Here is a 52,941-nt window from a genome sequence, read left to right on the forward strand (position 1 = left end):
GGGGTTATTCACCCATGTCAATGCCAGGATGCTGCTCTGTCGGGCGCCGCTCACGCACACGCTTTTGCGATGTTGCCCCTTGTGAGGCGGTGATTTTGTCGTGATGCCATGAACACAAGGATGTGAGTGCTTCGTCATTGCCTGCCCCATCCACGTGGTGCACGTCTGTGGCCTGAGCTGCGCACCGTGCTCCCGTGTCTGGGGATACGTATGTGCACTGCCACCCATCGTGTTCCAGCTGAGCCTTGCGGCGCCGCGCCCAATCCTTTGGCAATTGTTTTGTACGTCCAGATCGGTTACCCCACGGCATTAACGATTCCTTTTATCCCCAGGCCAAAACCCATTGGTTTCAAAGTGCCATTGCGCGCAAATACGTTTCGCCCGCGCCAAGCCCACGTGCTTCACCAAATTGCGAGTGCACCGAGTGAAGTCGCCCGGCGTCCCCCACCGGATCTTGATGGCACCAGGACCGAGCTTCCAATATCGCTCAAGGTCATTACCTGCCACATCTCCACCCCACTCGGTGCACCCCGTCTAGCCCTGACGCTGGCTAGTCCATGCTGCGCCATCAGGACATGAGGAAGGCCCCACACCAACCGTGCAGGGCCTTCAATGCGGTTCCGAAAGCCTCAACCGAGACTTTTCGCATTTGATCAGATACTAGCGTGACAACGCCGCTCCACGCCACATGTCGAGGTTCCAGCGTGTCCGGACCCACCAGACATCATCAAGCGGCAGACGCAGACTCAACCCCGGTGCCGTGCAACGCCTGCCAAGCCTCCCACGCATCAGCAGCCCAAATCCCATGCAACGGGTACGGACCTGCGTACACCTGCACCTTCCCGCGCTTAACCCACTGTCGGATCGTTGCAGCGGGCACACGCTTGCCCATCAACGAAAACAGGCCCGCCATCTCCTCTGCAGAAACGAACCGCTGCAAGTGCCCCGCCACTTTGGCCGCACGCATCTGGGCCAGATCCTCAACCTCCCACAACACGCCACACCGACGGCATCGCACCTCTGACTGACCCTGCCGACTCACCAGCGACGCCCCACAATCACACGTGCCAGCCACCTTCCGCTCAGGCTCGCGGTCCATGACTCGCACCGCATCACGAACAGCGACCACCAGCTGCTCATACCGGAGTGCAACATCCTCCGCCCGGCACACTTGTGGCCAACCATCGAGTGCACGCTTGACCAAAGCATCCGCGTCATCATCGAAAACGAACCGCCCAGACGGGGCAGCTAACCACACCACCGCCTGCAAAGCCCGCCGCAGAGCGCCCGCAGCATCCGAAGCTGTCGCGTTGAAGACAAGCGCCGTCTCCGACGACGACCGTCCACGATCACTGACCTGTCGAGCTTGCTTCGTGACCGTCACATCTACCTCAACCAGCAACGCCGGAACCCGACGCACCAGCCTTTCAAACCGTCGTGAACACTGCGTACACAAGTGCCCCTCGGTGGCTGGGACATCATCAACCAGACACAGCGCGCTCATGATTTCCCCTGCTGCTGGTACTCCTGGTGGTAGCTGAACGCGGCACGCTCCAACGTCTCCCGATCGTGCGGGTCCTTTACATGCTTCAATAGCTCAAGCACCACAGCCTCAGCAATGAACGGCGCCGCAGCCTGAACGGCGTTCAGTATCGGTTCCTTGACCACGTGTTGTTGGAACAGGGTGAGTGAGTCCCAATCCCGGCCAGTATCCGCGGCCTTCCACCACGCATACCCGGCGACGTCCACTGCTTCTGATGTCACGATCTCGCTCATGCCTGTTCCTCCTGCTCGGTCCCACCAACGGTGGTGATAATCAGCGTCAGCCCAGGCCGCAACTGATCCGGACTACCCGCCTCGATGGACACACGCCGCACAGCCTTCGTGTCGTCATCGGTGAGCACACCGGCCTGCACCAAACCATCAATTGCCGGCTTCACCGTGGGCATCAGGTTGTGAGGGTCGTACCTGGTTGTGGTCTTGCGCTTATGCACCACCGCCACAATGTCCACCTGCTCAGTGAACGCCGCCTTCGCGTTGCGGCCCACGAAATACGCAGCCGACCGCCACCTCCGGACAAGATTCGCCTTCGGGGCCCAATGCAGGCGCTGATTCGAGTTCAACCAGTCACCACACAACGGGATCTCAAACTTGGCCCTGGATGGATTTATGTTCTCTGCTTGTACCTGGGGAAGTTCTACCTTCATCGTTTCCTTCTCCTACGCCTACGTTTCTTAGACCCCTGCCCATGCACAGAGGTAGGGACGTGATTCTCATGTGGTGAAGATTGGTCAGACGGCTCAGCCCCAGAGGGGGCGCGCCTCCCGGCCCGTTCCGGCCCTTCCAGACCCTGCCCGGCCCGACCAGACCAGACCCGACCCGGCATATCCAGCTCCGTCACCCTCTTCGATCTAGATCCGATCTGGATCCGATCTAGATCAGGATTTGGTTTATCAATCTGTGACATTGCCTTCGATGGGTCAGGGTCCGGGACCACATCCTGATGCGCCACGGTGTGCTCAACCGCCGTCGCGGGAGCACTGTCCGTCACTGCATCCGGCGTGGTGCCGTAGGCCTGCCCAGAGGCAACCGGCGCAGCGGGGTCCGGGACCGATACCTCGGTGCCGTAGGCCCGCTGCTGCGCGTCGTCCATGATCTTGATCTTGTGGGCACGAGTCGATGGCTCCACATGCACGTCGAGATGCTTCTCGATCAGCGCGGACGTGCCCTTCGAGTAGAACGGCTCCACTGGTGGTGCCAACAAGTGGCGCTTCCAGGAATCACGGGCATCCCCGCGTTCCTCGTTGCACTTCTTGCAACACACCACCAAACCATCGACCGTGGCCGGTCCATCCTGGCGACCATCCAAGTGGTCATAGGTGCCGCCACGATCAGACCGCCGATCCGACCAGTACACGATGCGGTTACACCAACGGCACTGGTCCCCGTCACGACGACGCACGGCCATCGTGATCTGAGGCTCCCGTGTGTCATTGCGATGCTGATTGTCCGCAGCGATCTCCTCCGCAGAGCGCATGTGGAACAGCTTTTTGTCCTGAATCAACAGGATCGCCTGCGCACCATCCTCCAACTCCGCCAACGTCCCCCACCCGGCACGAACAGCCAAAGCCCACAACTCACGCCACCACGGAACACCGCAGGCAGCCTGCTGAAACTTTGAGCGCCGAAGCACGTAATCCCCGCGGTGCTGCGCTACAAACGTCATCGCCCGGGTCATGACTCCGAACAACTCCATGGCACGGCCCTCGGGAACGTCGTCCCAATCCAAGGGAGCCAGCACAACCTCGTGCATGCCGGCCTCATCACCCATCCGCACCCACGCCATCAGCGATCACCACCGTTACCGGGACCCTGCGGACTCGCACAAGGCGACGGGGTCAACCGGCCGGGCACCCGCTCAACGCCGAACCGGCGGAACAGGCTAGGTGAAACACCTGGGAGTGGTGGCATAACAGTGAACTCCTCAAACGAAAACGAAACGGGGAAGGACAAGACAGGTCAAAACAATCGACGGCGGACCACGCGGCCCGGCAGCGCGGTGTGGGTTTGGTGGTGGCATCAGGTGGGGTCCTCACTGGTGTCGGTGATTTCGATGGTGATGCGGTCACTCACCCTGTACTGCCAGTCGCCTGGGTAGAGCCTGGCTCTGCGGTAGGACCACCTGGTGAGGTGCTTGTGGCGTAGCTTGGCGCGTATCGCCTTCTCAATGTCTTCCGCTGTGCGGGTTGCCAGCGCAAGTTCTTTCGCCTTGACTGCCTCCGGGCAGGTGGTGTCGGGGATCTGGATGGTTTCCATCAGAAAGCCGGTTCATCCGCGCCGACACTGGAACCACCTTGGGGTTGGTCCCAGGACTGGGCCTGAGCCCCAGCGGAGGCACCGGTCTGACCCCACGGGTCAGAGTGGCCACCCTGATACGACTGACCACCCTGCTGACCCTGCCCGCGGGCGTTCCGTGTCACCTTCGCCGTGGCGAACCGCAGAGACGGACCCACCTCATCCACCTGCAGCTCGAACACCGTCCGGCGCTCGCCTTCTTTGGTGTCGAAGGATCGGGATTCGAGTCGGCCGTGGGCGATGACGCGGGTTCCTTTGGTGAGGGATTCGGCTACGTTTTCGGCTGCTTCGCGCCAGATGGTGCAGCGGATGAACAGGGTGTTGCCGTCTACGTACTGCTGTGTCTGGCGGTCGTACTGCCGCGGGGTGGAGGCGATGGTGAAGTTGGCGACTGCTGCACCCGACGGCGTGAACCGGAGTTCTGCGTCAGAGGTGAGGTTGCCGATGATCGTGACGATTGTTTCTCCGGCCATTACGCCGCTCTCCTTTCGGTGGTGATGTGTTCTGCCAGGAGGTCCGGGCGGTACCCGGACCAGTGGACGTCGTTGCCGGGCCCGTGGGACACCACGACCACAGGGGACTCTTGATAGCCCAGGGCCTTGACCGCTTCCAGGTCCGCCGGTGACTGAGTGACGTCCACCGTGGTGGGCTGCACACGGTGCTTTTTGAGCCACCGTGTGGTGGCTCGGCACGGCTGGCACCCTGGTTGGGTGTAGACGGTGACGTGCTGACTCACGCAGCATCACCACCAGCAGGGCCCTCGGGCGCGTACATGGTCTCGGTGTGCACGATCACGGCGGCGTCTGGGTCCACCGTGACCTTCCACTCCGGCCCCACCACCCGGGCATCCCGGCGTGCACGCAGGTGGATCACCAGCTGCCCCGGCCGGGCTGTGAGGTCATCCTGGGTTGCTGGGCGGATCTGCAGCAGGAAACCCCTGGATTTCACCAGCTCGTGGTGCTGCACCGTCACCAGGCGGCCATGCTGGGCTGTGGTGAGGTCCTGCGCCCGGAAGACGCGCTGCTGCCCAGAGCGGGCAGACCGCTCCTGAAACCTATGCCGGCGGGCCATCACGCGGCCTCCGTCTTCTCCGGCACCGGGTGAGCCGCCTTCACATCAGCCAGAGTGTCCATGAGCTGGGCGTAGCGGGCGCGGTCGGCCGCCTGCGCCTCCTCAGTCCAGGTGGCATGCGAGTGCACGGACATGGACCCCGCGGCGCGGTCCTCGAAGGTGAGCACGCGGGTTCCTTGGGCTGTGAGGCGCACCGTAGGGTTGAGCCCCAGCGCATCCGCCGTGGCCCTGAACGCGGCCGTGGCGCTCATTCCGACCTCTGCCGGTTGCTGGCCTGGCTGCACACCCTGGGCCTTGCCCATCAGCCCACGGATGGAATCCCAGATCCCCGGGACGTGGTCGTGGAAACGGCCGGCGTCCACACCAGAGACACGCACCACCCGGCCACCAAACAGCGAACCGGCCTCGGAGACCGTGAGCCGTGATTCCGAGGTTGAGGCGTCACCGATCTTGCCTTGACGCACCTCAAACTCGATCTCGAACTCTTCCTCCTTGGAGGACTTGAAAGCGTTGACGAGGTGCTGCATGTCGTCGCGGTGTACGGCCATCGAGGACAACTCGCCGCTGGTGCTGCTGACCAGGTCCACCACGGACACCAGCTGTGTGGTGTACCACCCGGTGAGGATCAGCTGCCCGTCACCCGTGGTGTGCAGGTGAACACAGGACGCTTCCACGCTGTCCTTTACGGCCTTCGTGTGGGGGAGCACTGCACGCACCCCCTGAATAAAGGCGATCTTCTCGACAAGGGCTTTCATGGTCTTTCCTCCTGTGCATCTGGGTTGTCCATCACGGTCAGTTTTTGGATCTGCCCACCGAAACCGCAGATCGCCCTCACACGGGCGTCAGGCGAGAAACCATCACCGATCTGCTTGGCCGCCCACTGGTGCAGATCCGCGAGCGCGAATCCTTGTTTCTTGTCTGTGGCTTCGGTGGTGACTTTGGGATTAGTCACTGGTCGCCACCTCCAAGGGCGGCTTCCAAGGCGGCGCGGGCGAGTGCTGGTGCGTCCGAGAGGTATGACGCGGACCGGTCCAACAGTGCGTCCACAGATTCAGCGGCCCGCTCCACCATTTCGTCGGTGATGGCGGGGGATTCCTGTTCAGCTTGTAGGCGTTCGATCTCAGTGAGCGCGCCGCCGAGTAGGACAATTCCTTTGTCTATGTGGCGCATCATCTGTCTGCCGTAGACGGGGTCGCTGACCCAGCGTTTAGCGTTCTCGTGTTTCTCGGGTGTCCAGGTCATGACCGGACCCCCACGCGCTCGTATGTAGCTTCGAAGATTTCGCGCTTGCAGGGGTAGAACTCGCCTTGGGCGCCCTTGATGATGTAGTCCCCTGGGTTGGCCTTCATGGCCCCTTCGAGGGTTGGGATGTCGATCCAGTACGCAACGTCGGTATGATCGCTTGCTTTGGCTTCGGTTCCGATGCGACCGCCACACCACTTGGCTACCTCGGTCATCACAAGATGGTCAGCGTAAAAGCGCATAGCTTCGATGACGACGGGCTTCTTGCGGTACTGCAATGGCTTGCTCATGAGGTCTCCTCTTTCAGTTCTTGGTGTTCTCCGGTGATGATCCAGTGAGCAATGCGGATCGTGACTGCCTCCCCGCAGATGCCGGGGACGGTCGCGGACAGTTTGGAGACCGTTGCTGTAGCGACCTCCAGAGCCTCAATGCGATGGTGTCTTTGGCGTAGGTGGTCATGACGTGGTCTCCTTTGCCAGCAGCTGCGCGAGGTGGTCTCGCTCTTGGATGTCCTTCTGATGGGCCTTGTAGTGGTCCAGGTCCCGGTCGATGTTGTTGAGGCGGCCCGGGCGGGACAGGTCGCCGTGGTCCAGTGGGCCAGTTGGTGGCTCGAACCGTGGGGCCTCCCGGGCTATGCGCTCTTCTAGTTGGGCCAGGCGACGACGACGGGATGCCCGGATCCGGTTCGCACGCTCCACCGGGTCCTCCACCGGTTGCGGCCGCGTGGCCTTGTGCTGTGGCGGGTTGAACGGTTGGCCGTCGATGGTCCCGGTGCGGGCGTATTCGAGTGCGTTGGCGAGGTTCTGTTCCTGCCGGCGTGCTTCGTCCAGAACCCACGGCTGCATCGTCATGAACCCACCCAGGCCGTTGGGGCGGCGGAAGGTTTCAAGGCGTTCCCGGTCCGCCTTCGCTGCTGCGTGCAGCCGCTCCAGGTCACTGACGCGCTGGTCTGTTGCTGTCATCACTGGTGTCCTTCCAGCTCCGTGTGGATGGCCTGCAAAGCCTCAATCAGGAGGGGGAGCGCGTCCGGTGCGATCTCGGCTACCGCTTCGGGTATGCGACCCGGGGCGCTGTCGATCAGCACCACGCCAGGGTTCACAGCGATGACCTCGATCACCTGGTTGTTTCCGAATCGCAGGACGTGCTTCATGCCGCCACCTCCAGGGATTCAGCAACACACCCGACTAGGTCACGGGCGGTTGGGGGAGTGACAGCGTTCCCTGCCATGCGGACCTTCTCCCGCTTGCTACCCAGCAGCACGTATGACTTTTCGAAGGCCATGGCCTGCTGGATCTCGGAGGGTGTGAGCATCCGGAAATGGCAGTCTTCGACCTCGATCGTCTGCCCCCGGGTCACCAGTGATTGGTGCCCGGCTGTAGTGATCGTCCGCGTCGGCTCGTGCACCGGGGTGGAGAGATGGGCTTCTCCTCCCGCAGGCTGGCCAAAGTTCCGCACGATCAGCGCGTGATGGTTGCCTGATGCTGTGACCGTGGACAGCGCATCCGATGATGGGCGTGCGTCTGAGCCGCCGCCACGTAGCTCAGCGATGAACGGCGGGAACGCCACGCCTTTTGACGCGGTGGTGTGCATGGTCTTGAAGGGTTCCGTGCCGTCCCACACGCGGTAATACCCGCCTTCGCGGCCGTGGGCAGGGTGGCTGGGGTCAGCGGCGTCGTAGGTGTTTCCGGCAGCCTCCAAATGCACCATCGGGGGGAATGCCACTCCTTCGGATTCCCTGGTGGTCCTGGTCCGCGCGGCCTCAGTCACGCTGTACGCGGTCTCATTCCACGACCCACCTGCCGGGACAAGCAGCCCGGTCTCATTGCGAGTCGTCATAGTTCGGATCGGACCAGTCACAGACGCCGCGGCCTTCCCCTCCCGGCCCTCGACCGGAACGAGCAGCGATGCGTGGAGCCCACCGGCGACCATTGTTGGGGCGACCTCATGGACGGTGGAAGATCGGGAGACATCTGCTCCCGACACGTGATTGACAAGCAGTGGATCAACTGTGGCGGCGGTCCAGTACCTGTCGATCCCGGCCTGGATTCGGCGGATCGTTTTCTCCGCCAGAGGTCGAGTTCGGTCACCGATCCTGGTACCGGTGTCAGACCAATCAATGATGGACGCCGCCGGAATCCAGGCTGGTTCCACGATGCGGTTACGGCACTCCACCTGCGGGCACCGGTACACGTACTGCGCCCGGTACCGGCCCCACCGTTTGGCCGGGTTTTTGAAGGCTTGCATGGCCTCCACACGCCCATGGGTCGGGCACCATGCCGGCGGGCGCTGCATGCGCTCCAGATCCGGCTTGCGGTTGCCCTTACGCCAAAACACCACGTACATCCGATCCCGTGACTGCGGGGCCGGGGCACCCAGCGCCCAGGCGTGCATGGAGTTCAACCACACGATCTGGTGGTGGTAGCCCAAGGAGTCCATGGCCATCAGCCACGCCTGGAAAGGCACCCAGTTCGCCGCCTCCACCACGTTCTCCACGATCACCGCCTGGTACTCGTGCACCTCCGTAAACCGCGGGACATCCCACATCGTCGCCCGCGAGCGCTGAGCCGCCTCATCCGGCAAACCATCGCCGAAGAGGTCGAGCTGATTCGTCGACCTTTTCTTGCCCTTGGCAATGGAATGGTTAGTGCACTCAGGTGATGCCCAGAGGATGTCCGTGGTGGGGAAATACCGTGGGTCGATCTGTGTTAAGTCAGCGCAGATATGGTCCGCGTCGGGGTGGTTGGTGTTGTGGGTGTCCACGGCCAGCTGCCAGTGATTCGAGGCCACACGCACTGAGATCCCTGGGATCTGCACGGCACCAGTGGATGACCCTCCGGCACCACAAAACAGGTCTGTGAGGGTGATGCTCATGGGGTGTCACCTCCTGTCGGGAATAGCTCGGGCTGGTCGTGGCCCGGGTTGGGTGTTTTGGGTAGGGGCGCGATGTACGGGCGGGTGGCGCTGGTGGCGACAACCTGGTGGGTTGCCATGTCGGCCAAGGACTGGCCGGCGAGCAGGCGTTCGTAGGCGGTGCGGACTGTGTGCCACAGCCAGGTGTGCTCGTCCCGTGTGAGGGGCCGGTCCGTGAGATATGGGCGGATGATCGCGGCACCGTCATGGTCGAGGGACGCCACGGTCTCGAAAGCTCGGCGTTTGCCGCTCATCTCAACGGACAGGGATCCTGTGCGGGAGCCGTGAACAACGGCACGTTCACCGGGTTGTGGCCTGTACGGATCGGCGCTCATGCCCACCACCGCTTCTCGGTTGGGATGATGAGGTTGCGTAGGTTGGCCGTAGTCACGTACCGAACCTCGTCCGCGTAGAACTTCCCGAAGGTCTTGATGAAGGGCCTTGCCATGCGCGGATCCCGGTCATAGCGTGCCCACGCGCGAACGGTCTTTACGAGCTGCTTGGTCACATAAGCGTTACCCAGGACTAGAGCTTTCACGCGAACCCGTGTGCTGCAGGTGCAGATCATGGTCGGGCCCCTTTCAAATGTTTGGTGGCGGTGATGCCGTGCTCCCGCTCGGCGTGCTCCGCCAGAGCAGTGAGGACTTCATCTGTTGTGTCCGCCGTTGATGAGTACGCGCACCACACGCAGGACATCCGCACAGCAGTGCCGTCCTCGGACATACGCAGGGTTGTTCGCTGCTGGTAGGCGCGCCGCACGGCTTGTGCCTCACGCATTTGCTCACCAGTGCTCGCCAAGATGTTTGCCATTTCGGTCTGAATGCGCCTGACCCGCAGCATCGACTGATTCGCAACCGTCGCTGCGGTGTTGCGTTCCACCAGGAGGCGATGCACCCGCTTCTGGGCTTCCTCGGGCAGGTCATCAACCCACTTCAGATCGGCGCTTTCACTAGGGCGGGTAGCCCCATACCGGTAATGCTGATCACCCACGGGACCCACCCCGGCCGGTGTCACATCAGCAGCCGCGTCATCCACCGGCATCCACAGATGCAGACCCAGCAGCAACAACGCGGTCAGGAAAAACAGCACCACCAGGGTGGCGCCAGCCAACACCACACCCATCAGGAGGACGACGGCGACCACAGCGGCCGCCGGCGCCAGTACGCTCAGCATTCGGGCACCTCCGTCTCCACATCAGCGTCCGAGCGGAACACAGCGGCCTGCATCTGCGTCGCCCACTCCATGGCGCGGTCCCGGTCCCAGGTCTTAAACACCGGCAAGCTGGGAGCCCCAGGCTGGGCGACCACCACAAACCAAATGCCGGCGTACACGGGATCCGTGAAACCCCCGTCAGCGAAATGCACCTGCGAGCTTCTGACACGCAGCCTCGTGTACGGGCTGGTCGAGACCTTCTCTGTGCCGTCCGGGCCATCCCAGGAGACCAGCACCGTGCGGGGCTGATCGTCACCGAACCGGTTGGATTCCTCGATCTTGTCCAGCACCCGCTGCACGTCAGCGGGCTTGATATGGACTGGTGGGACGCTCATGCCGCCACCTCCGACACATGCCCATGGACCTCCACCGGGTGGTCACGCTCGACCATGACCGCTCTGACCCCCGTGCGGTCCCGCACATACAGCAGGGCTTTCTCCACGGCTCCGTGGTCAGACAGGATCATCACGTCATGAGCCGACATCAGGACACCGATGTGCTCACACAACTCACCCGCGTTGGTGTGGGTCAGGGCCACCCACTCATCACGGCACCCCACCAGAGCCGAGGCCCGCACCGTCGGTACCGACGGCGCGGCGCCCTGATGTTCCTGCTCACCGGATTCGTCTCGGCCCAGGTGCGCCCGGCACTCCCGCACGGCAGCGACCACCAGTGGCACCATCACAGGTGCAGCGGTGAGAAAAAACAGGGTGGTATCCCATTCGAGAGGGATCATCGGTACACTCCTTCTTGTGTGAACTTCGGTTCTCTGGCCGTCTCCTGTTGCATCCAGGAGGCGGCCGTTTTCATGCGGTCTTCCTATGCGCAGCACGCGACCTGGCTGTCGTACGAAACGGGTCAGGGTTGGCCGGTTGCGGGGGAGTAGCCCAGTCGGGGGCCGGGGAAGGGGTCACCGACTGGGACGGCTTCGGTTTCGGTTTCGGGGTGCTCTCGGCCTTCGGTGCCTTCGTGCCCCGCGAGCGCGGCATCCCCGTCACCTCGGACGCCATTTCCACGGCGTCAAGGTTTGGTACACCCTGGGCTTTCAGGACTCCGACGATTTGCAGCCGCGTGAACCGCATCGCCTGACGGGCTCCGCGGGTGTGGTCTAGCCGGTTGCGTTTCACCAGACGACGGACAGCGCCGCCAGAGATCCCCATGACCTCACCCAGCTCATCGGCTGTGACGAACAGCTTGGGGGCAGTCATCACGCCGCCACCTTCCGCGGATTACTAACTCGACGGCCTGATAGCCCTGACTCGATGGACTTCTTGGCCACGAAAATTGATCCCTGGGGCGCGTTCAGAACCTCCTCGATGGCCTGAGCCAATCGGGGAGTGCAGCTCTTACGCCTGCCATTGAGCAGTTGGTAGATGAACTGGCGTGAGCAACCCGCGTAATCAGCCAGTCGTGCCTGCGGTATCCCTCGGTGTTCCATGTGCCCTCTGAGGGCACCGGGGTCGATGAGTTCCATCCACTTACCCTTCGCTAGTGCTCGCCTTCGATGCGTTGCCATCATCTTCCATCCTCGCTTTCCTTGTTGTCAAGCATCGTAGTGTTTCATGACCTATCTTGCTTGACATTTGCGAGCGCGTCAAGCATCTCGAAATCCCCGTAATGACTGCCATTGTGGTTGCTGGGCAGGTGGTTCTAGGTGACAAGCGTTGTCGTCAATTACTGTTGGACTGCTTGACACCTGGCGTGTCGCCACGGTGGCGCGCGGTTTACCACTCACCCATGGTTGGAGACATGCACGCACTCGGTCGCTACTTGCTTACTCAGATGGATGCGCAGAACATGCGCACGGCGGAGCTGATCCGCCTGTCTGGGCTGTCCAAGCAGACGATCTACAACCTCATTAATGACCCCCGCGACCACATGGACCAAACGCCTCAGCGCAAAACTGTTACAGGGCTGGCCAAGGCTTTGGGGGTCTCTGAGGTGCAGATCTTGACTGAGTCTGCCCGGGCCATCGGAGTTCCCATCGGGGACGACCGAGACAGCCTCCGGGATGCCAGCAACGAAGAGCTGCTGCGCGTCGTGCTCTCGCGCATGACCGACCCCGAGGAGAGTGATGGCCGTGGAAAAGCCGCCTCCATGAACCAGTCCGCCGGAGACCCCGGCGGGAACAACCCCACCACCACACAACCTGACCCCGGGGTCGGACCCGCCCCCGAGCCCGCCTCCGACGTCGTTGATGACCTCGCCACCCGCCGCGCTCATCGCAACACCACCCGCGAGCGCGCCGGGGTGGTTGAGCCTGTGGGTGCGGTGGGTTTGGGGGAGTGGGTTGATGACGATGATGGTGATGCGTTGCCTGATGATCTGGCGGCTTATGCGGGGTACTCGGAGGGTATGCGTGTGAGGGACGCGATTGACGCCGCGGGTGAAGAATCCCAGGATCCTGAAGGGAAGGATGACTGATATGCGGACTATGGCTGCTCGCCACCTCCACGTGAACTACCCACACCGGCGGAGGGACAATCCTTTCATGGTCCTAGATGCGCTGCCGGAGGTTGGTGACTGTCTCGACTTCGTTGAAACGGCTCTCTTGGGTCTGAACGATGATGAGTTGGTGGATAACGAGAAGCGGCGGTACGTGAAGTTGATGGACGTGCGTCGTGTTCCGGGGCATGCTCGTGTTGTGCAGGCTGACTTTGAAGTGGGTCGGTTCGGGGAAACTGGTGGAAGTCGGCGCGTCCATGATCATGAACGCACGCACGATCACGGACCCGATGAAGCCAATGTGGTGACTTTGCGGTTGGTGTTCGTTGTCCCCAACGATTCTCGTTTGGGATTGATGTTCGCGGAGCGCCTCCACCCTTTTTCGGCAGCTACGGCCGTCCTGGACTACTTGCAGCGTGTCTGGTCCGAGCGGAAATGGCAGAAGCGTTTGGCGTTTCGGACCGATTCTGTGGTGTACCCAGAGGCCTGGGAGCAAGGCGCCACCGCAACATCGTTCAGCGCTGTGGCCCGTGGGCACACCGCTGACTTCGAGGGTGTGCCGCAGGGGGACGGTGGCGCCATCGGCAACCTCACGATGACGTTTGTTCCTGAAAACCAGCGGATGAGTGCACGGGTGCTCGCTGCCCTCCGGAACGCCCAAGGGCACGAACGCGCACGCATTCTCGGCATCAGCGACCTTACTGATGAGTTGGACGCAGTGAAGGCTGAACTCGTTGGAGAGGGTGGGGTAACTAAGACCGTAAACATCGACGAGATCAGGCCGCCCAGCATGTCCTGGGATCTGCACGGCAACGACGCCGACCCCGCACACCCGAACTACCTCATCACCCGGATCCTGCAAGAATGCCCAGAAATCTACGACCGCAACGGCATGGGGTGGCATCCTTTATAGACAGCGGGCACAGCCAGGGGGACACATGAGCAGCAAGATCTCTCCACGGACGATCGTCAAAGAGCACTACGAGACCTTCTACGACCACCGGGATCCGGCACGCACTTCATGGAGATCGCGGGCCGATTACATCTGGAGTTTGGGCCTGCCGTTGGCGCTGGCCGCGTGCTTCATCATTTTCAACTGGCGAGTTCAGGACTTTGGCCAAGTGCTTGCCGGTGTCGCCATCCTGACCGGCTTCGCCTTCGGTCTCATTGTGTTCGTTTTCCAACTTCGGCTCGACCTGATCGAACGCCGGGGTGCTGCAAGTAACGGACCGGCCGCACGACTCGTCAACGAACTGTTCACCAACACGTCCTACGCGACTCTCGTCGGCCTGGTTACCGTCGTCGTCGTGGTCGCCTTGGGTGCGTTGGGCGCATCAACTGATAACGCGAGTTCAGAACTCGGCCGGTGGTCCTCCGGCTTTGTTGTTCTATTCGGGTCCCACTTCGTACTCACCCTGGTCATGTGCATTAAGCGGCTCTACACGGCGTACGACCGATTCGCTCGCTACGAGTAACCTCTCTCCTGCCTACATGACGCCGTTCGTCAGTATCTCTTGTGTTGTCGTATCAACAACCTACTGTCGAACATGTGTTCGATCCATGGCAAGTCATTCACCAGTCCCCACACCTGAGCGTGTGCACCACGCGCCTCCACGGCATCCAGGGCGCGACCGACGGGCGGTGCCGTATCTGGCTGGACGATCGACTCACGGCCGTGGAGCGGCGCTGTGTGCTGACTCATGAGCTGGTGCACGTGGAAATGGGACACCGGGGGCATCAGCCGGAGTGCGTGGAGTGGCTTGTCCGCGAGCGCACCGCACGGCTACTGGTCCCGTGGGAGGCACTGCTGGCGCGACGGGGCTGGGAGGGCTCCCTGTGGCACCTGGCCGAGGACATCGGCGTGACCGAGGTTGTGTTGCGTGACCGGCTGCAGGCGGCGAGCGCGGGGGAGCGGGCGCGGTTGGCTGGGTCATGAAATTTTTTCGTGATTGAGTTGCACCCACCTGTATACCGGTATACACTTTAGATATCAGGAGGGCAGGACTAAGGCCCTCTATCACCGAAAGGAAACAGGAACCATGAACACCTACACCACCCGCACCGAAGCCATCGACCGCGAAATCATCGAGGCCCTGGAAGCCGGAGCCGTGGAGGACGCCCGCGCCGAGTACGACGTCGATGCGATCGCAGACGATGTCCTTGGCGGCCACGAGGACGGCTACGCGCTGATGGTCTCCGAGGCTGACTTCTGGACCATCGTGGAGCGCTACGCACGCTGATACCGAGAAGGCTCGCCCCGACGATCTACTCGCCGGGGCGAGCCAACCCCACCATGGACAGCCAGACCAAAACACCACGGAGAACATCATGACCATCCACACCGAGACCGAAGCCCGTCAAGCCATGATCCAGCTGCGCGCCGACCTGGCCGCGGGTAACTCCATCACGCACCACATCGTCGTAGGTGCCGCCGACCCCAGCACGCTGCGGTGGGAGTTCGAGCATGGGGATACCGGCTACGTCGTGGAGATCTGCGACGACGGCGGGTTGTACCTGAGCTACAACGACGGCGTCAGCACCGATGAGCCCGGCCATGCGTCTGTGAATTTCCAAGACATGACCAGCAACGAGCGCGAGGCTCTGGCTGCACTCGTCAGGGCTGATGAGTCGGCTGCCGAGGACGTCAAGTACGGGATCATGCGCCGCCTCGATGCATGAGAAATGGCCCGCCCCACAGCGACCAAGCGGGGGCGGGCCTCACGTATCCCCGCAAGCGCGGGGAACACACCGAAAGGAATCGGCATGGCCGAGTCTACCCTCACCCAACTCCGTGACCAGATCGAAGCCCTAGAGGCACAGGCGGAGCCGCTGCGCGTCGAGCGCAACCAAGCGATCCGTGACGCCGTGGAAGCAGGCACGCCGATCGCTCAGGTTGCCCGCGATGCAGGGCTGACGCGTCGAGCCGTCTACCTGATCGTGTCCAAATGAGCACCTGCATCATCCCCAAGTGCAACGGAACCGCCACGGCGCGCGGCCTATGCGACGCGCACCTGGCCAGGCAGCGGCTCGGCATCCCCATGGACTCCACCCCCATCCGGCGCGCCGTCCCCAAGGCCGAACGGGCCAAGCAGAAAGCAGAAGCCCGGGAGCTGCGGGCACAGGGGTGGGGTACTGATGAGCTGGCGGAGCTCTACGGAGTCTCACGCACCTATATGGGTCAGTGGGTGGCCGGCATTGTGCCTCCCGCACCCATCCCGCACGGGCAGCCATCCGCGTGGGTACACCACAAATGCGACTGTGACATCTGCCGAGAGGCCAAGCGGGCCTACAAGCGGGCGGAGTATCGCAAACGGCAGGAGCGCGGGCTCATCGTCGCACCACACGGCACTGTGCGCGCCTACAACCAAGGGTGTTCCTGTGAGGCATGTCGTGCGGCCGTGGCAGAGAAGGATGCGCAGCGACAAGAGCGCACACGACCCACGGCGCACAATCACGGGAAACGATGGACGGGGGCTGATGCTGAGATCGCTCACCGAACAGATCTGACCATCGAGCAACGTGCCGTCATGCTAGGTCGAACACACGCCGCAGTGGATGATTTCCTGCGGGACTACGGACGCCGCAGTGGATGACCCGTTCGGCGTGAAGCGCGGCGGGATCTGAGTTCTTACGTGGACGGCTTGACACTAAAGTGTATACCGGTATACACTTTAGCTATCAGTAAGGGGCAGGACCAAGGCCCCAGCACCGAAAGGAACTCGCCATGCAGCACACCACCAAGTTCGACGACACGATCACCACCACCTACCGTGTCGGCACCTACTACGACGAACCCGGCACCATGCACATCGTTGAGGCACAGGACGAGGACGGCCAGCAGATCGGTGAGCTGTACTGCGACCACATCACCGGGCAGGTCATGCAGATCGACGTCAACAAGAACAACCGCCGCGAAGGCGTAGCCACGGCCATGCTGGCCCACGCAGAAACCGTGTTCCACGTTTTCCACTCCCCGGACGAGCACTGCACTCCCGAGGGCTTGGCCTTCAAGGAGGCCCACGGCGGCGCGGAAATCGCCCCCGAACTAGCCTACCAGCCCTGAGCCACACCTCGAACGGAGAACACCATGAACAACAACCCTTTCCTCCTGGCTCAGCAGTCCCGTATCGAGGCCGCACTGGTCGGCCCGCTCGACCGGCCCAAAACTTTTGAAGGCATCTGCCAGCAGCTCGACGCGATCCACGCGGAAGCCCTCGCCAACGCCGCCGCAGTCATCGACACACTGCCGCAAGGGGACCTCTCCCTGGAGTACGTGCAAGACATGATGGACATCGTCCACGCAGTAGAAGCCCTCTGGATCCGGAAATGACAAAGGTGCCCCACCATGCCGGTGGGGCACCCCCGCGGCCACACTCGGCCGTTGACGGCGTCAACGAAGACGGCCAGCGAACATGATCGAGTAGTGACGTGTTCCGCACAGGTCCGGGGGTCTACAGCATGCCAACGCACACCAGCGCACAGGTCGAGGCGGTTCAAATCCCCCATCCTCCGCCATTTTTCTGACAGATGCCGTCCCTGCCACTGGTGGGGGCGGCATCTGTGTGTTTGAGGTCGTGTGCGTGAGGGGTGCCGCCAGCCCGCTTACTTTTACTCGACCCGGCCGCCCAGTTCCCATCCAGCTGTCGGGCCCGCCGACTTCCCATGTGTGCGCCGAGCTCCCACGTTCTGGGCGGTGATCTCGCAGCCAGATGGGAACTCGGCGGTGGGGTGGGGAGTCGACGCCGGGCGGCGGGGTGAGGCCGGACGGTGGGGTGGGGAGTGGACGGCGGACGGTCGGGTGGGTGGGGGGGGCTCGGCGGTTGCTTTCAGGCCGTCCGGTCCGTTGGCAGCTCCCGGGCCCAGCGGCTGATCTCCTCCCAGTCACGCCAGTCTGCGTCCAACGGAGACTTGACCACTTTGAGGATGGCTTTCTCTGCCAGATTGAGCTTGGCCGAATCCACTGCGCCGCGAAAGTAGGCCACCTCATGCGGGGTGTGCGTCTGGAGTTGATCGCGCAGTTTCTGATCCAGCTGTGGAGAGCCACCGGAGGCAAAGATGAACAGTTCCTTGTCCTGTAGCTGTGCGGCGTGGTTCTCCAGGAAGGTCACTCCCGTCGCCAACAGCTTTTGTTTGTAGACGGGAACTCCCACCACCACTCGCGTGGCCTGGGTGAGGCTGTCGCCGGGGTTTTCGGCGTGTTCCACCAGGACGTGCTCGCCAGCTGCCTCCCAGGTTTGCCTCATGCGGTCTGCAATGTCCTGCGTGGCGCCGTGTTTGCTGGCAATCAGAACCAACGTGGTCATGGAGATTCGACCTTTCGGGGGAGGGGCGGCAGTCATCCCGAGCCTATCCATGCGCCGGGAAACAGGGGTGGTGCGTGCCGTTCATTGCAGCACCGTGCCGCTGCAAGCATTGAGGGTTACAGCGCGAGCTTCAAGCGGCGAACAACGGGCCCCCGGGGTGCCGTGAGCATCGAGTACCAGTCACCCGCCCGTGGGGCACTGGCACTGCTCGGAGAAGTCGAATTGTTCATCAATCGCCGGATACATGCGGACTCGTGGGCCTGGGCACATAAGTGTGGACGCCTTGGTTTTTGGCACATTTTCCAGTGACGTCGCAGGTGGCGACAGGTAAGGTCCTCCAACGTAACGATCCGACAACGATCATTGCGTCCATATTTCCAATTGAACGGGGACCCTCCTATGAAGCCCTCCACACGGATGGCCCGTCTGACCGGAACCGCGGTGCTGACCAGTTCTGCCCTGGTTGCCTGCGCAGTTCCCACAGGGCCGTTTGGCACCGTGTCCGCGGACACCCAGCCTTCTGCCGACACCTCCGCCAGCCCCAGCCCTGAACCAACGTCCGCGAACAAGCGCACTCCCGCTCGATCAGGCTCGTCTTTATCCGCCCAGGATCGCCGCGCCTTGGTCGCCAACCTACGCGCTGCACTTGATCGCACCCGGGTGGACTGGACCGCCACTGCCCCTCTGCGTGGCAGCTGGCAGGTTGACCGCAACGGGCAGCCTGCTCCAACGACGACGGCGTCCCCTACCACTGCTTCTCCCCAACCTGTGGTGCTCCCCGAGACGCAAACCGTCACCCCGCCGGTGGATTCATCACCTACTGAATCAGCTGTGGCGGGGTCTGAGAGTCCTCAGCAGCCCCAAGATGACCCGACAGCGGTGAGCCCAGGGCTCGCACCGGAACCGGTTGTCGAATCTGCGCCGGAGTCCGCCGCCCCGACGACAGAACAGGCGAATCCGCCTGCTGTGGAGCAGGAAAACCCGCCGCTTGTGGAACAGATGGACCCTCCGGTTGAGCAGGATCCAGCAAGCGCCGTTTCTGAACCCGCGGTGGACCTGGAAGTTGATCAACAGCCGGTCGTGGATTCGGCGGAACAACCGGCATCTGAGCAGGCAGAGCAAGGTCAGACGGCGCCGTCGTCGGGAAGCAATCCGCAGGCCGACCCCGCTGAATCGGGAGACCTCACTGAACCGGTCGAGTCGGCGGAATCAACCGATGTCAATGACTCCGCAGCGCCTGTCCCGGAAGTGGACACCACGCAGCCGGACGAGTCAACTGATTCCGGTGCCCTGGTGCCGACCCAGTCCACTCCATCGGCGGACACCTCGGTGGAGCCTGCGGCCACGCCGTCCGCCCCTGTTGCAGAAGCGCCGGCGCCGGAGTCCTCCGCGCCGCCGGAAACTCCGGTGTCTGAGCCGGTGCAGGAAGCCCCCGCACCGGCAGCCCCCGCTGTAGAGCCGGCTGATCAATCTCCGGCAGAGCCCGCCGGGCCGGAGGCAGTGGCTCCGGAGGTCGTGACGACTCCGAGTCCAACTCCCACACCCGAAACCGCGCCCGTTGACGGGGTGCCGGCGGCCGAGGGTGATCCCGAGAGCCAAATTGACCCCGCAGGCCAAGCTGAATCGGTGGATGAATCGGCGCCGCTTGTTGAAGCGGAACCCGTGGTAGAAACAGTGCCCGTAGTGGTTGAACCCGCTGATTCTGGCAACGTGACGCCAGTTTCAACCCAGTCCACCAACTCCGGCACTGATGCCGCTGCGGGCGGCAGCAACACCGATGCCGGCCGAGTTGCGTATCTGCACGGCTACCAACAGTCCCAAGCCATGTGCCCCGGTGGGTCCATGGTGGGTCTGGTGGACACGGCCATTGTGGCGCCACTGGTGGCAGCCGGAGTCCTGGCCGACGGTGACTGCACCTTGGCTGACATGAAAGCAGCCAATCCCGGGACCGAGTTCTTGGCGTACCTGAACATTGGTGGAATGGCGGCAATCTCCCAGTGGGATCAGGCGCCGTTTTATCCCAGCTGTGTGGATCCTGCCTACGGTGGTGAGTACGCGGTGACCCCCAACAACGGTCAGGTGGCCACCAATTCGCAGGGAAATGCCATCTACCCGGCCTTCGACTACATCACCATTGCGGATCAGTCGGAGTCATATGCACAGGCTTGCGGTGAGCGTGCAGTGGCCATGGTGACCACGGATTCCGCGGTGGGCACCACGGGAGCCGCCCCGGTGCGCTTTGACGGGGTGTTCCTGGACGACATGGCCATGTCGCCGGCTCACGGACAGGACATGGCGGAGATTGGTTCCTGGGGTCCGTGGGGTTCCGACGACGCCTACGGCCGTGCCATCCTGCGAACGGTTGACACCATTGCAGGTGCCATGGAGACCGCAGGTTCGGACAAGACCCTGGCGGGCAACTTGGGGATCTATTCGGACAAGCAGAACCAGGTGGCTCTGGCCCAAGAACTCGCAGACAGCGGGAATTTGGACTGGATCATGCGCGAGTTCGTGATCGGCAGCCCAACAGGCAACCAGTTCGGTGCGTTCTACGCGGTGGAGCAGAATGCGGATGTACTGGGTGAGCTGTCCCGGAGCACCCCTGTGGTCATGCACCAGTTTGCTGTTCATGCCACCACATCCCCCAGCCTGACGGGTTCTGTGGGCGGGCAATGCCTGCTGGATTCCACCCCGAATGCAGGCAGCCTCATGGCCCAGGTGGATCAGCGCAGGCAACAGGACATGACGCTGAGCCTGGCCACAATTCTGACCGCCAAGGAATCGGGCACCAACCTGGACATGTCCTTGATGCAGGCCCAGCCGGAGTGCCAGGAGACCGCAGCCACGGGTTCAGCACCTTACGAGTCCGTCACGGATGTTTCAGTGGATGAATCCGACCCAGCGGTGACAAACCTGCGCGCAGCACTCAACGATCCAAATGTGGTTGCCGTGGGGGAGAAGTCCACGTGGTACGAATACACCGTGTGGCGCCGTGATCTCTCCGATGGTCGCCAGGTGTGGGTCAATTACCGCCAGGAGGCTGTGGTGATTGACGGGGTCAGCATCCCCGCACAGTCGGGTGTCATCACCGGCTGAGTGATTGATTAACGGATGCGGCTGACCGGAAACCGGTCCGTGGTGACGTGCTCTGCCAGTGCGGCAGACGGTGACCACGGGCCGGTTCGGCATTGCGGCCACCGGGTGGGTGATGACGACGGCGGGATGCGGGCGTCGTCGTCGTGAGTGCGGGTGTCTGCGCGGTGCCGTTGCACACACTGCCCGGACGAACGGTTGTGGGCTGGTAATCTTGCGTGACTCAAATCCTCGTGAATTCTCCCTGACTGGTATCTGAAATCGCCGTGAACAAAAATCCATCCCCCGCAGAACCCAAGAGCAACAAGAACACCAAGCCCCGCCGCCGGCCCACCTGGCGCGGGGCCATTCTTGGCACCCTGGTGCTGGTGGCCACCGCCATGTTCTGCGCGGTGTGGCTGCAGTATTCGGTCAGCCCGCAGGACTTCACGTTCTCCCAAGCTGTGGAGTCCACCAAGTACATCGACATTCTGGTGCTGTTCGTGGTCCTGGCCTTCATCTGGGCCGTGCTGGGGCGATTGTGGTGGACCGTGGGGATTCTGACGTCCCTGGTGCTGGTGGTGGCAGAGATCAACCGGAACAAGGTTGAGCTGCGCCGCGAACCCTTTTTCCCCAGTGACTTGGACTTTGTCACGGAGATAGGTTTTGTCCTCTCCATGGTGGATGCCAGCGCCGTGGTGTTGCTGGTGGTGGCTGTTGTGGCCGGTATTGCCCTGATTGTGGGGCTGGGCTGGCTGGCTGATCGCTGGTTCCCACGTCCCCGTTTGCGCCGGGAGGGTGGTGGAATCAACAAGGGGTTCCTGGCCACGCGCCTGGGAATCCTGGTGGTGACCGGCGGTTTGTTGATACACGCCTCCAATTTCAATGACCCGCCCAACATGTGGCGTTCCATGTATGAGGCCAAGGGACCGGGGTGGACCACCTCCAGCCAGCTGTGGAACTACCGCGCCAATGGGTTCATGGGTGGGTTCCTCTACAACATGCCCATTGACCCCATGCTGGAACCGGAAGGCTACAGCCAGGCGTCCATGGAGGAGATTTCTGAGCGCTATCAACAACGTGCGGATGAGATCAACGCGGACCGTCCCAACACCATGGACGATGTCAACGTGGTGATTGTCCTCTCTGAATCCTTCACGGATCCCTCCTGGATGGAGGGCTTTGAGCTGGACACCAATCCCATTCCGAACACTGAGCAAACCATGTCCGAAACTCTCTCCGGCACGGTGTACGCCAACTCCTACGGCGGTGGCACCTCCACCATGGAGTTCGAGTCCATCACAGGCCAGCCGGTGGGACTTTTCCAGCCGCAGGTGACCTCCCCGTATCAGATGTTCGTGAGCGAACACAGCACGTACCCCTCCGCCGTAGGGGCTTTCAACGCCACCGGGCACCACACCGTGGCCGCCCACTCCTACAACTTGCACATGTACAAGCGCTCGGATGTGTACGAAACCTTGGGCTTTGACGAGGTGATCGACGACGCCGCCATGCAGAACAACATGCGCATCCAGGGCAACCCGTACGTGAGTGACGAATCTGCTTATGACGAGGTCCTGTATCAAATGGACAACAGTGATGCCCCGTTGTTCATGAACCTGGTGACAATGCAGAACCACGGACCGTACGGTGACTTCTACTCCGATCCCATTGGCATGGACAACGACGACCCCGGAGCCAGCCAGATTCCGCAGTACGCTCGCGGGCTGAACCACACGGATGTGGCCACCAAGAACTTCTTGGAGGAACTGCAGAACCGTGACGAGGAGACCGTGGTGGTCTTCTACGGAGACCACCACCCCGGTGTGTACCCGGACAGCATTTTGGATGCGAACCCCCCGGAGGCTCAGGTCCGCACCCCGTTCTTTGTGTGGAACAGCAAGACCAATGAAGCCCAGCGTGCCCCGGCCGTGACTCCGGCCATGTTCTTGCCCATGGTTTATGAGGTGGCTGACGCCAAAGTCCCGCCCTATATTGCGCTGCTGGATGACATGCGGCACACGGTTCCCGTCCCGCAGCACGTGCGCACTTTGAACTTCCGTGGGGAGTCCATTGATCGCCAGAACTTGGATGAACACTCACGGCAGGTTCTGGATGACATGACCATGGTGCAGTACGACTTCTCCACGGGTCAGCGCTACTCCGTGGACACCATCTGGCCGGGCGCGGACAGCTGAGCCTCAGGCTCGCCAGCCGGAAATGGCTTGGAGCTCACACCGATTTTTCGGTGCGAGCCCCAAGCCATTTGTCCAGTGTGGTCAGGTTGGCCCTCAGACCGCCAGGCTCAGCGCGGGAGCGGGTGCCGCTAGTCGGATGGGGGAGCCGTCCGGATCGAACTGGGCGCCCAGCCCGCGCAAGGCGAAGAGCACGGTGGCTTTCACATGGCGTTCGTGCGCCTCCCGGGCGGCCTCTGACTGCGCCTCACGGTCAGCGGTGGCGGTCAGGGAGCTGTGCACCAGGCGGCCCATCTCCTGCAAGTCTCCGTTGGGCAGCCAGCCGTCCTCCACGGCTTCCTGCAGGATGGCGGTCAACATGCCGCGCAAGGCCCCCACGTGCTCACCCAGCTTTTCAAAATCCTCCGGGGAGAGCACCGTGCGCATGGCAGGCCCCGGGGGCAGGTGACGGCGGGCAAGATCATCAATCTGCGCCCGGATGTAGACCGCCAGCTTGTCCACGGGGTTCTCAATCCCGTCCAGGTCACCGCGCAGTTCAGTCATGAACCGCTCGGTTTCATCCAGGGTGTAGGCCACCAGTAGTTCGCCCATGTCAGCGAAGTAGTTGTAGACGGCGGTGCGGCCCACTCCGGCAGTTTTGGCCACGTGAGTCATGGTCAGCCCGGTGAGACCCTGCGAGTACAGGAGCTGCCCAAAGGCTTCAAGGATGGCTCGTTTGGTGTGCTCGCGCTGCTCGGCGTTGCTCGCCGCCTGGATTTTTGGCATGACGACATCTTATGCGCAGTTGTCACCAAAAACCCTGGGAGTGGGGTGAACGTCACCCGATAGTGCGCTCCGCAGCCAACCCGCCCTGCCACAGGACGTCGAACGGCGCGTTGGAGGTGATCCGCTGGCGGATTCCGGCCGAGACGAACTCCTTGGCGGCACGCGCAGCCTCCAGCGGGCTCAGGCCCTTGGCCAGTTCTGCCGTGACGGCTGCGGCCATGGTGCAGCCGGCGCCCGCCACTGCAACATTTTCCACCTTGGGGGCGGAGAGGATTTCGGTGGTTTCGCCGTCGTAGTAAACGTCCACGGCCTCCGGGCCGTCCAGGCGCACGCCGCCCTTGGCCAGCACCACGGCGCCTGAGCGCTCATGGATGCGCATGGCGGCTTCAATCAGTTCATCCACGGTGGTGATCGACTCCATCCCGGACAGGGACAGCGACTCAAAATGGTTGGGAGTCACAAAGGAAGCCAGCGGCAGGATCTTGGCCTTCAGCGCCTCGTCAGTGTCCAGGGCCGCGCCGGGCTCTTGACCCTTGCAGATCAGCACCGGGTCCAGCACCAGATTCTCAGGCGCCAGTTCTTCCATGGCGGTGGCGACGACGTCGATGGTGGCCGGGGTGCCCAACATGCCCAACTTCACGGCGTCCAGGTTGTACGCGGAGGTGGCTGCTTCCAGCTGGTCAGCAATGACCTGCGGGTCCACGGGGACAAAGCGGTGGCCCCAGTCGTTCTTGGGGTCAAAGGAGACAATGCAGGTCAAGGCCAGGGAGCCAAAGACCCCCAGTTCTTGGAAAGTCTTGAGGTCCGCCTGGGCTCCCGCGCCACCCGTTGCCTCGTTTCCGGCAACGGTCAGAGCGAAGGGAGGGTTCGTAGATGTAGTCATGGGCCTTATTGTGCTCTCCGGGCGTTTTTCTGACCAAGAACGCCGCCCTATTTTCGTCACCAGCTGTATTGCCCGAGTCCAACTCTCACGAAAGGTGTGTGCATGAGCACCCCACCCTCATCCGAATCAGTGTCCGAACCCGCCTCTGGGCGCGCGGCTGCCACCGTGGCATCCGCATCCGCATCCGCAGGCCAGGCTCCCCGATTCGCCCCGCGCACCCGCACCACCTTTGATCTTTTTGTGGCCGCCTACGCCGTGGTGCTGATCCTGTCCAACATCGGCGCCACCAAGGGCATTGAGATCGGTCCGATTGTGACCGACGGCGGCTTTTTCCTGTTCCCCATCGCCTACGTCCTGGGGGATGTGGTCTCTGAAGTCTGGGGCTTCCGTGCAGCCCGCCGGGCGATCATCACCTCCTTTGCCGCGGCTCTGTTCGCCAGCATTTGTTTCTGGATCATCATTGCCCTGCCGTCAGCTTCCTTCTACGAAGGCCAAGAGGCCTTTGTGCAGGTGCTCGGTCCCGTGCCGCTGATTGTGGCCGGATCCCTGCTGGGCTTCCTGGTGGGCCAGTTGCTCAACGCGTGGGTGCTGGTCAAGGTCAAGGAAAAGACCCGCGAGAAGCACCTGTGGGCCCGCCTGATTTCCTCCACGCTGGTTGGGCAGTTCGTGGACACCCTGATTTTCTGCGCCGTTGCCGCACCGATCATCGGCATTCAGACCTTTGGGCAGTTCCTGAACTACGTGATCGTGGGTTACGTGTGGAAGTGCCTGGTGGAGGTTCTGGTGATCCCGGTGACCTACGCCGTCGTGGCTCGCCTGAAGAAAACCGAACCCTACTGGGACGGTGAGCGGCCGGAAGCCACAGTTTGAGCGTTGCCTGACACCGGGGGATTCGGGTGCGGCTAGGATCAGCACCATGGACGCCCTCACCGGCCTTGGCCTGGCATCTTCTGCCGGCCTCAACGCCTGGATCCCCCTTCTGGTCCTGGGACTTCTGGACCGCTACACCCAATTCGTTGACTTGGGCCCCAACTTTGCGTGGCTCTCCAACGGGTGGGTGCTCATCATCTTTGCCATTTTGCTGGCGCTGGAAGTGGTGGCGGACAAGGTTCCCGCCATTGATTCCGTCAACGACGTTCTCCAGACCGTCATCCGCCCCACCTCTGGCGGCATTGTGTTCGGGTCCTCAATGACATCGGACATCGCCGGGCTGACCTTTGGTGGCCAGACGGCCACCGTGACCGACCCCGAAGAGTTCGTTACTTCCGGAACCTGGGTGCCCATTGTGATCGGCGTGGTCTTGGCACTGGTGGTGCACGGGGTCAAGGCCCTGACCCGCCCGGTGGCCAACACGGTTTCCGCAGGTGCTGCGGCACCCGCGCTCTCCACAGCGGAGGACGGTGCAGCTGTGATCCTGTCCCTGCTGGCCGTTTTCCTGCCGGTCCTGGTGCTGCTGGGATTGTTGGGCTTGGTGTGCGGCGCCTGGTGGCTTTTACGACGACGACGCCGCACCGGCCCACCCGTCTATTCCGTGTGACGTGTAGGTGGAGCTGATGGCCCGTTGGGTCTTGGCTGAGTCTCGGGTGGACCACCTGCCCATGGGGATCCGGTTGCCCATGTAGACCCGGCGTTCAAGTGACAGTGGCAGTAGTTCTGCATTGACTGCATGATGCTCATGGACTAGTTTCTGAATCAATTCAGATGAAGCTGGCTAGGGGGAACTGCTATGGGTGTCACGCTTGTGGATGTTGCTCGTGCCGCTGGAGTGTCCCGAACCACTGCATCGAACGCTTTCAATAACCCGACGCAGTTGAGCCGTGAGTTGCGCGAGGAAGTCCTCCGCACGGCCAAGAATCTTGGCTACGCCGGTCCAAGCCCCGTTGCGCGCGCTATGAGGCGGGGGCGCACCATGATGATCGGGATTGTGTTTCAGGAGTCCCTCACCTTCATCCTGGAGGACCCCTATGCGCGAGGCCTACTAGGCGGACTGTCTGATCGACTGACTGAGGCAAAGTACAGCCTGGCTCTGATACCCGTGGATGGCACAGGCGCTGGTTTGGAGCACGTTCAAGTCGACGGCATGGTGGGCTACCACCTGCCACCGCAGCACCCTGCCTTCCAAACCGCACAGCAGCGAGGTTGGAAGATCGTGCAAACCGTTGACTCTGAGGATGCCCAGGACAAAACCAACACCGTGACCATTGATGAAGCGGGTGGAGCCAGGCTGGCCTTACAGCATCTAGCGGACTTGGGGCACACAAGGGTCCATATTCTCATTGATGCTGGCGCCGAGGCTGTTAACTCTTCAAGTATTGAACCAACGTTCCCATATCGGGAGCAGCAAGAACGATGGCGGGGTTTCAAGGACGTGGCAATTCGTCGCGGAGTCGAGCTGATACCAGTACCTACCGGCCGCAATATACGGGCGGACGGTTATGCCGCATCCCGGAACGCCCTATCTACTGGGAGCGTGACAGCCATAGCTGCAATGACGGATGTTCTCGCATTCGGGGCGATGGATGCAGTCACCTCCGCTGGCTTACGAGTTGGACATGACGTCTCGATTGTTGGGTTTGATGACGTGCCAGAATCTGCTGAGCTGGAACTCACCACCGTAGCGCAACCCATTCATAGACGAGGGTTGGAAATTGGCAGCCTTATCCTTGCGAGTGAAACATTCAAGCAGGTCAATCTGCCTTGCGAATTGATTATAAGAAAATCCACAGGGGTGCAAAATTCTTAGAATTATCATTTTGACACCAGAACTTCCGATGTGCTGCAAGTCTTAGAGGGGATATGCTTAATGACTTTAAGAATGGCGCTGGGTGCCATGCATCTGGGGACAAAGATTGGCTACGCAGACTCTTGCGGTATCCTCGATGCCTACGTTGAAGCGGGTGGAGTTTGGATCGACACAGCCAATTGTTACGCATTTTGGGCTTCAGCCAGTGGGTACGGAGGGCAGAGTGAAACCCTGCTTGGTGATTGGATCGCCTCACGCAACGCTCATGAGCATGTAAGGCTGAGCACCAAGGTTGGGGCCGAGCCATGCACCCCAGGGGGTTTCCCTCAAGATGTTGAGGGGTTGGGTCAGCGCGTTGTGCAGGCCGCCGTTCACCAGAGCCTTAATCGACTGCGAGTGGAAAAGATCGACCTTTTCTGGGCGCATATGGAGGACAGGTCTCAGAGCATTAGTCAGGTGACCTCAACGTTCGGAGAGCTAGTCACGCGGGGTCTGGTGAGTGAAATCGGTCTCTCGAACCATCCGGCGTGGTACGCGGCGATCGCCAACACGTATGCAAAACAATCCTCGACCCCTGAGTTCACGGCCTTGCAGCTGCGTGAGTCTTACCTCCACCCGCGGCCTGACATCCCGGTTGAAGGAGAAGATCATCCCAACGGGATGATGACCGCTGAGTCTCGTGACTACGCTGCCCGTGCTGGGATTTCCCTGTGGGCCTACACTCCCTTGCTGAACGGTTTGTATGAGCATCCAGAGCGGCCGCTGCCTGCAGCTTATGAGCACCCGGGTTCCCATATCAGGCTGGCCAGAATCCATCGCTGGGCGAGTGGACTGGGCATCAAGCCAAGCCAGGTCGTGCTGGCTTGGCTCACAAATACATTGCCTCAGATCATGCCTGTCGTAGGTTGTAGCACGCCAGCCCAAGTCCGTGAAGCAATCGAGGCGACGTCGATGACTCTTCCCACTGAGGTGCTGAATGACCTCAATGCCTTAGATCAAGCATGAGGGGTTCCTGCACCTTGGCATGTGTTAAATAATTTCATAAGATTAGATTCAACATCTTATTTTCAATTATGAAAATCAAGTTTGATCAGAAATTCTGAGATATTCTTAATAGGAATAGTTTTGCGGATTTTTCGTAATTCTCTGGACTATGTTCATGAGGTCAGACAATCCTGGTTCTTCCAGTGGGAAGTGTCCGCAGTTGCGCAGCACGGTCACCTGGGTGGGGCCGGGCAGCTGGTTCAGCGTGGCCTGGCTCAATGCAATGGGTGTCCAGTCGTCGTTCTGCGGATGTACCAGGTGTACGCGGACTGGATTGCTCCGGGCTGCGGCGTGCTTGTACTGAAGGTAGGAGGCCAGAAATGCCATGGGGACCCATGCCCCACCACCGCGTGAATCCCGAGCGCACAGCTTGCCCAGGTCAGGATTCCGACCCATTGCTGACAGCTTGGCGGTCCAGGAAATCTTGATCGGTATCCGAGCCACGGGCCCCCGAACCAACGGCAGAAATGTCATGAAGGGGAGTGCTGCGCGGCCAAACCGTGTCATGCAGGCGCGCGCCGCGCTGGTTGATGGATCAAGTAAACACGTGGCCACCACAGCGGAGACATTGCCTGCCCGGGCTGCCGCCTCCACCGCCAGTAAGCCACCGATACTGCCTCCCAGAAGCGCAACTGGGCGACCGTCGTCGGTGGAGACCAGGAAGTCGCGCAGCAACTCCACCCACTGTTCGTAGCGGACTGTGCTCCGTTGGCTCACCTGAGTTTTTCCGTACAGCGGTAGATCGAGTGCGGTGATGTCCACGTCCTCGGATGCCACCAAGGAGGCCAAGGGCCACAGGGCCTCCGCATGGGCACCCGCGCCGTGGACCACCACCAATCGAACAGGAGCATCTGGTTTTCCAGCGCGCAGAAGGTGTACTTCTGAGCCACGCCAGGGCCACCAGTCGTGGTCAGGGACCACCACCTTGGCCCGCTGGCGAGCGGGTAGGAACGCCGCATAGTCAGTGAGAGATACTTGATCGGTTCGGGGCATGGCCACTCTTTACACGCTCATGGTCAGGCAGATGAATCCAGCGGCTTCAGATAGGCCATCTGAGCTTCAATCGAGCGCACGGCCGCGTGACGCGCACCCCATGGGACATCCGGATAGATGTGGTCCGTGAGCGTTTCAGGATCAGACCCCACAGTGGCCAAAGCGGCTCTGACTTCCTCGACTCTGGCCAGGCGGTGCTCGCGCAGTTCCCGGACGGTCAAAGCCAGATCGGTCACAACCTGCCCGTGGCCGGGCAGCCCCACAGCTTGTCCTGGACCGGTGGCCAGTGCGTCCAGCCTGTCCAGGGTGGCCAAGTAGTCAGCCAGGGTGCCGTCGGGGTGATCAATCATGGTGGTGCCCCGGCCCAGTACGGTGTCGCCGGTGAGGACGAAGGTGCGCGGGGCGCCGTCGTCGGAAATTTGTGTAACTACAAAACTCAGCGAATCCGAGGTGTGGCCCGGGGTATGCATCACCTGAATCTGCAAACCACCGGCGTGCAGGACCTCTCCGCCGTGCAGCGGCTGGGCCTCCCGGCAGTGTTCGAGCAGGAAAGCCCGCACGGGTGCGCCGGTGCGCTCATGCAAGGTATCAACAGCATGGGTGTGGTCCCCGTGGCGGTGCGTGACCAGCACCAGATCAATGGCGCCAAGTTCAACCAGACGGTCCACGTGCTCAGCCAGGTCAGGCCCGGGGTCAACGACGACGGCGCCGGACGCCTGGCCCTTCTTCAGTGCGGCCTGCAGAATCCACGTGTTGGTACCCTCCAAGGTCATGGGGCTGGGGTTCTCCGCCCGGATCACGGAGATGGAGTCCGTGACAAACTCCCTGCTCATGGCGTATCTGCCAAATAAACTGCAAGTCGATCCAGGGAACTGGACCAGGCTGCACGGGCGTGGTCGTGCACTTCGGCAGGTAGCGGCCCCTGGGTGAGGGTCAAACGGGTGGTGTGCGGGGCGTCGTCGTCAGATGCGGAGGCCACGGGCTCCAACTGGCAGCGCAGCACCACCACGTGCTCACTGGGTTGACCCAGGTGATCGGGGATGAACTCGTGAATCTCCAGCAACCGGCCGGGAACCACAGCCGCGTGGCGCCCGTGAATGGGCGCCGTTTGTGAGCTGTCCGCCTCCAGCATCATCTGGAAGGACCGTGGACCACCTTCAACGGGAGTGACTTCCACGGAATCGGGGTCCACGGACCAACCTTCCGGGCCGTACCAACTAGGCAGCGCCTCAGCATCCGTGAGAGCAGCGAACACCCGCTCCGTGGGGAAGGGCAGCTCCCGGGTCAGGGTCCAGGTTTGATCGGCCGGTACTGGGTCAAGTGCAGACATGATTCGAGCTTACGGGTGATTCCCGCCGTAGTACCGGCCCAGAGTTGAATCCCGGTAGTCCAGGTAGGTGCCGTTGTTCATGGCCTCCCGGGCTTGGTCCACCAGGCGCACGGTGAAACGTTCGTTGTGAATGGAGGCCAGCGTGGCGGCAAGACGTTCCTTGGCCTTGAACAGGTGATGAATGTAGGCGCGGGTGTAATGAGCGCAGGTGTAGCAATCACACTCATCATCCAGCGGCGCGAAATCACGCTTGAACCGTGCCGCCAGCAAGTTGTACCGACCATCCGGGTGGTAGATGGCGCCATTGCGGGCAACCCGGGTGGGGGAGACGCAGTCAAAGGTGTCTGCACCGGCTTCCAAGGCCACAAAAATGTCATTGGGTTCAGAAATACCCAACAAGTGGCGGGGTTTGTTCTCCGGCAGTTCCTCCGCGCACCAACCCACAATGGTGCCCAGGTTTTCCTTTTCCAGAGCTCCGCCAATGCCAAAGCCGTCAAACTCCATAGCACCCAAGTCCTGGCAGGCTTTACGGCGAAGGTCTTGGTACTGCGCCCCCTGGATCACACCAAACAATGCCTGATATGGCCTGTGCGAGCGGGTTTCCGTGAGGGTCTTGTGCTCGGTAATGCAGCGGAGAGCCCACAGCCGGGTCCGCTCCAAAGCCTCTTCCTGGTACCGCCGGGAATTGTGCAATGTGGTGAGTTCATCAAAGGCAAACATGATGTCCGCACCGATTCCGTGCTGCACCTGCATGGAGATTTCAGGGGTAAAGCGGTGTTTGTCCCCGTTGAGATGAGAGGTAAACGTCACGCCGTCGTCGTCCACGGCGGCCAGGCGTTCCTTGCCGGCTGCGACGTCGTCGTCCCCAATCTCCCCGGCTGCGGACGCAGCAGACATGTTGATGACCTTCTTGAAACCGGAGCCCAAGCTCATCACCTGGAACCCGCCGGAATCCGTGAAGGTGGGACCGCTCCAATTCATGAACTGGCCCAGGCCACCTGCCTCATCCAAAAGATCGTGACCGGGACGCAAGTACAGGTGATATGCATTGGCCAGCAGGGCTTGGGCGCCTAATTCCTTCATGGCTTCCGGTAGCACAGCTTTGACGGTGGCAGCCGTTGCCACGGGAATGAAGGCCGGAGTTTGAATCTCACCATGTGGGGTGGTGATGGTGCCGGTTCGGCCCAGCCACGGGCCGTTGTGGCAGGCCGGGCGCGGGGTGGTTTCCTCCAACCGCCGCTCAATGCTGAAGCCAAATGTGGCGCGGGCTGCCTCCCAGCTCATCGACCCCAACCCACGTGGGCCAAAGCCTGCTCGATCAATCGGCCGCGGCCACCGGCAAACTCAGCCTGCACGTCCGTGCCCAGCGCTTCCTCCGGGGTCAGCCAAGACAATTGCAGGGCATCTGCGCGCGGCGAGCATTCACCCCGCACCGCCACCACGTAATTCAAGGCCACGGCGTGCTGGCGGTCATCCGTGTACCCGGTCTCAGACGGGTGTGGAAAGTATTCCGTGACCGAGAAAGGCACGGTTGACGGGGGAAGTTGCGGCATGGCCAGCGGGCCCAAGTCCTTTTCCAAGTGACGCAGCAAAGCCGCACGAATGGTCTCCCGGTACAGCACCCGCCCGGACACCAACGCGCGTTCCAGCTCACCGGTGGCATTGGGTTGCAACAGCAACCCCACATCCGTCACGCAGCCCAGCGGGTCCAGGTGCACGGGCACAGCCTGGACGTACACCATGGGCAGACGACGGCGGGCCTCCCGCAAGTCGTCCTCGTTGAGCCAGCCTGGGTTGGGGTCCGGTGTGCGTACGGAACTCATAGTTGTTTTCTACCTCATCGACTGTGCGCGTGGGCAGCTTCTCCTTGCGGGTTCAGCGGTCAGCGCAGGACGACGACGGCGTTCACCTGCGAGCCGCAGCATCCTCCTGCGCGCTGGGGCAACCCAAGGTAAGAGGCTGGCTGGGTGGGATCAATCGTGTTACTTGAGCGTACCTCCAGGCCAGCTGTACCCTGCTCGCAAAAGAACCTAGTGAGGAGGCCACTATGTCAACTCGGTATAACGTCAATCCGGGCGGTTGCGAGAATACTTTCATGACCGTCGACGCTGACAGACAAGAGGCACAAGAGGGCTTGGACCGAGTTGCCCACGCTCTCGATGAAATTCAGACCACGTTGCAGAGCGAAAAACTCCGAGACGCCGTTAGCACGTTACAAGAAGAGGCCCTAATCCCTGAACTAAAGGGCATCCTTAATCGTATCAGCAGCGCAGTTTTCTACGGTGGTGAAGCTGTGCGGTTTGTTCGCGAAGGTGATGATGAAATGGCTGGGCGTAGCGAACTTAACGCAGGTGTTGTAATCCCAGTCGATATGCCTGGGAGGCTTGACTAATGGTACAGATCAGCACTGATAAGTTAATGATATGGGAAGATCCGAACGCCTTTGAGACCTTGATTATGGACCTTGATAGAGGCGGCCGAATCTTCGATACAAAAGTATGGGATGCTACTGACGCTTGGGATAATCTGAAATTCTATTACGAAGGTGAATCTGATGAATATCTGCACACCGCTCTGAATAAGCCGCGGGACTCTCTCGAGCCCATTGCCGACCTGGTGGGAAATGTTGTGGGTGCACTTTACGATTTCGGCGCAGAATTACGGACCTTGCGCAGAGAGCGCGACGAATACGAGACGGAAGTAGCATCGTTCAACCGGAGCTACGCTGACCAGGAAGTCGAAGACCTGGATAGTGAGGGGTGGCGTAAATGGGGTGACCTCGTTGGGAAGGACTCAATCCTCCAGAAACGGTATGAAGACCTTGTTGACAACACGATCTCGTCTATGCGGATAAAACAGGGAATCTGGGGTGATTTCAGTGAGGCTGTGACCGGAAAAATCTATGACGTGGGTTTTCAGATGGGAACGGGTATTGAAATAAATAGAGAAACTACTGAGACACGCCGAGTCACAGAAAAGAACTTTGGGCCGATGGGGCAAGAATCAGGCCCTGATGTCAAGATTCAAAACCGTGAAACCTTCATAGATTCCAAGCATAAATTTAGCTTTCCACGCAATCCTTTTATCCCAGATTTTATAGACAACCTGATGATGGGCGTAGCTGGTGGGGTTGCCGTCAAAAACTCTGGTGCGAGCGTACCTCGGCATGGCATCGGTAAGAGTCCAAAAATCGAGACCTCGCAGCGTAGCAACCATTCACGTAGCCCGCGTGTTACTGAGTCTATCACGCGCACGCGTACCGTTGAAAAGTCGAAGATGACTTCGGCTGTCAATAAAGGAAGCACGCTGGCAGCTGCAGCCCAGACGGGTTGGTCCTTTGCGGAGAAGTATGCCGCAGAGAAGAGTAGTAATGTGGAGGAGGTGATCCTCAATAACCCTGATGCCTCAGTTGAGGAAATAGAACGGGAATCATCACGGCGCGCTACTGCCAACGCTGCGACACAAACAGTGGTTGATTTAGGAAGCTCGGGTGCCTTTGGGTTAGCTGGCGCCATGATATTCGGGGGGTCGACGGGTGGTGCCGGTGCTGTTGTGGGAGGGGCATCCGGGTCGTTTGTTGGCTCCGTCTTAGCGAGCAACGCAAAATTTTTGCCAGACCAGGATGGTGATGGGCGGCGAGAGAGCATTTCAGAATTCACCGGAGATGTTGTTGAAGATATATTGTACGCTCCACGGTCTCCTCTAGACGTGAAAGCAAAAGAAATGGGTTTTCAAGGGCGATAAATATGAACTACACGGCAATTGCCGCATTTTAAATTTTGGTTCAAGCAAAATTTAATATTTGATCTTACCTGGGGGCTGACTGACTGTGAATAAAATATTTGTGGCGCGCATAGAGTTGTGGCGGCTAGTATTGATATTAACGTTTTTTCCGGTAACAATAACACTCGCTGTAGCGTGCGTTTTCATTTTTGGAATATCTGATGATATTAGCCGAAGAGGTGCTATGGCTATAGTGGGGTTACCGTTTGCTGCGTTCTTTCTAATTCCTTATCTGGCTCAAGCTTTCATGAATCTGGTGACTGTGCAGCACGTGGAGATTACGTCAAGCCGGATTGGCACGTCACTGTGGTGGGTGACCTGGGACGAGGTGGAGGACATTGAGATCACTGGCGGTAGGAATATCTGGTTGATTGTTTCGCCCGAGGTTGCTGAGCGTGAACGACGTGGTAATAGGTGGAACTCGGGGCGACCTTGGGGTGCGGGCGGTCTCCTGGGGGTTCAGAACCGCATAGGTTTCCCTGCCTACCTTGCGAATCGTAAGGAAACCATTCAGCGGTTGGAGCAAGGGCTCGGGCGCCCCATACATTAGCGGTGAGTTTGGTAGTAACCGAGGCTCTTTCGGAAACGTGCAACCATAAGGAGTGTATGATATAACGCTTGATGACCGACATTGTGCATTCGAATGCGGGGGTATTGTTGTCAGTCTTGGGCTAATTTCCTAAGAGTGCAAAAATCGAGACCGCGCAGCATGGCAACTATTCGCGTAGCCCGCGTGCTACCGAGTCAATGATGCGCACCGTTGAAAAGTCGGAGATGACTTCGGTTGAGGAAATAGAACGAAAATCATGACGGCGCGCTGTTGTCAATGCTGCGACACAAACAGTGGTTGATTTGGGAAGCTCGGGCGCTTTTGGGTTAGCTGACGATAAATGGAGATTCAAATTGACTCTGCCCTGTTGTATCTGCTTACGAAGAGTTTTATTTATCTATAAAACTCTATTGAAGGAGAATATTTCTTGAGTGAAGCATTTGTGGCACGCCTAGAAACTTGGCGACTGGCGGGAGCGTTAATATTCTTCCCGACTCTAATAATTATATTTATAATTGGAGTCTCCTTTTTTGGTATCTCTGAGTCCAGTAGTAGAAGGTCAGCTATGGGTATAATAGTGGTGCCGATAGGGACGATCATCCTAATTCCGTACTTGGCGCAATGTTTTATGAATTTGACAACTGTGCAGCACGTGGAGATTACGTCAAGCCGGATTGGCACGTCACTGTGGTGGGTGACCTGGGACGAGGTGGAGGACATTGAGATCACTGGCGGTAGGAATATCTGGTTGATTGTTTCGCCCGAGGTTGCTGAGCGTGAACGACGTGGTAATAGGTGGAACTCGGGGCGACCTTGGGGCACAGGAGGTCTCCTGGGGGTTCAGAACCGCATAGGTTTCCCTGCGCACCTTGCAAATCGTAAGGAAACCATTCAGCGATTGGAGCAAGGGCTCGGACGTTCCATACATCAGCGGTGAGTTTGGTAGTAACGGAGGCTCTTTTGGAAACGTACAACCATCAGGAGTGTGTGATATGACGCATGACGACCAACATCTTGTATTTGAATGCGGGGGCATTGTGATCAGTCTTGAGCTAACTTCTGGGGATCAAATGGACTCGTTGGAGCTTGGTGGACGCAGAGTCTTGCTCGTTTCCCGGTCTGATGAGAGTGGTCGGAAGGATAGTTTTCTCGTATCGCGCGTGGAAGTGAAATCTTCTGGATATTCTAGCTTTTTGAGCTACTTGGAAAATGTTCGAGAAGTGTTAGTGGGGTCATCTTTGCTTCGGGTGGAGCAAATAACTGATCCCTTCAGTGGTCTGTGTATCGGTGTCATGCATGTCTTTAATGGTGAACCATGTGCGCAATACCGCTGGCTCGTGGAAGTTGCTGGACATCTTGTGGAGGTTGTGGGCACAACGCAAGGTTTTGATTTGGATGGCATCAGGGGGCATGGGCAGGAAATCATCAAGTCGCTGCACCTAGACGCGCCATCTCAGGGATCGTGTGATCACCTTGGTTGGGCGGATTTTGCCGCAGACTGGATGAGTGCCGGTTGTGGCGCGGCGGGCGGGCTCAATGAGCTTGGACTGGCTGGCCGTGAACCATTTCCAGACCGCGTGATGTGGGTCGAAAGCCAGGTGCGCTCGGACTGGCAGCAGCTTGAGTTCACTCGGCAGGAGTGGGGCCTGGTGGAAGAGATGAACTCGGACGGGCTTCACGAATTTACCCGCCACATTAATTCAAAAATCTTGAAGCGGCTTGGTGAGCGTGGGGTTTTAGGGGGCGACAGCGTGCATGAGCCTGTGGCAACGGCGCTGGAAGTTCGAACTAGCACTCCATGGCTGGTAGCTAGTGGTGTAGTCGATGGCCGAAACGTCAAAGTGCAAGTCTGGCAACTTGCCAGTCAAATCCTCATCGAGTCGTCATGGGATTTCGATGAAGTACCTGCCGATACTGAAGGTGCGCGGACATTGACGTGGGTGGATGCCGCATTGGGGCCTGTGATCCTCCCAGAATTTCTGCGGCTCCACGCCGGACTGAGAACTTTTGTTGGTTTCCAGCTCGCCAAAGAAGAATTTGTGCAGGTGTTCGTTGATACGGCAGACCTTTCTTCCGTCTTGTCTCAGCCCGGAGCAGCAGACATAGGTGACCAGCGCTTGAAACTGTGGGGCGGTGGTCCGGTCGGAGCCTGGCGGGTTGCAGTTGACGGATTGGAGGGGACGCTTGACTGGATTCAGACCAGAAGGGGCGGCGCGTTCCTTTTGGTGGCCGAGGACGATGCGCGGTACGAGTTTGAGCCGGTGTCACCTGATGACTTATTGGGCAGACTTTTGCCCTCACTCCGGCGGGGTCGGCCTGGCGGTTGAGCAGGACAGTGGTTCACACCGTGGGTGCCAACCGGGCGGCAGCTTCCAGCGCGGTCCACGCCTGTACCTGGGTGCCGAGTTCCACGGTGCGGCCCACCGGCTGGGCTGTGTCCGCGTGCTCCAGGGGATTGGGAGAGAAGATGGCCACCACGCGGGCCGGGTCCGGCTGGGCGGTTGGGTCGTTGAAGTCCAGGTCTGGATCAAACTCTCGCCGGCCTGCCCAGAAAGCATCGGCGGTGTCCAGCACCAGCCGACGAGCAGTCTCCCGGGTATCAGGGTCCAGCACGGGTGAGTGTGCGGCCTCTGCCAGGTAGCGCACCAAGATTCCGGTGAACAGACCGGCATCCCCCGATCCGTGAGTTTTCAAGACGCGGCGATTACCCATGTCTCGGCCGAACTCTGCGTCTGCGCCCGCCACGATCTGCGCCGCAAAGTCCGCCCAACGTTGAGCATCCTCACCCGTGGAAGTTTCCGCCAATTCCACAGCAGCCCCCAACGCCGGGCCGGAGTTGTAGGTGTAGACGGCCTTTTCCAGGGAGGTGCCCTTGGCGCCGTCATCGTTGGTGACAATGTTGATGCCGTCCAGGAACACTCCCTTGGAGCTGTCCCACAGGTGGGCGCGCAGCCAGCCCAGCAAGTCGGCGCTCTCTTGTGGGGCGTGCGTGCGTACGGCAATCAGGGCCGCCGGGCCCGTGGTGGCCGTGTTTTTGTAAGTGCGTTCGCGGGTCCAGAACATTCCGCCGTCAAGATCCCGGGTGTGGGCCTTGCGAATGTCCTGCAGCAGCTCAGACCCAGCCTTGACCACGCGGCGGGTTTTACCTCCGGCGTCTTCTTCCAAGTGGCGGAAACGCCCCAGGGCAAGCATGAGCCATGCCATGTCGTCGTAGTAATTGTTGAAAATCACCTGCCCACCACTGCGTAGGGTGATGGCCCGCAGCAGCTGATGGGCGCGGTCGCGAGTGGTGCTTGAATCTTGGCCCATGGCGGCTTCACGCTGGGCGGCGTCCACCAGGGCATCCAGAAGGTGAGCCTGCCACCAGTAGTGCCACTTGGTGGAGAACTGCGTGGGGTGGGGGAACTCCACGGCACCGATCCAGGTTCCCGGAATACCGAACAGCCGTTCGCCAAAGAGGGACTGGACCGAACGGGCTGCCAGTGCTGCGCGCTCACGACGGTCCCCGGTGGCACCGGTGATCAGTGAAGAAGTGGGGTCGTGACTCATGGGGCTCCTTGAACTGACTGACGTGGGGTCAAGCGCCAGTGGGTGGCGGGGTTTGTTCCAGCGTAACCAGCGTGCGTGAGCTGGTGAACGTCATCGGTTCTCCGGTGACGGGGTGCCTGATGCTCAGGCTACGAGCCAGCAATTGCAGGGGGCGCGCAGCGTCTGTGACTTCAGGGTCCAAGACCTCTGGATAGAGAGGGTCCCAGCGGATGGGCGTGCCCAGAGCGTTCAGATGAACACGCAGCTGGTGAGTCTGTCCGGTGGTGGGGTGCAGGCGGAGGGCGGCCCAGGCGCCGTGGTTGTCCGACCACGGATCAGCGATCAACGGCTCTATCCGAGTCACCGCGTTGACCGGGCCGTCAACTTCCACGGCCTGAAGACTCCCGCGCAGCTTCTGAATCCGAGATTCCCGGCTTCCAGGTAGTGCTTCCAAGGTGGTGCGGGACGGCAGGCTCACCACGGCCTCATACACCTTGTCAGTGATGCGGTTTTGGAACTGGCGCTGCATCCGGCCGCGAATCTGAGGATCGCGGGTGAGCAGCAGGACACCGGCGGTCAAGCGATCCAGGCGATGCGCCGGTGCCAGGTCTGGCTCCTGGCGCGTGTGGCGTAACAGGCTCAGCGCGGTGTTACGCACGAATGCACCACGCGGGGTGGTGGGCAGCCCGTGGGGTTTGTCCACCACCAGCAGGTGTTGGTCCTGGTAGAGCACCGGTACATCCGTGGGAACTGCAGGCTCGGGCGCGAACGGCCGGTGGTACCAGACGGTCTGGCCGGCGCAGGAATCCGTGGGCTGAACCGTGGCGCCCGCACTGTCCACCATGCCGCACGCCGCAAAAATCCGCACCAACTCAGCAGCGGATTGCGGCAAACGGGTCAGGAGATGCTGCTCCACCGTTTCCGCGGACTCAGGCAAGAGCACGCGCACCGCGTCCACGCCCTCACGGGGCGGAAGCGGGGACATAGAACGACGACGGCGCGGCACAAGAAAATCTTGACACGGTTCGTCACATGGCTGGAAGATTCCCAGGTTAAGTTAGCTCTTACTGCCGTCACAGCGCCACCTGCTTCGGCCTCCCTCACGGGCTGCAGGGGCACCTGAAACCATGATTGCAACGCAGAGAAGACTCACCTCAAAAGGTATATTTCTCGGTCCTAAAGTGTGCGTCATTCATCAATAATTCACTGTGGCAACAAGTTGGCAACAAGAGAGATTTACTGGTCAAATTTAACTCTCTGACTAGGCTCGATGGTGTAATCACTCAAGGAGTCATAGATGTCACGCAGCGTCATCAAGAAACCTTTTAATAATAAATTAACGAAAGGATATTTTCTGGGCGAGATATTAGCGGCGCGGACAGGATTAGAGATTACTGTTGGAGTATGCCAGTCGAATTGCATTCGATAGGTGTTTGAATCGAAAATTTAATCACATCAAGATCTATTACAGGCAGGTGCAGTTAACTTGCGCACCGAGGGGCGAGAATTATGTCTATAGAAAATTCAAAGGTACATCTTTCGAACATTATTGTTCGTGCGACTGGAATCAGGAAGGCGTTTCCCTATGGAAATGGCAGAACTCAAAATACAGTGCTTAATGGCATAGATTTCGAATTGCGTAATAGTGAATTTGTGGCGATAGTAGGACCTTCTGGCTCAGGAAAATCAACTTTACTTTACTGTCTATCCGGCCTTGAGGAATTATCTGATGGTCATGTCAAAATATTTGATCAGGACCTATCTGCGATGAGTAAGCGACAAAAGACGATTATGCGACGTGATAGAATTGGATTTATATTTCAATCGTATAATTTGATACCTTCTTTAAATGTTGTTGATAATGTGACGGTCCCTGGATGGTTGAATCGGCGGTTAGGGGCACGTGCCCGAGCTAAAGCTGCTATCTCAGCGCTGGGAATGACAGATCTTTCCCGTGCCTACCCGGAGACATTATCCGGGGGGCAGCAACAGAGGGTCGCAATTGCACGTGTACTAGCTAGTCAAGCGGACATCATATTTGCTGATGAACCTACGGGGGCATTAGATTCGAAATCTGGAAATAATGTTCTGCATCTCTTGAGGGAATTTGTGGATAATGAGGGACGGTCTGTAATCATGGTCACACATGATTTGCAGCTTGCGAGCGTTGCGGACAGAGTGATAGTGATGCAAGACGGTCTGATTTATTCAGAGCTTAGTCACCCAGATAGCAACACCATATTGCAGGTAATGCAAGGGCTTCCGTCGGCAGGATCTAAGTGATGATTGTAAAAATTGGTATTCGTCAATTCTTGCGAACGTGGCGTGTGTGGCTGGGCATAACAGTATTGGCGTTTGTTTCAACTGCCTTGATTGCATTAAGCGTAATTCAATTAAATACAGCGCGAACATTGAGTGCCGAAGATGGGCGTGCTGTTTTTTCTTTACTGTACGGTCAGGTGGCGTTTGTTGTGGTTGCCGCGGTTATTGCTGCAGGTGGTGGGTCGGGGTTTGCAATCGCTGCGACTCGCCTGGATATAGCAAGGTTACAGCTTGTGGGGGTGACAAGTTTTCAGGCAGCGGCAGTAGTCATTGTCCAGGTCGTATGCGCCGGAACATTTGGAGCTTTGCTCGGTGTTTTGACCGCGCTCCCTTTTGCTCAACAGGTTTTTGAGTGGACAATTAATTTTACGTCAATTGATCATCCTGTGCCGATTGCAGTTGATGTATCAACGTTGACCTTGGTGCCAATTGCGATTGTATTTTTGATGGTCATTGGTGCAGGGCGGGTGATTTTGCGTGTTGGGCGGACGCCGATTGTGCAAGTAATGCAAGGAGCTCAGGTTGACCGTGTAGCATTATTTTCCCTTACTAGGATAGCTATTTTAATAGTTGGCGGGCTAGTTTGCACGGGTCTATTTATTGGAGTGAAGGGCATTCAAGTAGGATTTGGCGGTGAGATTATTGAAAATGACATCTCTACCGTTTTGGGCCTAAGTGTATTATTTATGCTGGCGACATTATGTTTACTGAGTTCGGTTTCTGCGATTTTAATTCCGACTGTATGCTTGGCATGGGCCAGGCTGATACCTGCAAGATGCTCATTTTCTTGGCATTTAGCTCGCAGTGGACTGATGAGGCGGGATGGAAGGAGTGCCGCAACGATATTGCCTATTGCGGTAACAATTGGTCTCCCTGCGGGGTTGATGACGATTTTCTTAACCGTTGGTGGTGGTATGGGTGGTGTTTCGTCGAGTGCTGTGAACGTTGGTGGACTGGCTGTCCTTCTCGGGCCTGCCCTGCTTGTGTCAGCTGTCGGTGCGTCGATGATTGTGTTTATGGGTGGAGCCGCTAGAAAGAGTCGCATTATCTTGGTGCGGGTTATGGGCGGTTCGCGTGGTTTGGTGATACGTACTGGCCTTGCAGAGTCGGTTGTCGTGGTGGTGACTGCGACGGCTATCGCCACAATATTAGCGATTCTTGTTGGACTTGTAGCCAAAATGGGATTTGACCCAGCAATGCAAGTGGATCTTAAGGTGGCAGTGGTGCCGCTGGTCACAGTTGCTAGTTTGGTCTGGTTCCTCGTGGCGGGAATCAATGTTCTTCCTGTTCTGCTGGGCCGTGAACCCATGCTGGCAGATTTTTTCAAAGGTTCCGAGTAGTGCGGTTGTTGGCGGGGGGATTCGGAGTTTTCGGTTTACGAGTGCGCCGCCAGCTCGCCGCCCACTAGTCTGGAAGGTCAGGGTGAGGGTTTGAACGTGTTTAGATAGGGTGGGGGGAATTGTGACTACACCAGCCAAATCAGCGACCGAGCAGGTGGTGCTGCTGGATGCGCAGCATCAGCCCATCGGAACCGCCCCCAAAGCCACTGTCCACACCACGGACACTCCACTACATCTGGCCTTCTCCTGCTGGGTGGTCAACCGGGAGGGCCAGGTGCTGCTCACCCGCCGAGCCTTGACCAAAAAGACCTGGCCGGGGGTGTGGACCAACTCCTTCTGCGGCCACCCCGGACCGGGTGAAGACTTCCCGGATGCCATCACGCGCAGGGCCGCCCAAGAACTCGGCATGGAGATCGCCGGCCTGCAGGAAATCCTGCCGGATTTCTCCTACCGTGCGGTGGACGCCTCCGGAGTGGTTGAACATGAGTTCTGCCCGGTGTGGGTGGCGCGTGCAGCCTCCGAACCGCGCCCCCACCCGCATGAGATTGCGGAAATCACCTGGGTGAATCCAGCCGACCTCCTGATTGCCTCCCGTGGGCTACCGCGGGTGTTCAGCCCGTGGCTGGTGGAGGAAATCACCGAGCTGCCGCTGCAGCAAGCACTTGGTGTGGATTCCGGTCAGAATTGACCAGCTGGTAGAGCTCCACCACCGGCTGGGGGCCACAAACAGTCCGGACTCCTCAAATGGTCCGCCGCAACCGGAGTCCTTTGGGTGTGGTGGAGAATCCGGCGTGCACCAGGGCCTCACGCACCGCGGTTTCAACAGCACCGGGCCCCAGGACATCTCGTCCGTTGATTTTCTCCACGGTCAGTTTCTCCGCAGCACCCGCGTGGACCAGATCCACCACGGCGGGCGCACACAGTCGGATGAGCCCCGGATCGTCCTGGAACACCAACACGGTCCGTCCGCCCCGCTCCAAATACAGCACCGGCATCCCATCCACTGAGACCACCACCGCGCCGGCTTTGCGACCGGGACGGTGGCGGGTTGAGGCGTCGTCGGAAGTGAAGACTTGCGGCCAGGCCAAGGTGGCACCCCAGGGATTGGCGGGGTCCGTGGCAGCCAACGCCAGAACCACGGGGTCCTTGGGCGTGATGCGAGCTTGTTCGTCATCGGCAAAGCTACGTAAACGATCCACCGTGGAAGCCTGGGCGAACTGTGCGCCGCCCAAACCCTCAATGAAGTATCCGCGGCGCGTTTGTCCGGCGTCCTCCAAGGCGGTGAGCACACGGTAAATCCCGGAGAACCCACCCGGACGATCCTCGGCCTCCACGGCCCCGCGGGTCAGCACCCCGTAGCGGTCCAACAAGAGCTCGGCGCTTGCGCTGGCGCGGACCGTGGCTTCCAGGGGTTCCGGGTTCAGCAGCGACCATCGGCCTGAACTTTGAACATCAGCGGCCGAACGCGGTCCACTGGCTCTGGCACCATTGTGCAACGAGCGCAGGCGGGCGGCCCCGCGGCGTCCTGCGGATCGGGACACCGCAGTCCTGGATTTCTGTTTGTGGGCACCGCCGCCGCCAGCCACCAGGGAGCGCACGGGGGCGAAGGTGTCATTGGTGATCACACCGGCCCACACCAAATCCCACAGCGCGGTGTTCAGCTGCGGCATGGTCACCGTATGACTCCGTTCGGTGAGCGCAGTCACCAACTGGTGGCTGAACCGTGCGGCACCGTCAGCCAAGATTTCCAGGATTCCCGCCTGCAGGGTGTCGGTCACGGCAGCGGCCGTTGCCTTCAGCTCGGCGCGGGGTGGCAGGGTTAGCTCTTGGGATTCGGCAAGATGAAGGGCCAGCCAGCCGTCGTCGCCACTGAGGGAACCGGCCCCTGACCACAGGATCTCCCCGGCGGCCAACTGCTCATCCAGGAGATCGGGTGAGTAGTCACTGATTCGAGCCCGGAGAATCAGCGGTTCCAGTGCGGAGGCGGGTAGCGCCACGCCGCCCAGCTGATCCACCACGGTCAACAGACCATCCGCCCCGCGCAGCTTGGAGCCGGGGCTTGCACTTTGCCACGGCGGCAGGAACCTGGCGTAAACCTCCGCAGGCACGGGCTCAACCTGCTCCCGCAGCGCCGCCAGGGAACGACGTCGAATGCGGTGCAGCACGTCCTTGTCGCACCATTCGGTGGTGCTCGCCGCAGAGGTTCGGGTACCGGAAAGCGAAGGATGGTTCGTGATCTGGTGGGGCTGATCCAGGCGGGCCTCCGCGGGCCGGAATTCGCCCTCCACCACTCGCCGCTGCGTGGAGAGGTGTTCCACGGTGGCTTGCACCACGGCAGCACCCATCCCCAACGCCCGGGCGGCTTCCTCCACCGTGAACGGGCCGTGAGTGCGCGCGTAACGGCCCACCAGATCGCCCATGGGATCAGCCACCGGTTCCAGAAACGCCACGGGCACACCGTGGGGAATGGGTGCCCCCATCGCGTCCCGCAACCGGGCTGCATCCTCCACCGCGGCCAGCTTGATCTGCCCACCCAGTCGCAGTTCAAAAATCCTGTTCTCGCGGGCCAGCTCGTGGGCCCACTCGGATACGACGTCGGCACGTGCGGCCCGTGCATTGGGCCCGTCTGGCTCTGGTTCAGCCGCGAGATCGACTGCTGCGGGATCAACGCCTGTGCCGGAGCTTGAGGGATATCCGGATGCGGTGGGTTCGGTGCGGTCACCATCCGGATCCCGTAGCCGGAGGGCGGCTTCACCCACCGTCAGGGGGCCCAGGAGTCGCAGCAGATCAGCCAGACCCTCCCGCCCACGCAGGCGACGGTGAGGGACAAGGTATTGCAGCTCGGCCTCGGTCCGGGCAATGACCTGGGCATCCAGCAACTCCCGCAACTGTGCACGGCCCAACAACTCAGCCAGCAGATCCGTGTCCAGGGACAGAATGGCAGCCTTGCGCTCCGCCAGAGGGGAGTCACCTTCATAGATGAACTGACCCAGGTACCCGAACAGCATGGTCTTGGCAAAGGCAGAGGGCGTCTCCGTGCTGGTTTCCACCACGCGGATGGTGCGCTGGGAGATCTCCCGGTGAATCTGCTGCAGCGCGGGGAGATCGTAGACGTCCTGCAGGCACTCCCGGATGGTTTCCAACACAATGGGGAACTGCGGGTAACGCCGGGCCACGTCCAGCAGCTGAGCGGAGCGTTGACGCTGCTGCCACAGGGGCGTTCGCCGACCGGGATCACGGCGCGGAAGCAGTAGGGCGCGGGCTGCGCATTCCCGGAACCTGGAGGCGAACAGGGCCGAGGAGCCCACCTGTTCGGTCACAATCTGTTCCAGTTCTTCCGGATCGAACAGGAAAATCTCAGCCCCCGGAGGGTCTTCATCCGTGAGGGGGATGCGCAGCACAATGCCGTCGTCGGAGGCCTGCGCAGCGCTGTCCAAACCCCAGCGTTCTTCAATCCGCGCCCCAATGGCCAACGCCCACGGTGCGTGGACCTGCAAGCCGTACGGTGAGTGCAGAATGACTCGCCAGTCGCCGAGCTCATCCGGGAATCGTTCGATCAGCAATGTGCGGTCAGAAGGAACGTGCCCCACGTTCTCCTTCATCTCCGCCACGTAGGCCTGTAGGTTCTCACGTGCCCAATCATCCAGACCGGCGGCGTTGAGGCGGGCAGTCACAGCGGATTGGTCAGCCCCGGCAACTTCACGCAGGAACGCACCCTGTGCCCGGCCCAACTCCACCGGACGCCCCAGCCCGTCACCGTGCCAGAACGGGAGTTTCCCCGCCTGACCGGGGGCCGGGGTCACCGTCACTCGGTCATGGGTGATTTCCTCAATCCGCCAGGAGGACGCGCCCAGCGCAATGACGTCCCCGGTGCGGGATTCATACACCATTTCTTCATCCAGCTCACCCACGCGCTTGGGTGCCTTGTCCTCCGCAGACCCAACCAGGTGGACCGGGAACAGCCCGCGATCCGGGATGGTGCCACCGGAGGTGACAGCCAACCGCTGGGCGCCGGGGCGAGCGGTCAGCGTGGCCTCCTCCCGGTCCCACACCACCCGCGGTTTCAGTTGGGCAAACTCATCCGATGGGTACCGCCCTGAGACCAGGTCCAACACGGCCTCAAAGGCGCTGCGCGGCAATCCCAGGAAGGGTGCTGAGCGCCGGACCGTGTCCCACCAGTCCTCAACATTCACGGGACCCAGGGCACAAGCCGCCACCGTTTGTTGAGCCAGCACGTCCAGAGGATTGGCAGGGATGTGCAGAGACTCCACCCGCCCGGCCAACATCTGTTCCACCGTCACGGTGGCATCCAGCAAGTCCCCACGGTGTTTGGGGAACAGCTTGCCGATGGAAACCTCACCCACCTGGTGGCCCGCCCGCCCCACTCTTTGCAACCCAGACGCGGCCGATGGCGGGGATTCGATCTGTACCACCAGATCCACCAACCCCATGTCAATGCCCAGTTCCAAGGAGCTGGTGGCCACCACACACCGCAACTGCCCACTCTTGAGGTCTTCTTCAATCAAAGTGCGCTGATCCTTGGACACCGAACCGTGGTGAGCACGGGCGAGCACCGGTGCGGCGCCGTCGTACCGGCCGTGCTGGCGGGAAGGCTCAGCAGCAGGCGAGTCTTCCGTGTGGGCCACGCGGAAAGCGTGGATTTCATTCAGACGCGCGGTCAGCTTCTCCGCCAACCCGCGCGAATTGGCAAACACAATGGTGGACCGGTGCGCCTCCACCAGGTCCACCACACGTTCCTCCACATGCGGCCAAATGGAGGCCACATTGGCTGACTCATCCTCCACAGCAGCGTCCCCGAACGGCGTCCCCGCCAACGACGACGACGCACTCGGACCCCCCAAGACCGTCATGTCCGGCACCGGAACGGTGACGGTGAGGTCCCACTGCTTCTGTGACTCCGGGCGGACCACGGCCACGGGCTCCAGTCCACCCAAAAACCGCGTGACGGTTTCAACGGGCTCCACCGTGGCGGACAGTCCGATGCGCTGGACGGGGCTGTCCAAGAGGTCGTCCAGGCGTTCCAAGGAAAGGGCAAGGTGGGCGCCACGTTTGGTGCCGGCCACCGCGTGGATTTCGTCAATCACCACGGTTTCCACCTGCTCCAAGGCAGAACGCGCCTTGGAAGTGAGCATCAGGTACAGCGATTCCGGTGTGGTGATCAGAATGTCCGGTGGGGAAGCCACCAAGGCTCGGCGGATGGCTTGCGGGGTGTCACCGGAACGTACACCGGTGGAGACCTCCGGAGGCTCCAACCCCATGCTGCGTGCGGTTTGGGTGATACCGATCAGAGGTGAACGCAGGTTGCGTTCCACATCTACGCCCAACGCTTTGAGCGGAGAAATGTAGAGCACTTTGGTGCCCTGCCCAGCGCTGCCGGTGCCACGCGCAGTAACTGGATTGACCGGGCTGGCTGGGCTGTGTGCACTGTCTGGAGTGCTTGGGCTGCTTGGATTGGCTGGGCTGGCTGAACTGGCCGGGCTGTTGGGACTCTCTGCCGCCATGAGGCGGTCAATGCTCCACAGGAACGCGGACAGTGTTTTGCCGGACCCCGTGGGGGCCACCACCAGGGTGTGCTGCCCATCCGCAATGGCATTCCAGGCACCTTCCTGGGCAGCGGTGGGCTCTGTGAAAGCGCCCCTGAACCACCGTTGCGTGGGTTCAGAGAAACGCTCCAGCGCGCTCACAGCTGTACCGGTGGACATGAAAGATCAGACCCCGAATCCCTTGATCTCCAGTTGGCTGATCTTGGGGTTGCCACAGGCTTGGGCTTGATACGGAATGGTCAAGGCTGCGGTGTTCTCCGGCGGGTAAATCATCAAAGCGTCCGAAGTGTGGGCATTGCACACCTGGCCGTAGTCCGCCGCGTTGCTCAGTTTCAGGGAAGCAGAGGCGGATTCCCCTGGGAGGACGGTCACCCCCGCCCCGCCGGCACCGGTCCGTTCAGCGGGAACACCGATCATGGCGCCATCCGCATCCACAAAAGAGACACCGGGGAAGCCCACCAGCTTGCAAGCCTGATGCCCGTTGTTGGTCAATGTCACGTCCAGAACCACCGAACCGGTTGCCGCCTGCTGCGGTGTCACGGAGCCACTGAGTGCATTGGTGTTGCAATTTTCGACCGCGGCGACTGCACCTCCGGGAAGAGCCCCCGGTGGTGGCGTGGTGGTGGGTTGAGCGGACGGAGTATCTGATGTGCTGCCATCACCTGCGTCCGCGGTGGCCGCCGGGGTGTTGGTGCGCTGGTCAGTTGCGGCAGGACTGGTTGCGGCATGGTCTCCCGGCGTTGGTGACTGTGTGGGTGAGGGAGACGCTTGCGGGGACTCGGATGTCACCGTGGTGGTTGGACTGGGGGACTGGGCGGTGGTGGGGGCGGCGTCGTCGGTGGAACCGCAGCTGGTCACAGTGAGGGCTGCCCCGATGGCAACGGCGCAGAACAGGGTCCATGAACGGCGCGGCAGGGCCGATGCCCGTGGCACGGACGGTGCGGGCTGTGGTAGCAACATCTTTGGCTGACGCGGTGACATGGGTGCTCCTGTGGGGGACAGGACCGGACGAGCCGGTGCGAGTCTGAACGCACGGAATGTGCGCTCGATCTCATCTTAGGACTGGCCACAGACAGCACAGGCCCGGGGGTCCCGTACCACCGGCCCGCGTGATGGCTGCCCCAGCAACACCTCTGCGTCAGCAGCACCCCTACCCCAGTAACACCCTGCGCAGATCACCTGGGCGGCAGCGCTGCCCGCAGCACTTCCGCCAAAGTGAGTCCTTCGGCATCCGTACCTTGGGATATCTGCGTGCGGCAGGAGAAACCGTCGGCCAGCACCAGGGTGCCATCAGCCGCTGCGCGAATCTTGGGGAACAGTTCGCGCTCACCCAGGGTTTGGGAAACCTCCAGGTGCCCGGGCTCAAAACCAAAGTTCCCGGCCAGCCCGCAGCACCCGCCACCCACCAGGTCCACGTCCACGCCCAATCGCTCCAGGACTTTCAACTCCGGGTCATAGCCCAGCATGGATTTCTGGTGGCAGTGCACCTGGCACACGGCCTGGGCAGAATGGCCTTTGACTTGGAGCTTTTCAAACGGCCACTCCCCGCCGGCGTCCAGGTGATCGGCCACAAACTTCCCCAGGGTCATGGTGCGCTCGGAGAGTGTTACGGCCCGCGGGTCACCGGGAAGCAACTCGGTGATTTCATCTTGCAGCATCACGGTGCAGGAAGGTTCCAGCCCCACCACGGGGTAGCCCGCATCCAACAGGGGTTCCATGACCCCCAGGGTTCTGGCTACTTCTCGTTTGAGCGCATCCAACTGACCCGTGGAGTGCCAGGTCATGCCGCAGCACACCTCACCCATGGGCATCAGCACCCGGTAACCCATGGCCTCCAAAACCTCCACCGCGGCCTTGCCGGGACCATCACTCATGAAGTTGGTCCAGGAATCCGGCCACAGCACCACGGAGGGTCGGCCTTGGGGGTCTTCTCCTGGGCGCAGGTCCTCACCGGATGCCTTGGCGCGGTTCTTGAACCAGGAGGCCAGCGGCCGGTTGGCAAAGGTGATCATCTCCCGCTGGGTTTCCACACCACCAAGTTTCATGACCGCTTTCTGCAGCGGTTTGATGCGCATGGCCGCGTTGGTCAGCGCGGGGATTCCCGGTACCACGTTCATCAGCCGCGCCAACACGGGCAGCCACCCCATGACCGCGTGCGCCATGGGGCGCCGGTTGGGCCCCACAAAACTGCGCAGGCCCTCACCGTAGTGGTGGTGCAGGAACTCGGACTTGTACGTGGCCATGTCCACGTTGACGGGGCATTCGGTGGCGCAGGCCTTGCAGGACAGGCAGAGGTCCAGCGCCTCCAAGGTCTCCTTGGACTTCCAGCCATCCAGGTTCTCCCCGCGCAGCATCTCCGCCAGGGAACGCATGCGCCCGCGGGTGGAGTGCACCTCATCCTTGGTGGCCACGAACGACGGGCACATGGCACCCACATCCGACCGGCAGGCACCCACTCCCACACAACGATTCAGTGCTCCGGCAACTGACCCGCCGTCGTGGCTGAAAGCGTGCACCGGGGTGAGGTCAAACTTGCGTGCCCCGGGTCCGGGCCGGATGCCCTGGTCAATAGGTTCCGGATCCACCAGAACACCCGGGTTGAACAGCCCATCCGGGTCAAAGGCACGCTTGAACTCACGGAAGGATTGCAGCGCCTCCGGGGAGTAGATGGTGGACAGCAGCGCCGAACGCGCGCGTCCGTCCCCGTGCTCACCGGAGACTGAACCGCCGTAGCGGTGTACCAGCTTGGCAGCACGGTCGATGAATGTCCGGTAGACCTCCAGACCGCTTTCGGTGTTGAAATCAAAGGAGATGCGGATGTGCACACACCCCTCACCAAAGTGCCCGAACGGAATCCCGCGCAGATCCAACTCAGCCAGCAGGGCGTAGAGATCGCGCAGGTATTCACCCAGGTGCTGCGGAGGCACGGCGGAATCCTCCCAACCGGGCCACGCCTCGCCGCCGTCGGGAAGCCGGGTCACAATCCCGGCGCTGGCCTCCCGAATGCGCCACAGTGCCCGGGTCTCCTGCGGATCAGTGACCACGACGGCGTTGCGCACGCTCACCTTGCCCGCCGCATCCACGATGCCCCGCAACTCCTGCGCGCGCTGAGCAGCCTGCTCCAGGGTGTCCCCGCCCACCTCGCAGTACAACCAGCCGTTGCCTTCGGGTAGTTCCTGACCAGCGGTTTCCTGCCCCGGGCGCATGCGCAGTGCATCCAGAAGATCGCCGCCCATGCCCTCGATTGTGGCAACGTCCTTGACTCTCAGGGCGGGGGCGGCCGTTGCGGCGTCGAAAGAATCATCAAAGCTGAGCACAGCCAGGGCGGTGTGCGCCGGCTTGCGGACCAACTTGACGGTCATGCGGGTGATGATCCCGCAGGTGCCCTCCGTGCCCGCGAAAGCCTTGGCGGTGTCAAAGCCGTTTTCTTCCAGCAGGTAGTGCAGCCCGTAGCCGGAAACCTGCCGCGGGAATTGCCCCAGCTCCGTGCGGAACATGGCGCGGTGATGGTCCCGAACAGCCGTGAGTTGTTCGGTCAGTGCAGGCTCACTGGTGCCACCTGCGGTCAGCTCAACTTCCATGCCATCAGCCAGCATGACCGTGACAGCCACAAGGTTTTGCGCGGAGGTGCCCCATGCCACGGAGTGCGAACCACACGCATTGTTGGCCACCATCCCGCCAATGGTGCAGCGGCTGTGTGTGGAGGGGTCCGGGCCGTAAGTCAGGCCGTGAGCAGCAGCGGCATCCCGGAGCTGATCGCAGATCACGCCGGGTTCGATCACAGCGGTCTGGGCGTCAGGGTCAATCGCCAGGATTCGGTTGAAATAGCGGGAGGTGTCGATCACCAGGCCATCGCCGATGGCGTTGCCCGCCACGGAGGTGCCCCCGCCGCGGCCCACCACGGACCAACCGCGCTCGCGGGCCAAGGCCAACAGGGCGCGGATCTCCGCCACGGTGCTGGGCTCGGCCACGGCGGCGGGGAGTCGTCGGTAAATGGAAGCATCGGAAATGTACGCCGCCCGGGTGGTCAAATCCTGGCGCAGCAAGCGCTGGGCTGAAGCGGCCAGATCAGCCTGATTGCCGGGGGTGGCCGAGCTGGCCTGGTTGGTGATGGTCACGGCCGTGATGCTCCGTTCTGGGGACGCAATCCACACTGCCGAGCGTCCGAGTTTGGCTGTTTCACCGTGCTTCAAACGCCCAAAATCGGACGTTCGGCAGTGAAGTGACGGGGTTGTGGTGGATCACCACTCGGGCGCGATGGTGACCTCTGCGCCGTCGAGGTCCTGGGACCATTCCACCTGGCAGGTCAGGCGGGAGTCGTCATGGCGGGTGTCGTCCAGCATGTCCAGAACGTCCTCCTCCTCATCTCCGATGGGGGAGTTCGAGTTGGCGGTTTCGGCTGCCGAGCCCAGGTAGCAGTGGCACGTGGAGCAGGAGGCATTGCCGCCGCAGGTGGCCAAGATGGGGAACTTGTTGCGGGTCAGAGCTTCCATCAGGGACTCATGATCCTGCCACTCCACGCCGTCCGTGCGGGTGCCATCGCGGTCAATCACGTTCACGGTAATGCTGCTCACGGGCGGAATCCTCCTGGCGGTCGGAGAAGAGCCGACCGTTGTGTGCGTTAGAAGTGTCTGCCTCATTCTAGAACCGGACCTGCACAGGGCGAATTTGGGATTGCCTCAGATGGCCCAGCGCAAGCCGTGCGCAGTTTGATACCCCATCAGCGCTGATGGGGTATCAAACTGCGCACGGCTTGAGCACGTGCCCCGGGAACCCGCCTGGAAGCCACCC

General features: G+C 60.9%; 58 protein-coding genes and 1 pseudogene. 23 read left to right on the plus strand and 36 right to left on the minus strand.

All coding sequences use genetic code 11. From position 1 onward, the window contains the following. Nucleotides 1–727 precede the first annotated feature (727 nt). From Q4G32_RS11070 to Q4G32_RS13995, 21 genes are all read right to left on the minus strand, one after another. Nucleotides 728–1,384 carry a hypothetical protein gene (locus Q4G32_RS11070; protein ID WP_303351406.1) on the minus strand — a complete coding sequence of 219 codons (657 nt, stop codon included), beginning with the start codon at nt 1,382–1,384 and terminating at the stop codon, nt 728–730. Nucleotides 1,385–1,500: 116 nt separating this feature from the next. After that, complete coding sequence (locus Q4G32_RS11075; protein WP_303351408.1) at nt 1,501–1,776, minus strand: hypothetical protein; 276 nt, start codon at nt 1,774–1,776, stop codon at nt 1,501–1,503. Next, nucleotides 1,773–2,207, minus strand: a complete 435-nt coding sequence (locus Q4G32_RS11080) for a hypothetical protein (protein WP_303351409.1) — start codon at nt 2,205–2,207, stop codon at nt 1,773–1,775. The genes Q4G32_RS11075 and Q4G32_RS11080 overlap by 4 nt, the downstream gene beginning before the upstream one ends. Beyond that, nucleotides 2,204–3,313 carry an HNH endonuclease gene (locus Q4G32_RS11085; protein WP_303351411.1) on the minus strand — a complete coding sequence of 370 codons (1,110 nt, stop codon included), beginning with the start codon at nt 3,311–3,313 and terminating at the stop codon, nt 2,204–2,206. Before Q4G32_RS11085 ends, Q4G32_RS11080 begins: the two co-directional genes overlap by 4 nt. A 266-nt stretch (nt 3,314–3,579) precedes the next feature. After that, entirely contained in the window at nt 3,580–3,816 is a 237-nt protein-coding gene (locus Q4G32_RS11090; RefSeq protein ID WP_303351413.1) for a hypothetical protein, read from the minus strand. After that, on the minus strand, nt 3,816–4,328 hold the full coding sequence (locus tag Q4G32_RS11095) for a single-stranded DNA-binding protein (protein ID WP_303351415.1): 513 nt from the start codon (nt 4,326–4,328) through the stop codon (nt 3,816–3,818). Before Q4G32_RS11095 ends, Q4G32_RS11090 begins: the two co-directional genes overlap by 1 nt. Beyond that, the gene (locus Q4G32_RS11100; RefSeq protein WP_303351417.1) at nt 4,328–4,591 is read right to left on the minus strand and encodes a glutaredoxin family protein; all 264 of its coding nucleotides are present in this window, start codon (nt 4,589–4,591) and stop codon (nt 4,328–4,330) included. Before Q4G32_RS11100 ends, Q4G32_RS11095 begins: the two co-directional genes overlap by 1 nt. Continuing rightward, entirely contained in the window at nt 4,588–4,926 is a 339-nt protein-coding gene (locus Q4G32_RS11105) for a hypothetical protein (RefSeq protein WP_303351418.1), read from the minus strand. The genes Q4G32_RS11100 and Q4G32_RS11105 overlap by 4 nt, the downstream gene beginning before the upstream one ends. Further along, nucleotides 4,926–5,681 carry a hypothetical protein gene (locus Q4G32_RS11110; RefSeq protein ID WP_303351419.1) on the minus strand — a complete coding sequence of 252 codons (756 nt, stop codon included), beginning with the start codon at nt 5,679–5,681 and terminating at the stop codon, nt 4,926–4,928. Before Q4G32_RS11110 ends, Q4G32_RS11105 begins: the two co-directional genes overlap by 1 nt. After that, nucleotides 5,678–5,878, minus strand: coding sequence for a hypothetical protein (locus tag Q4G32_RS11115; RefSeq protein WP_303351420.1), 201 nt, complete (start codon nt 5,876–5,878; stop codon nt 5,678–5,680). The genes Q4G32_RS11110 and Q4G32_RS11115 overlap by 4 nt, the downstream gene beginning before the upstream one ends. Beyond that, the gene (locus Q4G32_RS11120; protein WP_303351421.1) at nt 5,875–6,168 is read right to left on the minus strand and encodes a hypothetical protein; all 294 of its coding nucleotides are present in this window, start codon (nt 6,166–6,168) and stop codon (nt 5,875–5,877) included. Before Q4G32_RS11120 ends, Q4G32_RS11115 begins: the two co-directional genes overlap by 4 nt. After that, entirely contained in the window at nt 6,165–6,458 is a 294-nt protein-coding gene (locus Q4G32_RS11125) for a hypothetical protein (RefSeq protein WP_303351423.1), read from the minus strand. The genes Q4G32_RS11120 and Q4G32_RS11125 overlap by 4 nt, the downstream gene beginning before the upstream one ends. 165 nt (nt 6,459–6,623) lie before the next feature. Then, nucleotides 6,624–7,130 carry a hypothetical protein gene (locus tag Q4G32_RS11130; protein WP_303351424.1) on the minus strand — a complete coding sequence of 169 codons (507 nt, stop codon included), beginning with the start codon at nt 7,128–7,130 and terminating at the stop codon, nt 6,624–6,626. Continuing rightward, nucleotides 7,130–7,318 (minus strand): hypothetical protein, encoded by a 189-nt coding sequence (locus tag Q4G32_RS11135; RefSeq protein ID WP_303351426.1) that lies wholly within the window; start codon nt 7,316–7,318, stop codon nt 7,130–7,132. Before Q4G32_RS11135 ends, Q4G32_RS11130 begins: the two co-directional genes overlap by 1 nt. After that, the gene (locus tag Q4G32_RS11140; protein WP_303351428.1) at nt 7,315–9,039 is read right to left on the minus strand and encodes a DNA cytosine methyltransferase; all 1,725 of its coding nucleotides are present in this window, start codon (nt 9,037–9,039) and stop codon (nt 7,315–7,317) included. The genes Q4G32_RS11135 and Q4G32_RS11140 overlap by 4 nt, the downstream gene beginning before the upstream one ends. After that, nucleotides 9,036–9,413, minus strand: a complete 378-nt coding sequence (locus Q4G32_RS11145; RefSeq protein ID WP_303351430.1) for a hypothetical protein — start codon at nt 9,411–9,413, stop codon at nt 9,036–9,038. Before Q4G32_RS11145 ends, Q4G32_RS11140 begins: the two co-directional genes overlap by 4 nt. Continuing rightward, nucleotides 9,410–9,616, minus strand: a complete 207-nt coding sequence (locus Q4G32_RS11150) for a hypothetical protein (protein WP_303351432.1) — start codon at nt 9,614–9,616, stop codon at nt 9,410–9,412. Before Q4G32_RS11150 ends, Q4G32_RS11145 begins: the two co-directional genes overlap by 4 nt. A gap of 26 nt (nt 9,617–9,642) precedes the next feature. After that, the gene (locus tag Q4G32_RS11155; protein ID WP_303351434.1) at nt 9,643–10,251 is read right to left on the minus strand and encodes a DUF1059 domain-containing protein; all 609 of its coding nucleotides are present in this window, start codon (nt 10,249–10,251) and stop codon (nt 9,643–9,645) included. Further along, nucleotides 10,245–10,625 (minus strand): hypothetical protein, encoded by a 381-nt coding sequence (locus Q4G32_RS11160; protein ID WP_303351437.1) that lies wholly within the window; start codon nt 10,623–10,625, stop codon nt 10,245–10,247. The genes Q4G32_RS11155 and Q4G32_RS11160 overlap by 7 nt, the downstream gene beginning before the upstream one ends. Then, nucleotides 10,622–11,026, minus strand: coding sequence for a hypothetical protein (locus Q4G32_RS11165; RefSeq protein WP_303351438.1), 405 nt, complete (start codon nt 11,024–11,026; stop codon nt 10,622–10,624). The genes Q4G32_RS11160 and Q4G32_RS11165 overlap by 4 nt, the downstream gene beginning before the upstream one ends. Nucleotides 11,027–11,497: 471 nt before the next feature. Then, nucleotides 11,498–11,809: a helix-turn-helix domain-containing protein gene (locus Q4G32_RS13995; RefSeq protein WP_368660393.1), complete on the minus strand. Its 312-nt coding sequence runs from the start codon at nt 11,807–11,809 to the stop codon at nt 11,498–11,500. A 230-nt stretch (nt 11,810–12,039) separates the two neighbouring features. On the opposite strand from Q4G32_RS13995, the gene Q4G32_RS11170 reads away from it, so the two are divergent. From Q4G32_RS11170 to Q4G32_RS11215, 10 genes are all read left to right on the plus strand, one after another. After that, nucleotides 12,040–12,714, plus strand: a complete 675-nt coding sequence (locus Q4G32_RS11170; RefSeq protein WP_303351439.1) for a helix-turn-helix domain-containing protein — start codon at nt 12,040–12,042, stop codon at nt 12,712–12,714. Continuing rightward, a complete protein-coding gene (locus tag Q4G32_RS11175; protein ID WP_303351440.1) occupies nt 12,665–13,648 on the plus strand; it encodes a hypothetical protein in 984 nt (327 codons plus the stop codon). The genes Q4G32_RS11170 and Q4G32_RS11175 overlap by 50 nt, the downstream gene beginning before the upstream one ends. Nucleotides 13,649–13,673: 25 nt before the next feature. Beyond that, nucleotides 13,674–14,210, plus strand: a complete 537-nt coding sequence (locus Q4G32_RS11180) for a hypothetical protein (RefSeq protein WP_303351442.1) — start codon at nt 13,674–13,676, stop codon at nt 14,208–14,210. Between the two features lie 74 nt (nt 14,211–14,284). Then, nucleotides 14,285–14,671, plus strand: coding sequence for an ImmA/IrrE family metallo-endopeptidase (locus Q4G32_RS11185; RefSeq protein WP_303351443.1), 387 nt, complete (start codon nt 14,285–14,287; stop codon nt 14,669–14,671). Between the two features lie 103 nt (nt 14,672–14,774). Continuing rightward, nucleotides 14,775–14,975, plus strand: coding sequence for a hypothetical protein (locus Q4G32_RS11190; RefSeq protein ID WP_303351444.1), 201 nt, complete (start codon nt 14,775–14,777; stop codon nt 14,973–14,975). An 88-nt stretch (nt 14,976–15,063) separates the two neighbouring features. Then, nucleotides 15,064–15,414: a hypothetical protein gene (locus Q4G32_RS11195; RefSeq protein ID WP_303351446.1), complete on the plus strand. Its 351-nt coding sequence runs from the start codon at nt 15,064–15,066 to the stop codon at nt 15,412–15,414. Nucleotides 15,415–15,498: 84 nt separating this feature from the next. Continuing rightward, the gene (locus tag Q4G32_RS11200) at nt 15,499–15,684 is read left to right on the plus strand and encodes a hypothetical protein (RefSeq protein WP_303351448.1); all 186 of its coding nucleotides are present in this window, start codon (nt 15,499–15,501) and stop codon (nt 15,682–15,684) included. Further along, the gene (locus Q4G32_RS11205; protein ID WP_303351450.1) at nt 15,681–16,328 is read left to right on the plus strand and encodes a hypothetical protein; all 648 of its coding nucleotides are present in this window, start codon (nt 15,681–15,683) and stop codon (nt 16,326–16,328) included. The genes Q4G32_RS11200 and Q4G32_RS11205 overlap by 4 nt, the downstream gene beginning before the upstream one ends. A gap of 131 nt (nt 16,329–16,459) precedes the next feature. Then, nucleotides 16,460–16,798: a hypothetical protein gene (locus Q4G32_RS11210; protein ID WP_303351452.1), complete on the plus strand. Its 339-nt coding sequence runs from the start codon at nt 16,460–16,462 to the stop codon at nt 16,796–16,798. Nucleotides 16,799–16,822: 24 nt separating this feature from the next. Continuing rightward, a complete protein-coding gene (locus tag Q4G32_RS11215) occupies nt 16,823–17,065 on the plus strand; it encodes a hypothetical protein (protein WP_303351454.1) in 243 nt (80 codons plus the stop codon). Between the two features lie 496 nt (nt 17,066–17,561). Here the strand turns inward: Q4G32_RS11215 and Q4G32_RS11220 are convergent, their stop codons facing one another. Beyond that, nucleotides 17,562–18,038, minus strand: a complete 477-nt coding sequence (locus tag Q4G32_RS11220) for a flavodoxin domain-containing protein (protein ID WP_303351457.1) — start codon at nt 18,036–18,038, stop codon at nt 17,562–17,564. 399 nt (nt 18,039–18,437) lie between these two features. Here Q4G32_RS11220 and Q4G32_RS11225 point away from each other — a divergent pair, with 399 nt between their 5' ends. Next, nucleotides 18,438–21,134, plus strand: coding sequence for a hypothetical protein (locus tag Q4G32_RS11225; RefSeq protein WP_303351459.1), 2,697 nt, complete (start codon nt 18,438–18,440; stop codon nt 21,132–21,134). Between the two features lie 8 nt (nt 21,135–21,142). Here Q4G32_RS11225 and Q4G32_RS11230 read toward each other — a convergent pair whose 3' ends face one another. Further along, complete coding sequence (locus Q4G32_RS11230; RefSeq protein WP_303351461.1) at nt 21,143–21,310, minus strand: hypothetical protein; 168 nt, start codon at nt 21,308–21,310, stop codon at nt 21,143–21,145. Between the two features lie 87 nt (nt 21,311–21,397). Here Q4G32_RS11230 and Q4G32_RS11235 point away from each other — a divergent pair, with 87 nt between their 5' ends. Then, nucleotides 21,398–23,308, plus strand: coding sequence for an LTA synthase family protein (locus Q4G32_RS11235; protein WP_303351463.1), 1,911 nt, complete (start codon nt 21,398–21,400; stop codon nt 23,306–23,308). Nucleotides 23,309–23,401: 93 nt separating this feature from the next. On the opposite strand, the gene Q4G32_RS11240 is transcribed toward Q4G32_RS11235, so the two are convergent. Together Q4G32_RS11240 and Q4G32_RS11245 are read right to left on the minus strand one after the other, a co-directional pair. Next, nucleotides 23,402–24,070 (minus strand): TetR/AcrR family transcriptional regulator, encoded by a 669-nt coding sequence (locus Q4G32_RS11240; protein WP_303351465.1) that lies wholly within the window; start codon nt 24,068–24,070, stop codon nt 23,402–23,404. A 52-nt stretch (nt 24,071–24,122) separates the two neighbouring features. Next, nucleotides 24,123–24,953 carry a hydroxymethylpyrimidine/phosphomethylpyrimidine kinase gene (locus Q4G32_RS11245; protein WP_303351466.1) on the minus strand — a complete coding sequence of 277 codons (831 nt, stop codon included), beginning with the start codon at nt 24,951–24,953 and terminating at the stop codon, nt 24,123–24,125. Nucleotides 24,954–25,055: 102 nt separating this feature from the next. Here Q4G32_RS11245 and Q4G32_RS11250 point away from each other — a divergent pair, with 102 nt between their 5' ends. From Q4G32_RS11250 to Q4G32_RS11265, 4 genes are all read left to right on the plus strand, one after another. Next, entirely contained in the window at nt 25,056–25,823 is a 768-nt protein-coding gene (locus Q4G32_RS11250; protein WP_303351468.1) for a queuosine precursor transporter, read from the plus strand. A gap of 46 nt (nt 25,824–25,869) precedes the next feature. Beyond that, nucleotides 25,870–26,490, plus strand: a complete 621-nt coding sequence (locus tag Q4G32_RS11255; RefSeq protein WP_303351469.1) for a DUF4126 domain-containing protein — start codon at nt 25,870–25,872, stop codon at nt 26,488–26,490. Between the two features lie 189 nt (nt 26,491–26,679). Continuing rightward, entirely contained in the window at nt 26,680–27,696 is a 1,017-nt protein-coding gene (locus Q4G32_RS11260; protein WP_303351471.1) for a LacI family DNA-binding transcriptional regulator, read from the plus strand. 72 nt (nt 27,697–27,768) lie between these two features. Then, complete coding sequence (locus tag Q4G32_RS11265) at nt 27,769–28,701, plus strand: aldo/keto reductase (protein ID WP_303351472.1); 933 nt, start codon at nt 27,769–27,771, stop codon at nt 28,699–28,701. 105 nt (nt 28,702–28,806) lie between these two features. Here Q4G32_RS11265 and Q4G32_RS11270 read toward each other — a convergent pair whose 3' ends face one another. Genes Q4G32_RS11270 through Q4G32_RS11290 form a run of 5 tightly spaced genes read right to left on the minus strand, consistent with a single transcriptional unit; the run spans nt 28,807 to nt 32,886 of the window. Continuing rightward, on the minus strand, nt 28,807–29,733 hold the full coding sequence (locus tag Q4G32_RS11270) for an alpha/beta fold hydrolase (protein WP_303351474.1): 927 nt from the start codon (nt 29,731–29,733) through the stop codon (nt 28,807–28,809). 23 nt (nt 29,734–29,756) lie between these two features. Then, the gene (locus Q4G32_RS11275) at nt 29,757–30,566 is read right to left on the minus strand and encodes an MBL fold metallo-hydrolase (RefSeq protein ID WP_303351475.1); all 810 of its coding nucleotides are present in this window, start codon (nt 30,564–30,566) and stop codon (nt 29,757–29,759) included. Then, nucleotides 30,563–31,063, minus strand: a complete 501-nt coding sequence (locus Q4G32_RS11280) for an SRPBCC family protein (protein WP_303351476.1) — start codon at nt 31,061–31,063, stop codon at nt 30,563–30,565. Before Q4G32_RS11280 ends, Q4G32_RS11275 begins: the two co-directional genes overlap by 4 nt. Before the next feature lie 9 nt (nt 31,064–31,072). Beyond that, nucleotides 31,073–32,347 (minus strand): tRNA guanosine(34) transglycosylase Tgt, encoded by a 1,275-nt coding sequence (gene tgt / locus Q4G32_RS11285; RefSeq protein WP_303351477.1) that lies wholly within the window; start codon nt 32,345–32,347, stop codon nt 31,073–31,075. After that, nucleotides 32,344–32,886: an NUDIX hydrolase family protein gene (locus Q4G32_RS11290; RefSeq protein WP_303351479.1), complete on the minus strand. Its 543-nt coding sequence runs from the start codon at nt 32,884–32,886 to the stop codon at nt 32,344–32,346. Before Q4G32_RS11290 ends, tgt begins: the two co-directional genes overlap by 4 nt. Nucleotides 32,887–33,110: 224 nt before the next feature. Here Q4G32_RS11290 and Q4G32_RS11295 point away from each other — a divergent pair, with 224 nt between their 5' ends. The 3 genes from Q4G32_RS11295 to Q4G32_RS11305 all read left to right on the plus strand — a co-directional run bounded on the left by Q4G32_RS11295 (nt 33,111) and on the right by Q4G32_RS11305 (nt 37,723). Further along, nucleotides 33,111–33,455, plus strand: coding sequence for a DUF6507 family protein (locus Q4G32_RS11295; RefSeq protein WP_441327499.1), 345 nt, complete (start codon nt 33,111–33,113; stop codon nt 33,453–33,455). After that, on the plus strand, nt 33,455–34,807 hold the full coding sequence (locus Q4G32_RS11300) for a hypothetical protein (RefSeq protein WP_303351482.1): 1,353 nt from the start codon (nt 33,455–33,457) through the stop codon (nt 34,805–34,807). The genes Q4G32_RS11295 and Q4G32_RS11300 overlap by 1 nt, the downstream gene beginning before the upstream one ends. Nucleotides 34,808–36,388: 1,581 nt before the next feature. After that, nucleotides 36,389–37,723, plus strand: coding sequence for a hypothetical protein (locus Q4G32_RS11305; protein WP_303351483.1), 1,335 nt, complete (start codon nt 36,389–36,391; stop codon nt 37,721–37,723). Nucleotides 37,724–37,736: 13 nt separating this feature from the next. Here Q4G32_RS11305 and Q4G32_RS11310 read toward each other — a convergent pair whose 3' ends face one another. Further along, on the minus strand, nt 37,737–38,945 hold the full coding sequence (locus tag Q4G32_RS11310; protein ID WP_303351484.1) for a glycoside hydrolase family 76 protein: 1,209 nt from the start codon (nt 38,943–38,945) through the stop codon (nt 37,737–37,739). Nucleotides 38,946–38,973: 28 nt separating this feature from the next. Beyond that, a complete protein-coding gene (locus tag Q4G32_RS11315) occupies nt 38,974–39,909 on the minus strand; it encodes a pseudouridine synthase (protein WP_303351485.1) in 936 nt (311 codons plus the stop codon). Nucleotides 39,910–40,433: 524 nt separating this feature from the next. Between Q4G32_RS11315 and Q4G32_RS11320 the strand changes: the two genes are divergently transcribed. From Q4G32_RS11320 to idi, 3 genes are all read left to right on the plus strand, one after another. After that, complete coding sequence (locus Q4G32_RS11320) at nt 40,434–41,207, plus strand: ABC transporter ATP-binding protein (protein ID WP_303351487.1); 774 nt, start codon at nt 40,434–40,436, stop codon at nt 41,205–41,207. Beyond that, nucleotides 41,207–42,586 carry a hypothetical protein gene (locus tag Q4G32_RS11325; protein ID WP_303351490.1) on the plus strand — a complete coding sequence of 460 codons (1,380 nt, stop codon included), beginning with the start codon at nt 41,207–41,209 and terminating at the stop codon, nt 42,584–42,586. The genes Q4G32_RS11320 and Q4G32_RS11325 overlap by 1 nt, the downstream gene beginning before the upstream one ends. Nucleotides 42,587–42,707: 121 nt before the next feature. Then, the gene (idi, locus tag Q4G32_RS11330; protein ID WP_303351492.1) at nt 42,708–43,274 is read left to right on the plus strand and encodes an isopentenyl-diphosphate Delta-isomerase; all 567 of its coding nucleotides are present in this window, start codon (nt 42,708–42,710) and stop codon (nt 43,272–43,274) included. 52 nt (nt 43,275–43,326) lie between these two features. Here the strand turns inward: idi and Q4G32_RS11335 are convergent, their stop codons facing one another. After that, complete coding sequence (locus tag Q4G32_RS11335) at nt 43,327–48,309, minus strand: Lhr family helicase (protein WP_303351494.1); 4,983 nt, start codon at nt 48,307–48,309, stop codon at nt 43,327–43,329. 6 nt (nt 48,310–48,315) lie between these two features. Beyond that, a pseudogene (locus Q4G32_RS11340) lies at nt 48,316–48,705 on the minus strand (DUF4232 domain-containing protein); the annotation flags it as partial. Nucleotides 48,706–48,799: 94 nt separating this feature from the next. On the opposite strand from Q4G32_RS11340, the gene Q4G32_RS11345 reads away from it, so the two are divergent. Further along, nucleotides 48,800–49,120: a hypothetical protein gene (locus Q4G32_RS11345; RefSeq protein ID WP_303351500.1), complete on the plus strand. Its 321-nt coding sequence runs from the start codon at nt 48,800–48,802 to the stop codon at nt 49,118–49,120. Nucleotides 49,121–49,325: 205 nt separating this feature from the next. Here the strand turns inward: Q4G32_RS11345 and Q4G32_RS11350 are convergent, their stop codons facing one another. Together Q4G32_RS11350 and Q4G32_RS11355 are read right to left on the minus strand one after the other, a co-directional pair. Next, nucleotides 49,326–52,217, minus strand: coding sequence for an FAD-binding and (Fe-S)-binding domain-containing protein (locus Q4G32_RS11350; RefSeq protein ID WP_303351499.1), 2,892 nt, complete (start codon nt 52,215–52,217; stop codon nt 49,326–49,328). A 174-nt stretch (nt 52,218–52,391) separates the two neighbouring features. Continuing rightward, entirely contained in the window at nt 52,392–52,724 is a 333-nt protein-coding gene (locus Q4G32_RS11355; RefSeq protein ID WP_303351495.1) for a 2Fe-2S iron-sulfur cluster-binding protein, read from the minus strand. Nucleotides 52,725–52,941: the final 217 nt, after the last annotated feature.

This window comes from Kocuria sp. (assembly GCF_030538595.1).
Lineage (GTDB): Bacteria > Actinomycetota > Actinomycetes > Actinomycetales > Micrococcaceae > Kocuria.

What these genes read in the sequence shown, in the direction of transcription:
- Q4G32_RS11215 (WP_303351454.1), top strand. Translation starts at nt 16,823, where the DNA reads ATGAACAACAACCCTTTCCTCCTGGCTCAGCAGTCCCGTATCGAGGCC.
- Q4G32_RS11110 (WP_303351419.1), bottom strand. Translation starts at nt 5,681, where the DNA reads ATGAAAGCCCTTGTCGAGAAGATCGCCTTTATTCAGGGGGTGCGTGCA.
- Q4G32_RS11295 (WP_441327499.1), top strand. Translation starts at nt 33,111, where the DNA reads ATGTCAACTCGGTATAACGTCAATCCGGGCGGTTGCGAGAATACTTTC.
- Q4G32_RS11145 (WP_303351430.1), bottom strand. Translation starts at nt 9,413, where the DNA reads ATGAGCGCCGATCCGTACAGGCCACAACCCGGTGAACGTGCCGTTGTT.
- Q4G32_RS11140 (WP_303351428.1), bottom strand. Translation starts at nt 9,039, where the DNA reads ATGAGCATCACCCTCACAGACCTGTTTTGTGGTGCCGGAGGGTCATCC.
- Q4G32_RS11075 (WP_303351408.1), bottom strand. Translation starts at nt 1,776, where the DNA reads ATGAGCGAGATCGTGACATCAGAAGCAGTGGACGTCGCCGGGTATGCG.
- Q4G32_RS11305 (WP_303351483.1), top strand. Translation starts at nt 36,389, where the DNA reads ATGACGCATGACGACCAACATCTTGTATTTGAATGCGGGGGCATTGTG.
- Q4G32_RS11155 (WP_303351434.1), bottom strand. Translation starts at nt 10,251, where the DNA reads ATGCTGAGCGTACTGGCGCCGGCGGCCGCTGTGGTCGCCGTCGTCCTC.
- Q4G32_RS11105 (WP_303351418.1), bottom strand. Translation starts at nt 4,926, where the DNA reads ATGGCCCGCCGGCATAGGTTTCAGGAGCGGTCTGCCCGCTCTGGGCAG.
- Q4G32_RS11190 (WP_303351444.1), top strand. Translation starts at nt 14,775, where the DNA reads ATGAACACCTACACCACCCGCACCGAAGCCATCGACCGCGAAATCATC.
- Q4G32_RS11090 (WP_303351413.1), bottom strand. Translation starts at nt 3,816, where the DNA reads ATGGAAACCATCCAGATCCCCGACACCACCTGCCCGGAGGCAGTCAAG.
- Q4G32_RS11205 (WP_303351450.1), top strand. Translation starts at nt 15,681, where the DNA reads ATGAGCACCTGCATCATCCCCAAGTGCAACGGAACCGCCACGGCGCGC.
- Q4G32_RS11095 (WP_303351415.1), bottom strand. Translation starts at nt 4,328, where the DNA reads ATGGCCGGAGAAACAATCGTCACGATCATCGGCAACCTCACCTCTGAC.
- Q4G32_RS11160 (WP_303351437.1), bottom strand. Translation starts at nt 10,625, where the DNA reads ATGAGCGTCCCACCAGTCCATATCAAGCCCGCTGACGTGCAGCGGGTG.
- Q4G32_RS11130 (WP_303351424.1), bottom strand. Translation starts at nt 7,130, where the DNA reads ATGACAGCAACAGACCAGCGCGTCAGTGACCTGGAGCGGCTGCACGCA.
- Q4G32_RS11125 (WP_303351423.1), bottom strand. Translation starts at nt 6,458, where the DNA reads ATGAGCAAGCCATTGCAGTACCGCAAGAAGCCCGTCGTCATCGAAGCT.
- Q4G32_RS11280 (WP_303351476.1), bottom strand. Translation starts at nt 31,063, where the DNA reads ATGTCTGCACTTGACCCAGTACCGGCCGATCAAACCTGGACCCTGACC.
- Q4G32_RS11310 (WP_303351484.1), bottom strand. Translation starts at nt 38,945, where the DNA reads ATGAGTCACGACCCCACTTCTTCACTGATCACCGGTGCCACCGGGGAC.
- Q4G32_RS11195 (WP_303351446.1), top strand. Translation starts at nt 15,064, where the DNA reads ATGACCATCCACACCGAGACCGAAGCCCGTCAAGCCATGATCCAGCTG.
- Q4G32_RS11080 (WP_303351409.1), bottom strand. Translation starts at nt 2,207, where the DNA reads ATGAAGGTAGAACTTCCCCAGGTACAAGCAGAGAACATAAATCCATCC.
- Q4G32_RS11210 (WP_303351452.1), top strand. Translation starts at nt 16,460, where the DNA reads ATGCAGCACACCACCAAGTTCGACGACACGATCACCACCACCTACCGT.
- Q4G32_RS11300 (WP_303351482.1), top strand. Translation starts at nt 33,455, where the DNA reads ATGGTACAGATCAGCACTGATAAGTTAATGATATGGGAAGATCCGAAC.
- Q4G32_RS13995 (WP_368660393.1), bottom strand. Translation starts at nt 11,809, where the DNA reads ATGATGGCAACGCATCGAAGGCGAGCACTAGCGAAGGGTAAGTGGATG.
- Q4G32_RS11325 (WP_303351490.1), top strand. Translation starts at nt 41,207, where the DNA reads ATGATTGTAAAAATTGGTATTCGTCAATTCTTGCGAACGTGGCGTGTG.
- Q4G32_RS11240 (WP_303351465.1), bottom strand. Translation starts at nt 24,070, where the DNA reads ATGCCAAAAATCCAGGCGGCGAGCAACGCCGAGCAGCGCGAGCACACC.
- Q4G32_RS11255 (WP_303351469.1), top strand. Translation starts at nt 25,870, where the DNA reads ATGGACGCCCTCACCGGCCTTGGCCTGGCATCTTCTGCCGGCCTCAAC.
- Q4G32_RS11085 (WP_303351411.1), bottom strand. Translation starts at nt 3,313, where the DNA reads ATGCACGAGGTTGTGCTGGCTCCCTTGGATTGGGACGACGTTCCCGAG.
- Q4G32_RS11275 (WP_303351475.1), bottom strand. Translation starts at nt 30,566, where the DNA reads ATGAGCAGGGAGTTTGTCACGGACTCCATCTCCGTGATCCGGGCGGAG.
- Q4G32_RS11335 (WP_303351494.1), bottom strand. Translation starts at nt 48,309, where the DNA reads ATGTCCACCGGTACAGCTGTGAGCGCGCTGGAGCGTTTCTCTGAACCC.
- Q4G32_RS11245 (WP_303351466.1), bottom strand. Translation starts at nt 24,953, where the DNA reads ATGACTACATCTACGAACCCTCCCTTCGCTCTGACCGTTGCCGGAAAC.
- Q4G32_RS11180 (WP_303351442.1), top strand. Translation starts at nt 13,674, where the DNA reads ATGAGCAGCAAGATCTCTCCACGGACGATCGTCAAAGAGCACTACGAG.
- Q4G32_RS11165 (WP_303351438.1), bottom strand. Translation starts at nt 11,026, where the DNA reads ATGATCCCTCTCGAATGGGATACCACCCTGTTTTTTCTCACCGCTGCA.
- Q4G32_RS11250 (WP_303351468.1), top strand. Translation starts at nt 25,056, where the DNA reads ATGAGCACCCCACCCTCATCCGAATCAGTGTCCGAACCCGCCTCTGGG.
- Q4G32_RS11290 (WP_303351479.1), bottom strand. Translation starts at nt 32,886, where the DNA reads ATGAGTTCCGTACGCACACCGGACCCCAACCCAGGCTGGCTCAACGAG.
- Q4G32_RS11170 (WP_303351439.1), top strand. Translation starts at nt 12,040, where the DNA reads ATGCACGCACTCGGTCGCTACTTGCTTACTCAGATGGATGCGCAGAAC.
- Q4G32_RS11315 (WP_303351485.1), bottom strand. Translation starts at nt 39,909, where the DNA reads ATGTCCCCGCTTCCGCCCCGTGAGGGCGTGGACGCGGTGCGCGTGCTC.
- Q4G32_RS11200 (WP_303351448.1), top strand. Translation starts at nt 15,499, where the DNA reads ATGGCCGAGTCTACCCTCACCCAACTCCGTGACCAGATCGAAGCCCTA.
- tgt (WP_303351477.1), bottom strand. Translation starts at nt 32,347, where the DNA reads ATGAGCTGGGAGGCAGCCCGCGCCACATTTGGCTTCAGCATTGAGCGG.
- Q4G32_RS11135 (WP_303351426.1), bottom strand. Translation starts at nt 7,318, where the DNA reads ATGAAGCACGTCCTGCGATTCGGAAACAACCAGGTGATCGAGGTCATC.
- Q4G32_RS11260 (WP_303351471.1), top strand. Translation starts at nt 26,680, where the DNA reads ATGGGTGTCACGCTTGTGGATGTTGCTCGTGCCGCTGGAGTGTCCCGA.
- Q4G32_RS11220 (WP_303351457.1), bottom strand. Translation starts at nt 18,038, where the DNA reads ATGACCACGTTGGTTCTGATTGCCAGCAAACACGGCGCCACGCAGGAC.
- Q4G32_RS11265 (WP_303351472.1), top strand. Translation starts at nt 27,769, where the DNA reads ATGGCGCTGGGTGCCATGCATCTGGGGACAAAGATTGGCTACGCAGAC.
- Q4G32_RS11270 (WP_303351474.1), bottom strand. Translation starts at nt 29,733, where the DNA reads ATGCCCCGAACCGATCAAGTATCTCTCACTGACTATGCGGCGTTCCTA.
- Q4G32_RS11320 (WP_303351487.1), top strand. Translation starts at nt 40,434, where the DNA reads ATGTCTATAGAAAATTCAAAGGTACATCTTTCGAACATTATTGTTCGT.
- Q4G32_RS11120 (WP_303351421.1), bottom strand. Translation starts at nt 6,168, where the DNA reads ATGACCTGGACACCCGAGAAACACGAGAACGCTAAACGCTGGGTCAGC.
- Q4G32_RS11225 (WP_303351459.1), top strand. Translation starts at nt 18,438, where the DNA reads ATGAAGCCCTCCACACGGATGGCCCGTCTGACCGGAACCGCGGTGCTG.